Consider the following 57,020-nt stretch of genomic DNA (forward strand, 5'->3'; position numbering starts at 1 on the left):
GAGGTGCTCCAGGTCGTGGTCATCGTGGCGGTGGCGCTGTCGCTCGGCTGGCGGCCGCAGGGGTCGTTCGCGGCGGCGGTGCTGCTGGTCCTGCTGGGCACGGCCGCCTTCAGCGGGCTGGGGCTGCTCATGGCGGGCACGCTGCGGGCCGAGGCGACGCTGGCGGCGGCCAACCTCGTCTACCTGGTGCTGCTGGGGGCGGGCGGGGTGATGTTCCCGCTGTCGAAGTTCCCCGACTCGGTGCGTCCGGTGCTGGAGCTGCTGCCCATCTCGGCGCTCACCGGCGGGCTGCGCGCGGTGCTGACCGGCGGCGCCGCGTTGCCGCTGGGCGCGCTGGCCGTGCTGGCCGCGTGGGCGGCCGTGTCACTCGGCCTGGCCTCGCGCACCTTCCGCTGGGAGTGAACCACCCGCCGTCGCCGCCCCCACCGTCGCCGTCATGACCGTGTAGCGGTGCCGCCCGGTGACGGCGACCGCCGTGAGCGGCAGCGCGACAGCCGCCGCCACGCCGAACAGCAGTCCGTACGCGCCGCTCTCGGCGGCCGGACCGGCGGCCCAGGACGACACCGCGCTGCCCACGAACAGGGCCGCGGCGAAGAAGGCCACGGCCGTGCCACGCGCCCGCGGGGCGACGGAGGTGGCCCAGGTCTGCAGCGATGAGTGCATGAACGACCAGCCGCCGCCGAACAGCAGCGCGGCCGTCATGACGGTGGGCAGGCTCACGTGCACGGCGACGACGGCGTACCCCGCGCACATCTGGGCGCCGCCGGCCGCGATGAGGACGGGGGCCGGCCACCGGTGGACCAGCCGCTTGACCAGGCGGGTGAGCAGCCACAGGCCGATCCCGTAGACGGCGGCGGCGAGCCCGGCCACGGCGGCGCTGACGCCGCGGTGCTGCAGGGCGGGCGCCAGGAACGGCATGACGCCGAGCAGGACGGCGCCCTCGACGAAGGCCAGGGCGAACACCAGCAGCGCCCAGCGGTTCGTCAGCACCGCGCCGAGGTGCGTGCCCAGGCCGCCCATGGCGTCGCGGTGCGGCTCGGGGACCGTGCGCAGCCCCGCCGCGCAGGCCAGGGCGCACCCGGCGGAGATCGCGAAGACCGCGCGCCAGTCCACCAGGTCGGCCAGCACCCCGCCGAGCCCGGTGGCGACGGCGGTGCCGAGCGCGGTGGCGCCCATGAGGTCCGACAGGGCACGCTGCCGGATCGACGGGGCAACCGTGTCGCCGACGTAGGTGAGCGAGGTGGGGATCACCGCGCCGAAACAGGCTCCCGCCACGACGCGTGCGGCCACCAGCGTGCCGAGCGCCGGCATGAGCGCCGAGAGCACGCCCGCCGCGGCGGCGCCGAACAGGGCCCCGCGCATCACCGGCAGCCGCCCGAACCTGTCGGACAGCACGCCCCACAGCGGCTGGGTCAGCCCGTAGGCGAGGTAGTAGCCGCTGGCGGCCGCCACCGCCGCGGCGAGCGGCTCCCGCAGGTCCAGGGCGATCAGCACGAGCATGGGGCCGACGGCGAAGCGGTCGAAGCTGGACACGAACGAGGCGACGGACAGCGCGAGCGGGGGCCGGGAGAGGGTGGCGGCGGGGGCGGTCATGCCCTCCATCGTGAGGCGCTCGCCGTTCCGCACGCGCACCACCCCCTCGATGACACCCCATAGGAGGATATGTCGAGGTAGTTGACTATTCTCGGACGGTCGCCTCGACATCGCCGACCCAGCCAGAGGAGTGCCGTGACCGCCTTCGCCCTCGACGACCCGTTCAACCGCGGGTCCGGCCTGCCGAGGCCGGGCGGCCTGTTGCGGACGGCGGCCGACTCGGTGCCCCCGTCCGGGCTGGTGCTCCTTGCGATCTTCTCGGTGCAGCTGGGGGCGGGGTTCGCCAAGGAGCTGTTCGCGGCGTTGCCGCCGAGCGCGGTGGTGTTCCTGCGGATCGCCTCCGGCGCGCTCATCATGGCGGCGGTGGCCTGGCCCCGGCTGAAGGGCATGTCCTGGCGCGACTGGGCGGTGGGGCTCGCCTTCGGCGCCACCCTGGCGCTGATGAACCTGACCTTCTACGAGGCGCTGGCACGGCTGCCCATGGGCATCGCCGTGGCGATCGAGTTCCTCGGGCCGCTGGGCGTGGCGGTGGCCGCCTCCCGGCGCCGGCTCGACCTGCTGTGGGTCTCGCTCGCCGGGCTCGGCATCGCGCTGCTCGCGCCGTGGGGGCAGGCCGAGACGGTCAGCTGGGTGGGCATCGGGTTCGCGCTGGCGGCGGGCGCCTGCTGGGCCGCCTACATCCTGCTGTCGGCCGCCGCCGGTCAGCGGTTCCCCGGCACGTCGGGGCTGGCGTTCGCGATGATCGCGTCGGCGGTGTTCATCGCGCCGGTGGGCGTCACCACGGGCGGCGCGGACCTGCTGCAGCCCGAGCTGCTGCTGATCGGCATCGGGGTGGGGCTGCTGTCGTCGGTGATCCCGTACTCGCTGGAGCTGCAGGCGCTGCGGCGGATGCCCAAGCGGGTCTTCGGCATCCTGATGAGCCTGGAGCCGGCGGCGGCGGCGCTTGTCGGCGTGCTGGTGCTGGGCGAGCTGCTGCACCTGCAGCAGTGGGCGGCGATCCTGTGCATCGTCGCCGCGAGCCTCGGCGCCACCCGTACGGCGCGCTCCGGCTGACCCGCCTCGACGCGGCGGTCCGGGAGAGCCCGGCCGGGCGTCAGGGGGAGGCCGGGTGGGCCCAGATGCCGCGGACGTGCTGGATGTGCTCGCCCATGATGTGGCCCACGGCCTCGGACTCGCCGCGTTCGAGCGCCTCCAGCAGGTCGAGGTGCTCGCGGGCCGAGTCGGTCAGGGCGCGGCCCGGCAGCCGCGCCAGCCCGTACAGGCGGGCCCTGGTGCGCAGGTCCTTGACGACGGAGACCAGGTGGGCGTTGCCGGACAGGGCGAGCAGCTCCAGGTGGAAACGCAGGTCGGCGTCCACGTACGCGAGCAGGTCGGCGCGTTCGGCGGCGGAGACGATCTCCTCGGCGATGGGCCGCAGCCGCTGGAAGTCGGCGGCGCGCCCGGCGTCGGCCAGCCGGCTGACGGTGGGCACCTCGATCAGCCGCCTGATCTCGGTCAGCTCGTCGAGGTCGCGGTCGGACAGCTCGGTGACGCGGAAGCCCTTGTTGCGCACCGCCTCGACCAGGCCCTCCTTGGCCAGGTCGAGCATGGCCTCACGAACGGGCGTGGCCGAGACGCCGAACTGCTGGGCCAGCACGGGCGCCGAGTAGACGACGCCGGGCCGCATCTCGCCCGTGATCAGCGCGGCGCGCAGCGCCTTTGCCACCTGCTCGCGGAGGCTCTGCCGCTCTCCCACGGCCGGCAGGTCGAGCCCGCGCCCGGTCGTCATCCGCTCATCCCTTCGCTGCGTGCCAAGCCTCGTAGGCCGTGGCCGCCACCACCAGGTCCTCCCACGCCATCCCCGTGCTCTTGAAGACGCGTGGGCCGGGGCCCGGCTCCAGGCGGCCGGCGATCAGCTCGGCGAGGTTTCCGGCGAGATGACCAGTGGTGATCGTACCGTGGCGGATCGGGACGATCACATCGCCCGCTTCGGCCAGCGCCGTGGACCGGGCCTCCACGACCACGGTCGCGCGGGCGATCAGGGAGCCGTCGAGCTCGCGGGCGTCCGGTTCGTGGGAGCCGACGGCGACGACGGTGGCGCCGTCGCGCGGCAGGTGGCCGGGGAAGAGCGGGGCCCTGGCGGTGGTGCAGCAGACGACGAGGTCGGCCCGCGACACGGCGGCCATGACGGCGTCGGCCGCGGGCGCGGCGACCGCCTCGGCCTTCAGGCCGCCGTCACGGCAGTGGGCGGCCAGCGCCTCGGCGCGCGCCGGGTCACGGCCGACGACCGTGACCCGGTCGATCGGGCGTACCTCGCGCAGGGCCGCGACGTGCCCCCACGCCTGCGGCCCCGAACCGAACACCACGAGGTCGCGGGCGTCCGGCGCGGCCAGGTGGCGGACGGCGAGCGCCGAGACGGCCGGGGTGCGCACGTCGGTGAGCGCGACGCCGTCGAGGGCGGCCAGCGGGGCGAGCGTGTCGCCGTCGAGCAGCAGGTACGTCCCCTGGATGCGGGGCAGCCCCCGGGCGGGGTTGCCGGGCGCCACGGAGACGGCCTTCAGCCCGGCGTACCGCCCGGCCGCGGCGGGCATGAGCAGGAGCTGACCCGCGGGCAGTTCGACGATCGGGCGCCGCGGCGTGTCCTCGGGGTCGAGCCCGTCCCGCAGGGCGTCCTCGAGGAGGTCCACGGCCCGCGCCACGGGCACCAGCCGCCGCAGGGTGGCGGCGTCGAGGTAGGGCAGATCGGTCATGTCTGGATCATCTCCCTGCGCGGTCATCTCAGGGTGAACCCGGTGCCGAGCGGGTCGTCCGGGTCGAGCTCGAAGACGTGCCGGCCGGTGCGGTAGGCCATGCCCTCGATCTCGGGGACGACGCCCTGCGGGGTCTGCGCCACCACCCGGGCGCGAAAGACGCTGCCGACGACGCTCTCGTGCACGAGCGGATCGCGGACGCCCTCGTCGTGCAGCAGGGCCAGTCGCGCGGCCGTACCGGAGCCGCACGGGGAGCGGTCCACCTCGCCGTCGGCGAACACGGTGACGTTGCGCTGGCGGACGTGGCCGTCGCCGCCGGGCAGCTCGTCGTAGAAGATCACCCCGTACACGCCGGACAGCCGGTCGTCGCCGGGGTGCCGGGTGGCCGGGTGCCCGGCCAGGGCAGCCTTGACCCGGCGGGCGGCGGCGACGAGGCCGGTCAGGTCCTCGGGCCGTACGGCGAGGCCCGCCGCGCGGGCGGGCAGGCAGGCGTAGACGGCCCCGCCGTAGGCGAGGTCCACCCGCAGCCCCGCCGCCTCGACGGAGCGGGCGAGGACGAACGACGGGACGCTGACGAACGTGACGGACCGGATGCGGCCGCCTTCCGTGCGGACCCGGGCGGTGACCCGGCCGGACGGCACGTCGACGCGCACGTCGGTGTCACCGTCGGGCGGGGCCTCGACCAGGCCCTCCCGCACGGCGTGCACCCCGAGCGCGATCGTGCCGTGGCCGCAGGCGGTGGAGAAGCCGTCCTTGTGCCAGAACAGCGCGCCGGCGTGCGCGCCCGGGTCGTCGGGCGGGACCAGGAAGCAGCCGTACATGTCGGCGTGGCCGCGCGGCTCGTGGCAGAGCAGCCGGCGCACCCGGTCGGCCGCGCTGCCCGGCACGGCCGCCCTGGCGCGCCGGTCGAGGACGCCGTCGCCGGGCAGGCCGGGGGCCCCGCCGGTGACGATCCTGAACGGCTCGCCGCCCGTGTGGTAGTCGACCGTGGTGATCGCGGGCCCGCCCGTCACAGCTCGAACCCCTCGGGGAAGGGGTCGCGCGGGTCGAGGAAGTACTGGGCGGTGCCGGTCACCCAGGCCCGGCCGGTGATCGAGGGCACCACGGCGGGCCGGCCGCCGACCGTGGCGTCCTCCAGCAGCCTGCCGACGAAGCGGGTGCCGATGAACGACTCGTTGACGAAGTCACGGCCGAGCGGCAGCTCGCCCCGCGCGTGCAGCTGGGCCATCCGCGCGCTGGTGCCCGTGCCGCACGGTGAACGGTCGAACCAGCCGGGGTGGATGGCCATCGCGTGGCGCGAGTGCCGGGCGTCGGAGCCGGGCGCGGCGAAGTAGACGTGGTGGCAGCCGCGGATGCGGTCGTCCTCGGGGTGCACCGGCTCGGCCGCCGCGTTGATCGCCTCCATGGTGGCCAGCCCGGCGGCGAGGATGTCGTTCTTGGCCTTGCGGTCGAACGGCAGCCCGTAGGCGTCGAGGTCGGCGATGGCGTAGAAGTTGCCGCCGTAGGCCAGGTCGTAGCGGATCTCCCCGAACCCGGGCACGGTCACGGTCGCGTCGAGCCGGTCGCAGTAGGACGGCACGTTGCGCAGGGTGACCGACAGGGCCATGCCGTCCTGGACGGCCACGTCGACCACGACGAGGCCGGCGGGCACCTCCAGCCGGACGGTGGTGACGGGCTCGACGACCTCGACCATGCCGGTCTCGACCAGCACGGTCGCCACGCCGATGGTGCCGTGCCCGCACATCGGCAGCAGCCCGGAGACCTCGATGAACAGCACGCCCCAGTCGGCGTCGGGGCGGGTGGGCGGCTGGAGGATGGCGCCGCTCATGGCGGCGTGGCCGCGCGGCTCGTTCATCAGCAGCCTGCGGACGTGGTCGAGGTTGTCGCGGAAGTGGATGCGCCGCTCGGCCATGCTGGCGCCGGGGATCACGCCCACCCCGCCGGTGATGACGCGGGTGGGCATGCCCTCGGTGTGGGAGTCGACCGCGTGGAAGACGCGCCTGGTCCTCATCGCAGGCCCTCCGCCAGCGCCTTCTCGGTCACGGCGCGCACCGCGGCGGCGTGCTCGTCGGTGAGCGGGCCGCGCGGCGGCCGGCACGGGCCGCCGCGACGGCCGGCCAGGTCCATGGACAGCTTGATCGCCTGGACGAACTCGGTCCTGCTGTCCCAGCGCAGCAGCGGGTGCAGCGTGCGGTAGAGGGGCAGCGCGGTGGCGAGGTCGCCCGCGACGGCCGCCCGGTAGAGCTCCACGCTGGAGGCGGGCAGCGCGTTGGGGTAGCCGGCGATCCAGCCGACGGCGCCGGCCAGCGCGAGCTCCAGCAGCACGTCGTCGGAGCCGATCAGCAGGTCGAGCTGGGGCGCCAGCTCGGCGATCTCGTAGGCCCGGCGCGGGTCGCCGGTGAACTCCTTCACGGCCACGATGAGGCCCTCGTCGAACAGGCGGGCCAGCAGCGCGGGCGTGAGGTCCACCTTGGTGTCGTACGGGTTGTTGTAGGCGACGACGGGGATGCCGGCCCTGGCCACCTCGCGGTAGTGCTCGACGACGGCCCGCTCGTCGGCCCGGTAGGCGTTGGGCGGCAGCAGCAGCACCGAGCCGCAGCCGGCCTCGCGGGCCTGCTCGGCCCACCGCCGCGACTCGGCGGCGCCGTACGCGCCGACGCCGGCCATCACGTTGCGCCCGCCGACGGCCTCGACGGCGGTGCGGACCACGGCGGCCCGTTCCTCGCCGGTGAGCGTCTGGTACTCGCCGAGCGAGCCGTTGGGCACCACGCCGTCGCAGCCGTTGTCGACCAGCCAGCGGCAGTGTCCGGCGTAGCCTTCGAGGTCGACGGACAGATCGTCGTGGAGGGGCAGCGCGGTGGCCACCATGACGCCCTGCCAGGGCTTGACGCGCTCGATCATGCTGAGTCCTTCCCATCTGCGGTGCTTGCCGCGCTGGAGTCGTCGCCGGCCTCGGTGCCGGTCTCTCCCGGGATGCGGGTCGGTTCTGAGGGGCCTTGCGGGCCCGGCGGCCCCGCCGGTGCCGGCGGGTCGCTCGGTGTCGGCGGGTCGGTCGGTGCCGACGGGTCGCTCGGTGCCGACGGGTCGCTCGGTGCCGGCGGGTCCGTCGGTGCCGGCGGGTCCTTCGGTGCCGGCGGGTCGGTCGGTGCCGGCGGGTCCGTCGGTGCCGGCGGACCGGTGGGATCCGGCGGCGGGGCCGGGTCGAGGACGCCGGCCGGGTCCTGGGCGGCGGTCTCGACCCGGGCGCTCGTCAGGGCGGCGAGCGCGCCGAGGGTGACCGGCTGGGCGAGGGGGCGGCGCGGCTCGCCGACCGGCGCGCCGGTGAGGCGGGCGACGGCATGGCCGCAGACGCGGCCCTGGCACCAGCCCATGCCCGCCCGCGACAGCAGCTTCACCGCGCGGACGTCGGTGGCGCCCAGCTCCCGGGCCTCGCGGATCCGGGCCAGCGGCACCTCCTCGCACCGGCAGACGAGCGTGTCGTCGCGCAGCCACCGCTGCCATCCGGGCCCGATCGGGTACGCCTCCAGCAGCGCGCGGGCGAACGCCTGCAGCCTGTCCCTGCGCCGGGCCAGCACCCCGGGGACGGGATCGCCGGGGGCGCTGATCGTCAGGCCGGCGATGCGGCCCTCCAGCTCGGCGAGGTGCCTGCCGCCCACGCCGGCCGGCTCGCCCGCCGCCCACACCCCCGGCACGGAGGTGCGCTGCCGGTCGTCCACGTCGAGCACCGGGCTGCCGTCGAGGTCGGCCCGCGTCCGGCAGCCGACCTGGACGCCGAGGTCGATCTGCGGCACGAACCCGTAGCCGGTCGCCAGGGTGTCGCAGGCGAGGCGGCGGGTGGACAGCACGTTCCAGTCGCGGTCGAGGCGCGCCACGGTGACGGCCTCCAGCTCGCGCTCGCCGTGCGCGGCGACCACGGCCTGCCGGGTCCGGTACGGCACGCGGTGCCTGGCCAGGGCGAGGGCGTAGCCGGCCGCCTCCCCCGCCTTCCCGGCGGCCAGCAGCGGATGCCGGGCCAGCCCGAGCCCCCCGCCGGCCTCGTACACGCCGAGGACCCGGGCGCCGGCACCGGCCAGACCGGCCGCGACGGGCAGCAGGAACGGCCCGGTGCCCGCCACGACGATCCGGCGGCCGGCGACGACCCCGTTGCCCTTCAGCAGCGCCTGCGCGCCGCCCGCCGTGAGGACGCCGGGCAGGTCCCAGCCGGGGAACGGCAGCGGCCGGTCGTACGCGCCGGTGGCCAGCAGCAGGCGCCGGCTCCGCACGGCGACGGGGCTTCCGTCGGGTGCGGTGCAGCGCAGGGTGAACGCGCTGTCGTGCCCGCCGTCACGCGTCAGGGCCGCGGAGGCGTCGGCGGCGTCGGCGGCGTCGGCGGCGTCGGCGGCGTCGGCGGCGTCGGCGGCGCGGCGTTCCACGGCCCACACCTGGTGGCCGAGGAGCAGGTCGGCGCGTCCGGCGAGGGCCCGGGCCTGCCGCCGGAACCGGTCGAAGCCCGGCGTGCCGGGGTGCGCGCCGGCGGGGTGGCGGAAGTACTGGCCGCCGAGGCGCGCGCCCGAGTCGACGAGCACCACGCTCAGCCCGGCCAGCGCCGCGGTGAGCGCGCCCGCCACCCCGGCGGGCCCCCCTCCGACGACGGCGAGGTCGTGGACGCGGGTCATGACGTGGTCACCTCGTCTCCGGGGCGGGCCTGCAGGAGGCAGGCGCGTTCGGGCGGGCGGCCGTTGACGGTGACGAGGCAGTCGAAGCACACCCCGATGCCGCAGAACAGCCCGCGCGGCCGCCCGCCGAAGCGGGTGGCGCGCCACGAGCGGATGCCCGCGGCGTGCAGGGCCGCGCCGACCGTCTGCCCGGCCGTCACGGGCACCGGCCGGCCGTCGACGGTGATCTCGAAGGCGTCTGTCACGCTGACTCCTTGGCCGGGAACCGGTCGGGTCGGAAGGGGTGCAGGTCGAGGTCGGTGCGGGCGCCGGTGAGCGCCTGGGCGATCAGGTGGCCCGTGGCCGGGGCGAGGCCGATGCCGGCGCCCTCGTGGCCGCAGGCGTGCCAGAGCCCGGGGGCGCGCGGGTCCTGGCCGATGACGGGCAGGTGGTCGGGGCAGTACGGCCGGAACCCGCAGTAGGAGCGGATGGCGCGCACCTCACGCAGCGCCGGGAACAGGGCGACGGCCTGGGCGGCGAGCCGCGACAGCACGGGCAGCGACGTGGTCCGGTCGAAGCCGACGCGTTCCCTGCTGGCCCCGATGAGCACGGTCCCGGCGGGGGTGCCCTCCACGACGGCCGACGTCTCCAGGCCGGCGTTGTCGCTGGCCACGTTGGTGACGTAGGCGGCGGTGTAGACCTTGTGCCGGATGAGCGGCCGGGCGAGCGGCTCGGTGACGAGGATGAAGCCGCGCCGGGGCAGCACGGGCAGGTGCAGCCCGGCGAGCGCGGCGACCTCGCCGGCCCAGGTGCCTGCCGCGTTGACGACGGCGTCGCCAAGGATGTCGCCGCGGGTGGTGCGCACGCCGGTGACCCGGTCGCCGTCACGGGTGAAGCCGGTCACGGTGACGCCGGTGCGCAGGCTGAGCGCGCCGCGGCCGTAGCTGTCGGCGCCGTGCCTGAGCAGCCGGGCGGCGGCCAGCATGGGCTGCACCTGGGCGTCCTGCGGGTAGTGCACTCCGCCCGCCAGCCCGTCGGCCAGGTGCGGCTCGTGGTCGCGCAGGTCGGCGGCGGCGACGACCGTGTGCTCGACGCCCTGCTCGGCGGCCAGTCCGGCGAGCCGATCGAGCACCTCGGCGGTCTCGGCGACGACGAGGCCGCCCTTGGGCTCGTGCTCGAACCCGCCCACGCGCTCGGCCAGCGAGCGCCACAGCCCGCTGGACAGCACGGCCAGCTCCAGCTCGGGCCCCGGTTCCTTGTCGGAGACCAGCACGTTGCCCTCGCCGGCGCCGGTGGTGCCGCCCGCGACGGGACCGCGGTCGACCACGGTGACGTCGAGACCGGCGCGCGCCGCGTAGTAGGCGCACGCCGCGCCGACGACCCCGGCGCCGATGACGATGACGTCGGACATCCCCACCTCCGCCAGTAATATGTCACATATCGTACGGCTTGAGAAGGGCGTTCCCGATGGCCGGACCGGCACCCCCGGCCCGTACCATCGATGACGTGAAGCTACCCACCGACCACCGGCACCCTCTCGTCCGGCCGCTGCTGTCGTTCTGGACGCCCACGGCCGAGTCGCTGCGCGGCTGGGCGCTGGCGTCGGTGGTGGTCAACGCGGGCATCACCGTCTCCGGGGCGGCCGTGCGGGTCACCGGTTCCGGGCTGGGCTGCCCGACCTGGCCGCGGTGCACGCCCGACAGCTTCGTCCCGGTGCCGCATCCCGAGGTCGCGATGGCCAACATGCTGGTCGAGTTCGGCAACCGGCTGGTGACGTTCCTGGTGCTGGCGGTGGGGTTCGCCTGCGTGGTGGCGGCGATGCGGCTCGCCCCGCGCCGCCGCTCGCTGCTGGTGCTCGCCGGGCTGCAGCCGGTCGGCATCCTCGCCCAGGCGCTGTGGGGCGGGGTGGTGGTCAACACCATGCTCAACCCGTTCACCGTCGGCATGCACTACCTCCTCTCGATCGGCCTCACGGCCGCGTGCTGGGCGCTCTACCAGCGGGCGGGCGAGGGCGACGGCCCCGTGCGGCGGGTGGTCCACCGCGACATCCGCAGGCTCGGCCACGTCCTGGTCGCCGCGGTGTTCGCGCTGCTCGTGGTCGGGGTCGTGGTGACCGGCACCGGGCCGCACTCGGGCGACGAGCTGGCCTCGCGCTTCGACCTCGACATCGAGACCGTCGCCCGGCTGCACGCCGACCTCGCCTATCTGGTGGTCGGGCTGACCCTGGCGCTGGCGTTCGCCCTGCACGTCACCGACGCGCCCCGGCACGCGCGGCGCGCGGCGCTGGCGCTGCTCGGCATCGAGCTGGCCCAGGGCGTGATCGGCTACGTCCAGTACTTCCTGGGCGTCCCGGCCCTCCTCGTCGGGCTGCACGTGCTCGGCTCGACGCTGGTCTGGATCGGGGCGCTGCGCGCGGTCACCGCGCTGCGCACCCGCGACCGCCTCGACGGCCCGGCCGCGAGCCCCTCCCCCACCGAAGCGGCCGTCACAGCCTGAGCCTTCGTGTCAGGGTATGTGGTGAGAAGTCCGCCACTCCCCCACCGCTGAGAGGTGCCTTTTGCGGCGATTAGTCCGCCCCTCCCGGAAGACCCTGCGGCGCGGCTACCAGACCCTGGTGCTGCTCAGCGTGCTCGCCCTGGCGCCCATGACATGGGCCTGGCTCGGCAGCGCGCCGCACCGGCTGGTGGCCGGCACGGACGGCTGGACCGCTCGGGTGCCCGTCGCCGAGGCGGCTCTGGTGCTCGGCGCGGGCCTGGCCGGCGGGCGCCCCACCCCCATGCTGGCCGCCCGGCTCGACCTGGCGGCCGAGCTGTACCGGGCGGGCCGGGTCAGGGCGCTCCTGCTGTCGGGCGACAACAGCCGCCGCGACTACGACGAGCCCACGGCGATGCGCGACTACCTGCTGGCCAGGGGTGTGCCGGGCGAGGTCGTCGTGCTCGACCACGCCGGCTTCGACACCTGGGACTCCTGTGTACGGGCCCGCCAGGTGTTCGGCGCCCGGCGGCTGACCGTGGTGACGCAGGCCTTCCACCTGCCGCGGGCGGTGACGCTGTGCCGTACGGCGGGGCTGGAGGCGTTCGGCGTGGGCGACGACTCGACCCGGCAGTGGGCGGCGGCCACCTACGTGTACGCGACGCGGGAGCTGGTGGCCACCGGCAAGGCGCTCGCCGACGCCGTGCTGCTCCGCGCCGAGCCCGTCTTCCCGGGACCGCCGGAGACGTCCCTCAGGGCGATCCTGGCACGGGCCCGCTGAATCCGCCGCCCGCGGGCGGGGGAAGCTGCGCCCGCGCGATGCTCATGCACTCCAGCAGGGCCCGCTGCTCCTCGTGGAAGGCCTGCTCGTCCACCACCCGGCGGGCGGCCCGCGCGTGCAGCAGGCCCAGCTCGGTGGCGGCCAGCTGGTAGTCGCTCATCGCCCGCAGCCCCCGCTTGCCGCCGTGCAGCTTGGCCCACTGCCGGGCCCGCCTGCGCCGGGGCAGCGCCGACAGCATGTGGATGTCGGCCTGGTCCACCAGCTTGGTCGGCTCGTACGGCGGCAGGTAGCGCTGCAGCAGCGCCACGATGCGCCGCCGGTCGGCGATGACCACGCAGATGAGCACGACGAGCACCACCATCAGCGCCCCGTAGGCCACCACCAGCCCCGGGAAGCCGCCGTAGGACACCAGGCCGTTCCACAGGCCGTGCAGGACCATCGCGCCCGCCCAGCCCGCCATGACGGAGAAGACCCGCTCCGGGCCGTGCCGGTGGGCGGCGTAGGCCACCGCGACGCCGATCATCGAGGTGAACAGCGGGTGCGCGAACGGCGACAGCACGCCGCGCAGCACCACCGTGACGGCCAGCCCCACGCCGCCCTGCTCGGAGTTGAGCGCCGCGATGTAGTAGCTGACGTTCTCGCTCATGCCGAAGCCGAGGCCGACCATGCTGGCGTAGATGATGCCGTCGGTGGGCCCGTCGAGCTCGGCCCGGCGGAACTTCAGCAGCCCGAGCAGGACGAGCCCCTTCATGGTCTCCTCGACCACGGGCGCGCCGAAGGTGGCGGCGAGGTTGCGGGCGCTGGTCGCGGAGAGGTTGCCCGCGTCGATGATGTAGTGCAGGTTGAGCGAGTTGACGACGCCCGCCACGAGCACCGCGATGCCGGCGCCCCAGGCGAAGGCGAAGACGAGGTTGCTGCGCGGCTCCGGCTCCATCCGGTCGAGCGCGAGCACGGCGGCCAGCAGCAGCGGCACGGGCGCCAGGGCGAGGACGAGCGCGATGAAGAACTGCACGGGTGCGCCGTTGAGCACGTCGAACGAGAAGGACACGAGCGCGCACACGCCGGTCACGACCAGCCCGATGATCAACGCGGACGACGGGCGGTCCTTCAACACCCAGCGTGGATCACGGGACGCCATACGGTGACTGTAACGGATCACGGAGGTGGTGTCCTGCCGCCGGGAACGCCCGCTCCGCGGGCCGCTCAGGCCAGCAGCGGGTCGATGGCGACGGCGAGGAACAGCAGCGCCAGATAGGCGTTGGACCAGTGGAAGAACCGCATGGGCCGCAGCGCGACGCCGGTCTTGCCGGCGTTGAGCCGGGCCAGCAGGCGGTGCACCTCCCACAGGCAGACCACGCCCAGGACGGCCGCCACGACCGGGTAGAACAGCGTCGTGCCCGCCACCGGCCACAGCGCCAGCGAGCAGGCCACGGTCGCCCAGGTGTAGGCGATCGACTCCAGGACGACCCGCCGCTCGGTGGCCACGACCGGCAGCATCGGGACCTTGGCCGCGGCGTAGTCCTCCTTGTAGCGCATGGCCAGCGTCCAGGTGTGCGGCGGCGTCCAGAAGAACACCACGCCGAACAGCACCAGCGGCGCCCAGTCGAGCCGCTCGGTGATGCCGGCCCAGCCGATGAGGACCGGCATGCAGCCGGCGATGCCGCCCCACACGATGTTCTGCGCGGTGCGGCGCTTGAGGATCATCGAGTAGACGAGGACGTAGAACAGGATCGCTCCGGTCGACAGCACGGCGGCCAGCCAGTTGGTCGTCAGCCACAGGCCTCCCGTCGACAGGAGGCCGAGCACGATGCCGAAGACCAGCGCCCCTCGCGGCGACACCTGGTGGCGGGCCAGCGGGCGCCGCCGGGTGCGGCGCATCTTCTGGTCGATGTCGCGGTCCACATAGCAGTTGAGCGCGTTGGCGCTGCCGGCCGACAGGGTGCCGAACACCATGACCGCGATCGAGGTCCACAGCGGCGGCAGGCCGCCGGCCGCCAGGAACATCACCGGCAGGGTGGTGATGAGCAGCAACTCGATGATCCGCGGCTTGGTGAGGGCGATGTAGGCCTTGACGACCATGCCGAAGGAACGCCCGGTCGTGCGCGGCGCCTCGGCCGCGGGGGCGGGGGCCGTCGCCTGCCTGTTGGTGAGCACCGTCAAGGCGCTTCCAGCACGTGCGGAGTCAACGCGTAACCTCTGATTAGAGCGGATCCGTGGGTGGGCGCCGTGGCTGCCCTGCGAACAACCAAACTGTAGTCGCAGGGTGGGCCGGTCCGGCCAATGGGGTGCTCGGGCCGTGCGGCCGGGCAGGATGTGCCTGCGCCCGGAGGAGGAGCGGGAATCCACGGCCTGTTCCACTCGGTTAAGGTCCGGTGTGGGCGGGATATGCCAACCGGCGCCACAACAGACGACTAGATTCCGGAGATCGAGCACTTGAGCACCGAACTCGTGCCAGCCCTCGAATGGACCGACCTCGACGACAAGGCCGTCGACGTCGTTCGAGCCCTGGCGATGGACGCAGTGGAGAAGGCGGGGTCGGGTCACCCCGGCACCGCGATGAGCCTGGCCCCCGCCGCATACCTGCTGTTTCAGCGTACGATGCGACACGACCCGACAGACCCGACATGGATCGGTCGTGACCGATTCGTGCTGTCTTGCGGTCATTCCAGCCTGACGCTGTACATCCAGCTCTACCTGTCCGGCTACGGTCTCACCCTCGACGACATCAAGCGGCTGCGGCAGTGGGACAGCCTCACCCCCGGCCACCCCGAGCACGGCCACACGGCCGGGGTGGAGACCACCACCGGCCCGCTCGGCCAGGGCCTGGGCAACGCGGTCGGCATGGCGATGGCGGCCCGCCGCGAGCGCGGCCTGTTCGACCCCGACGCCGCCCCCGGCGCCTCGCCGTTCGACCACCACATCTGGTGCATGGTCAGCGACGGCGACATCGAGGAGGGCATCAGCCACGAGGTCAGCGCCATCGCCGGCCACCAGAAGCTCGGCAACCTCACCGTCATCTACGACGACAACCACATCTCCATCGAGGACGACACGCTGATCGCCAAGTCCGAGGACGTGGTCAGGCGCTACGAGGCCTACGGCTGGCACACCGTCAGCGTCGACTGGACCGAGACCGGCGACTACGTCGAGGACGTCCGGGCGCTGCACGCGGCCCTGGAGGAGGCCCGCGCCGAGACCGACCGGCCCTCGTTCATCCGGCTGCGCACGATCATCGGCTGGCCCGCGCCCAACAAGCAGAACACCGGCAAGATCCACGGCTCGGCGCTCGGCGCCGAGGAGGTCGCGGCGACCAAGCGGGTCCTCGGCATGGACCCCGACGCCAGCTTCGACGTGCCGGCCGAGGTGCTGGAGCACGCCCGCGCGGTGGCGCAGCGCGGCCGCGAGGCACGCGCCGAGTGGGACCGGGCCTACACCGCCTGGCGTCAGGCCAACCCGGAGCGGGCGGCCGAGCTCGACCGCATCTCCCGCCACGAGCTGCCGGCCGGCTGGGCCGAGGCGCTGCCGTCGTTCGAGGCGGGCGGCTCGATGGCCACCCGCAAGGCCTCCGGCGAGGTGCTGAGCGCGCTCGCGCCGGTGCTGCCCGAGCTGTGGGGCGGCTCGGCCGACCTGGCCGAGTCCAACAACACCACGATGAAGGGCGAGCCGTCGTTCATCCCGGAGGAGCACCAGACCAAGGAGTTCCCCGGCAACCGCTACGGCCGCACCCTGCACTTCGGCATCCGTGAGCACGGCATGGGAGCCATCCTCAACGGCATCGCGCTGCACGGCGGCACCCGCCCCTACGGTGGCACCTTCCTCGTCTTCTCCGACTACATGCGCCCGTCCGTGCGCCTGGCCGCGCTGATGAAGCTGCCGGTCACCTACGTGTGGACGCACGACTCGATCGGCCTCGGCGAGGACGGCCCGACCCACCAGCCGATCGAGCACCTGTGGGCGCTGCGCGCGATCCCCGGCCTCGACGTGGTGCGCCCGGCCGACGCCAACGAGACGGCCTACGCCTGGAAGACCGTGCTGGAGCACACCGACCGGCCGGCGGCGCTCGCGCTGACCCGGCAGAACCTGCCGGTGTTCGAGGGCACCAGCGCCGACGGCGTGGCCCGTGGCGGCTACGTGCTGGCCGAGGCGTCCTCCGGCGTCCCGCAGGTGATCCTCATCGCCACCGGCAGCGAGGTGGAGCTGGCCGTCGGGGCGCGCGAACTGCTGGAGGGCCAGGGCATCGCGACGCGGGTCGTGTCGATGCCGTGTGTCGAGTGGTTCACCGGGCAGGACACCGCGTACCGGCAGACGGTGCTGCCGTCCGGCGTGAAGGCGCGCGTCGCGGTCGAGGCGGGCGTCCCGCTCGGCTGGCGGGAGTTCGTCGGCGAGGCGGGCGAGATCGTCGGCCTCGACCACTTCGGCGCCTCGGCGCCGTACAAGACGCTGTACGAGCAGTTCGGCCTGACGGCCGAGCGGGTGGCCGCCGCCGCTAAGGCGAGCCTGGCCAAGCTCGGTCAGGACAAGGGCGAGACGACGGGAAACTGAAGATGAGCGAGATCCTCAACAAGCTGTCGGGCCAGGGCGTCTCCGTCTGGCTCGACGACATCAGCCGCGAGCGGCTGCGCACCGGCAACCTGCAGCAGCTGATCCGCGAGAAGAACGTCGTCGGGGTGACCTCCAACCCGACGATCTTCGCCAGCGCGCTCAGCAAGGGCGACGCCTACGACACCCAGCTCCACGACCTCGCCGTACGCGGCGTGGACGTGGGCGAGGCCGTGCGCGCCATCACCACCTACGACATCCGCTGGGCGGCCGACGTGCTGCGCCCGGTCTACGACGCCACCGGCGGCGTCGACGGGCGGGTGTCGCTGGAGGTGGACCCGCGCCTGGCCCGCGACACCGACAAGACCGTCGCCGAGGCGCGCGCCCTGTGGTGGATGGTCGACCGGCCCAACCTGCTCATCAAGATCCCGGCGACCCTCGAGGGACTGCCGGCGATCACGCAGGCGATCGGCGAGGGCATCAGCGTCAACGTCACGCTGATCTTCTCGCTGGAGCGCTACCGCCAGGTCATGGACGCCTGGCTGGCCGGTCTGGAGGCCGCCCAGGCCAAGGGCCTCGACCTGGCCACGATCGAGTCGGTGGCGTCCTTCTTCGTCAGCCGCGTCGACACCGAGATCGACAAGCGGCTCGACCAGGCCGGCAGGCCGGAGCTGAAGGGCAAGGCGGGCGTGGCGAACGCGCGCCTGGCGTACGCGGCGTTCGAGGAGGTCATGAACTCCGAGCGCTGGCAGCGGCTGCGCGCCGCCGGCGCCCGCCCGCAGCGACCGCTGTGGGCCTCGACGGGCGTGAAGAACCCCGACTACCGCGACACGATGTACGTCGACGACCTGGTCGCGCCGGGCACGGTCAACACGATGCCGGAGAAGACGCTGGACGCGGTCGCCGACCACAGCCAGATCTCGGGCGACACCGTCCGCCCCTTCTACGAGCAGGCGTGGAACACCATGGCCGAGCTCAAGGAGGCCGGCATCGACTACGACGACGTGGTGCGGGTGCTCGAGGACGAGGGCGTGGAGAAGTTCGAGACGTCCTGGAACGAGCTGCTCGAGAGCGTCACCAAGAATCTGGTCCCCTGATGGAGGTGGACCACCGCCAGGGGGAGACGGCCCGCGCCGTCTTCCCCTGCGGCGCACCAGCCCGCAGTGCACAGGAGGCTTGAGATGACAGACGTGGCAGAGCCCGCGGAGGAGGCGGGGGCCGCGCAGGGCGGCTCGGCCGTCGCCACCTCCGCCGTCGCCACCTCCGCCGCCGAGGCGGCGACGACGCTGGAGGCGGCCGCCGCCAATCCGCTGCGCGACCCGCGCGACAAGCGGCTGCCTCGGGTGGCGGGGCCGTGTGTGATGGTGCTGTTCGGTGTGACCGGAGACCTGGCCAAACGCAAGCTGCTGCCGGCGATCTACGACCTGGGCAACCGGGGGCTGCTGCCGCCCGGCTTCTCGCTGGTCGGCTTCGCCCGGCGCGACTGGAAGAACCAGGACTTCGCCCAGTTGACGCACGACGCGGTCAAGGCGCACGCCAGGACGCCGTTCCGCGAGGAGGTCTGGCGGCAGATCTGCGAGGGCATCCACTTCGTGCCGGGCGAGTTCTCCGACGACGGCGCGTTCGACGCGCTGGCGATGGCGTTGAAGGAGATCGACGAGACCCGGGGCACGGGCGGCAACTATGCGTTCTACCTGTCCGTGCCGCCGAAGTTCTTTCCCGTCGTGGTGGAGCAGCTCAAGCGGACCGGGATGGCCGACGCGCCGCCCGGCTCGTGGCGGCGGGTGGTCATCGAGAAGCCGTTCGGGCACGACCTGAAGTCGGCGCACGAGCTGAACGAGATCACCACCTCGGCCTTTCCGGAGAGCTCGATCTTCCGGATCGACCACTACCTGGGCAAGGAGACGGTCCAGAACATCATGGCGCTGAGGTTCGCCAACAACCTCTACGAGCCGATCTGGAACCGGAGCTACGTCGACCACGTGCAGATCACGATGGCCGAGGACATCGGCATCGGCGGCCGGGCCGGCTACTACGACGGCATCGGCGCCGCCCGTGACGTGATCCAGAACCACCTGCTCCAGCTCCTCGCCCTCGTCGCCATGGAGGACCCGACCTCCTTCGAGGCGCAGTCGCTGCGCCGCGAGAAGGAGAAGGTGTTCAAGGCGGTGCGGCTGCCGGCCGACCTCGCGGCCAACACGGCGCGCGGCCAGTACGCCGCCGGCTGGCAGGGCGGCGAGAAGGTCGTCGGCTACCTGCAGGAGGAGGGCATCTCGGCCGACTCCACCACCGAGACGTACGCGGCCATCAAGCTGGAGATCGCCAACCGGCGCTGGGCGGGCGTGCCGTTCTACCTGCGCACCGGCAAGCGGCTCGGCCGGCGGGTGACCGAGGTCGCGGTGGTGTTCCAGCGGGCGCCGCACCTGCCGTTCTCCAAGGACGACACCGAGATCCTCGGCCAGAACGCGCTCGTCATCCGGGTGCAGCCGGACGAGGGCATCACGGTGCGGTTCGGCTCCAAGGTGCCGGGCACGCAGATGGAGGTGCGCGACGTCTCCATGGACTTCGCCTACGGCGAGTCGTTCATGGAGTCGTCCCCGGAGGCGTACGAGCGGCTGCTGCTGGACGTGATGATCGGCGATCCGCCGCTCTTCCCGCACCAGCGGGAGGTGGAGCTGTCGTGGAAGATCCTCGACCCGATCGAGGAGTTCTGGGCCACGCAGGGCCAGCCCGAGCCCTACCCCGCCGGGTCGTGGGGGCCGCCGTCGGCGGACGCCATGATGGCCCGTGACGGGCGCGTGTGGAGGAGGCTCTGATGACGACCTTCATGCTGAGCGACACGACGGCCGGCAAGATCTCCAGCCAGCTGACGATGCTGCGCCACCAGATGGGGGCGCCGGCCATCGGCATGGTGCTGACGCTGGTGGTGGTGTGCGAGGAGCGCGACCAGTACGACTCGCTGCGCGCCGCCACCGAGGCGGCGCGCGAGCACCCGTCGCGCATCCTCGTGGTGATCACCCGGGAGACCGACGAGCCCACCCGGCTCGACGCGGAGCTGCGCATCGGCGAGTCCACGCCGGGCGAGGTAGTGGTGCTGCGCCTGTACGGCGAGCTGACCGAGCACGCCGGGTCGGTGGTCAGCCCGCTGCTGCTGCCCGACACCCCGGTGGTGGCGTGGTGGCCCGGTGAGGCCCCCGACGTGCCGTCCGAGGACCCGATCGGGATGCTCGCGCAGCGGCGCATCACCGACGCCAGGGCCGCCGGTGACGACGCCGTCAAGACGCTGGTGACCCGGGCCAAGGGCTACGCCCGTGGCGACACCGACCTGACGTGGGCGCGGCTGACGCCGTGGCGGAGCCTGCTGGCGGCGGCGTTCGACCAGCCCGTCGGCAAGGTGCGCAAGGGCATCGTGGAGGCCATGGGCGGCAACCCGAGCGCGCCGCTGCTGGCGGCGTGGCTGTCCGAGAAGCTCGGATGCCCCGTCAAGGTGGGGGCGTCCGGCGGTCCCGGCCTGACCTCGGTGCGGCTGACGACGAGCGAGGGCGAGCTGTCGATCTCCAGGACCGACGCCCGGCTCGCCACGCTGGCCCGTCCCGGGCGGCCCGACCGCAACGTGGCGCTGGCCCGGCGGCACACTCCCGAGCTGCTGGCGGAGGAGCTGCGACGGCTCGACTCGGACGAGACCTACGAGGCGGCCGTCAAGCGCGTGGCCCGCACCTACCGCGCCTGACCGATCGGACCCGCGCCTACCGCACCTGACCGGTCGGACCCGCAGCGCCGGCTGGAGTCCGACTCGGTCAGACCGGACCAGACCCGGACCCTGGTCCGACCCGGTCTGACGGGACCGTCCCGGGTCCGGCCCGACTCGACCCGGGTCCGGCCCGGGCCGGACCCGGCCTCGGGTCCGACCGCCCATGGCCCGCCCCCCGTGGGGCCGGCCGTGAGCGGACGCCGCGCATCGCGGGCGTCCGTCCCGTCGCGCAGGCGCGGACGGGCGCCCGTTCGGCGGCTCGCCGCCCGGTCCGGCCGTCCTCGTGGACTCCCGGCCCCCGCGGCCGTGAAAGACTGGGCGTCGTGAGCGTTCCCACCATCGTCGTGCACCGCGACGCCGACATCCTGGCCAAGGCCGTGGCGGCGCGGATCATCACCCGGCTCGTCGACGCGCAGTCCGCGAAGGGCTCGGCGTCGCTGGTGCTGACCGGAGGCACGGTCGGCATCGCCACCCTCGCCGCGATCGCCGAGACTCCTGCCCGCGACGCGGTCGACTGGCGGCACCTCGACATCTGGTGGGGTGACGAGCGGTTCCTGCCCGACGGCGACCCCGAGCGCAACGAGACCGGCGCCCGCCGGGCGCTGCTCGACCACGTCGACGTCGACCCGGAGCGGGTCCACGTCATGCTCGGTCCCGACTCGGGCCTGACCGCCGAGGAGTCGGCCGACGCCTACGCCACCGAGCTGCGCAAGGCCGCCCAGCCCGAGGACCACGGCCCCGCGCCGTCGTTCGACGTGACGCTGCTCGGCATGGGTCCCGACGCGCACGTCGCCTCGCTGTTCCCGGGCATGCCGGCGCTGTACGACACGCGCCCGGTGACGGCCGTGCACGGCTCTCCCAAGCCGCCGCCGACGCGCATCTCGCTGACGATGCCGACGATCCAGGCCTCGCGTGAGGTGTGGGTGGTGGCGGCCGGCGCGGAGAAGGCCGGCGCGGTGCGGCTGGCACTGTCGGAGTCGGGGACCATGCAGGTCCCGGCGGCCGGAGCCCGTGGCCGGTCCCGCACGCTGTTCCTCCTGGACCGTGCGGCGGCCGCCAAGATCCCTCCCGGCCTCGGCCGCATAGCCTCCCCCTGACGCCCCGGCGTTCGCCACCCTCGCTTTCCGGGCTCCCCGCTGCTGGCGGCTGACGTCCCTGGCGTCCGTCCCGTGCACGGGCCGGACCGCTCGCGGACGGGCTGGAGAGCCCTCGTGGACGTACCGGAGAGCGCTCGTGGACGCCCCCGGCGCACTCGTGGACGGGCCTGGAGCACTCGCGGACGGGCCCGTTCAGGCCGTGACCAGGGCGTCGATCTCGGCCAGGAGGGCCTGCTTGCGGGCGGCGGGCAGGTAGGAGGCCGAGACTCCGTTGCGGGCGAGTTGGGCCAGCAGCGGCCGGTCGAAGCCGAAGACCCGCGCCGCCACCCGATACTCGTCGGCCAGCGTGGTGGCGAACATGGGCGGGTCGTCGCTGTTGAGCGTGACGAACAGCCCCTCCTCCAGCAGCCGGGGCAGCGGGTGGTCCTCGATGCGGGCCACCTGGCCGGTGCACACGTTCGACGTGGGGCACACGTCCAGCGGGAGTTGCGTCTCGCGCAGGTGCGCCACGAGCCGCTCGTCCTGCAGGCAGGAGATCCCGTGGCCGATGCGTTCGGCGCCGAGGCCGTCGATGACCTCCCAGATCGTCTCGGGGCCGGTCATCTCGCCGCCGTGCGGGACGCTGTGCAGGCCGGCGTTGCGGGCGGCGGCGAACGCGTCGCGGAAGGCGTCCCGGTAGGCCGGGCGTTCCTGCTCGATCCCGCCGATCCCGAAACCTACCAACGCGGCGGGAGGTTCTTGCAGGGCGTGGGCGACGGTCACGTCGGCCGCCTCCACGCCGTACTCGCCGGGAATGTCGAAGATGTAGGCCATCTCCACGCCATGATCGGCCAGTGACCGGCGGGCGCCGTGGTCGAGGGCCTCGGTGACCTCGCGCATCGGCATGCCCACCATGTGGTGGGCGTACGGCGTGACCTGCAGCTCGACGTAGCGGGCGCCCTGGCCGGACAGGTCGCGGGCCAGCCCCGTCACCAGGGTCGCGACGTCCTCCGGCTCCCTGACCAGTCCGTTGACCGCCCGGTAGACGCGGGCGAAGTGCGGGAAGTCGGTGAAGGTGTAGAAGGCGCGCAGCTCCTCCTCGCCGGTGGGCACGCCACCGTCGGGATGGCGGCGGGCCAGCTCCAGGACCGTGGGCACGGACGCGGAGCCGATCAGGTGGACGTGCAGCTCCACCTTGGGCAGCGCGTCGATGAAGGCGTCGGTGGCGGCCTCGGGGCCGGTGTGGAGGGTCATGGCGACGACCCTAGGACGGCCGTCGCCCGAGCCGACAGCTTTTCGGCCCGATTCTCACGGGAAGATGTCAGCTTTGCGGCTCGATGGACCAGGCGCGAAGCAGCGGCAGCAGCGTGCCCGTCACCGTCTCCTCGACGAAGGCCGTGTCGAACGGCGGCCCGACGAAGATCATGCGATGCCAGACGAGCGCCTCGATCACCGCCATGAGCCGGCTCGCCGCCACGGGCTCGGCCAGCTCACCGCGCTTCGCCGCCCGCGCCAGCAGCGCCTCCACCCCCGACAGGTCCTTGCTGTGCATGTGCGCGCGCAGGGTCCTGGCCAGCTCCTGGTGGGAGACGAGCGTGGACGACAGTCCGATGATCAGGGTGTGCTTGCGCTCCACCTGCGCGCACAGCCCGCGGAAGAGCGCCGAGAGGTCACCGCCGAGCGAGCCGGTGTCGTCGTCCGGCGGCGCGTCCATGTCGAGCCGCCCGCAGATGACGTCGGTCACCAGCTCGGGCTTGCCGGGCCAACGCCGGTAGATGGTGGCCTTGCTGGCCTTGGCCCGCCTGGCGATCTGGTCGACCGACATCCGGTCGTAGCCCATCTCCGACAGCAGCTCCAGCGTCGCGTCGAGGATGGCCCTCTCCCGCTCGGGGTCGAGTGGAGCCACGTGCACGTCCTTCACCGATAGGCGATCTCCTCGAATCGTACGCCGGTCAGCTCGGCCGAGACGTCCCACAGCCGGGCGGCCACCTCCGTGGAGCGGGCCGTCGGCGAGGGGGTGAGCAGCTTGGCCCTGGGCCCGACGAACTCGCCGCCCCTGATGTCCGGCGACGTCGCGGCGTACAGGGAGGGCACGGCGCCGGCCTCCGGCGACTGGAGGAACACACCGAGCAGCCACTGCAGCGGCCCGAGCTTGACGATGCGGGTGGCGGTGGCGCCGGGGTGGGTGGCGACGCTGACCAGGTCCACCCCGGCCCGCTGGACGCGCCGCTGGAGCTCCAGGGCGAAGAGCAGGTTGGCCAGTTTCGAGCGGCCGTACGCGCTCATCCGTCCGTAGCCGTGGTCCAGGGCGAGATCGTCGAAGTCGATGCTGCCACGCGCGTGGGCGTCGCTGGAGACCGTGACGACCCGTGCGCCCGGACGTGCCAGCAACCTGGGGAGCAGCAGGCCGGTGAGCGCGAAGTGGCCCAGGTGGTTGGTGCCGAACTGCAGCTCGAAGCCGTCCTTGGTCACGCTCTTCGGGGTCATGCCGACGCCCGCGTTGTTGACGAGCAGGTCCACCTGGTCGACGCCCGCGGCGAACTCCCTGACGGAGGCGAGGTCGGCCAGGTCGAGCCGGGCGTGGTCCACCCGCGCGTCCGGGACCTCCTGCCGGATGCGGGTGACCGCGCCGGCGCCCTTGTCGGCCGAGCGGGCGGTCACGGTGACGCGGGCGCCGCGCCGCGCCAGCTCCAGGGCGGTGGGCAGGCCGATGCCGCTGTTGGCGCCGGTCACGATCGCGCTGCGACCGGTCAGGTCAGGCATGTCGGCAGGGGTCCAGGCTGTCATCACGACTCCAGGGTGCGCAGGTGTACGAAACGGTATCGTACACCTGTGAGCCCGCTACCCCTCCAGACGGTGGCGCGCGCGCCGTTCCTCACGCCGGGCCACCTCCAGCCGCTGCTCGCTCTCGGCCAGGAGACGACGGGCCTTGGCGAGCTTCCGCTCCAGCCGGGCCACCTTCCCGGCCCGCTCCTCCTGCTCTCGCACGGCCTCGGCCAGCGCCGCCTGCCACTCGTGGTGGGCCGCTTCGGCCTCCTGCCGCTGCCTGGCCCTGCGCTCCTCGGCCTCCTGACGGGCGCGGGTCTTCGCGGCCTCCTCCTCGCTCCTGACCCTGCGGCGGGAGGCGGCGGGCTCGGCCCCGGCCTCCCTGGACGTCCCGCCCCCGGGCGGCGCGGCCTTCGCCCGTGCCGGGGCGGCGGGGGCGGGGGCGAAACCGCTGTAGCTGAGCGGTCTGACCAGTCGTCCGGCCCGTACCTGCGCGGCCGCGTCCGCGTCGACCACGGCCGCGTCGAGCGTCTGGTCCACCTCGGCCGCCGCCGCCGGCGACAGTGCGGCGCCCTCCCTGACGAGCCTGCCCACCCGGCCGGACACGGCGCCGCGGCGCCTGGTCAGCTCGGCCAGTGCGCCGGCGTCCTGCTCCTGCCAGGCCCGTCGCAGCTCCTCCCCCAGCTCCAGCAGCTCACCCAGGTCGCCGGGGTGCTCGCGGGCGGCCTTGTTGACCGCCCACGCCGACACCGTGGGCTTGCGCAGCCGGGCGATCTCGCGCGCGAGCCGTACGTCTCCCGCGTCCTTGGCCGCGCGGGCCTCGGCTTCGCGCGCGGCGGTGAACTCCGGCGGCGGGAGCGCGTAGAGCCGGCCGGCCACCTCGTCAAGATCCACCCTGGTGCCATACCCCACCCGGCCCGCTTCGTAGCGCGCCCGCCGCCGAGCGGCGCAGGCACGACCTCCTTCCCCGCGCCGGCGCGGGGCTCACCAGGCCAGGTCAGGCCGAGCTGAGGACGCCGACCGGCAGCCGGCCCTCCACCACCCCCGGGTCGTCCGTGTAGACGAGCGTCGCGCCCAGCGACACCAGCAGCCGGCGCATGCGGGCGTTGTCGGACAGCATGGTCGCCCTGACCTCGGCGTACCCCAGGTCGCGGGCCGCCCCGACGAGCATCCTGGCCAGCACCGAGCCCAGACCGCGCCCCTGCCAGCGGTCCTCGACCAGGATGGCCATCTCGGCGATGCCGGGGTCGGGGGTGAACATCAGGTGCGCCATGGCCACGACCTGCCCGTCGTGCCCGGCGACCAGCGAGTGGCCGCGGCTGCGGTCGCACAGCCGGTCGAACATGCGCGGCGGCAGCGCGGGCATCGAGGTGAAGTAGCGGAACCTGCGCGTCTCCGGCGAGCACCTGTCGTGCAGGTCGCGGATGGCCTCGCGGTAGATCGAGGTGAGCGGCCGGACGCAGACCTCCACGCCGTCGGGCAGCTTGACCGCGCGCTCGGCGCTGCTCTGCTCCGCCGGGGGCTGCGCGAGCCGGGCGAAGGAGGCGGCGCGGGCGGCCTCGGTCAGCGTGAACGGCAGCTGCGACCGGCGCAGCCGGACGGCGCGCCGGGGCGCCACGGGCACGACGAGCTGGGTGGGGTCGGGAAGATCGCTCACGGCATCACCATAGATCCACCGGGCGTCGTCGGCGCGCAGCAGCTCCCCCAGCAGCTCGGGCAGCCGCCACGGCGTCGCGCGCAGACGGGAGGCCAGCAGCAGCGCGCGGGTCGGCTCGTCGGTCAGCTCGTGCGCGGTGGCCTCGACGACCTGGACGCGGCGGCCGCCGGCCGCCTCCAGGGCCTCGCGCACGCTCTCGGGGTTGGCGGGGATGTCGGCGACGAACTCGTCCACCGTGCCGTCGGCGTCGGACTGGACGCTCAGGCCGAGGATGTTGCCGCCCCGCGCGGCCAGTGCCGCTGCGAGGGAGGCCAGCCGTCCCGGCCGCTCGTCCACCGTGGTGCGGATGCGCAAGAATCCCATGCGAACGAGCATGCCGTGGAGCTGTTACGCCTCCGCTAACGTCTCGTTTCATGTAGCGAGATGTCCGACAATAATCGGGTTTCGGTGGATTTGACCGAACAGTTGGAATGCTCGAGTTCGCTGCCGCGAGCTCGACGGCACAGGAGAGCCCCATGAACATCCTTTTCCGTGGCGGGCGCGTCTTCACCGCCAAGGGCGACTTCGCCGAGGCGGTGCTGGTCCGCGACGGGCTGGTCGCCGCGGTGGGCGCCGAGCGGGAGCTGGCGCGGCTCGCGGGCGGCCACGACACCGTGGACCTGGACGGCGGCCTGCTGGTGCCGGGGTTCACCGACGCGCACATCCATCCGGTGCAGGCGGGGCTGGAGCGCGCCAAGTGCGACCTGTCGGAGATCTACGGCCTGGACGCGTACGTGGCCAGGGTCGCCGGCTACGCGGCGGCGAATCCCGGCAAGGAGTGGATCGACGGGGGCGGGTGGGACATGTCGGCGTTCCCCGGCGGGCTGCCCCATCGCACCCAGCTCGACTTCCTCGACCGGCCGGCCTACCTGATCCAGCGCGACCACCACGCCGCCTGGGTCAACACCCGAGCCCTGGAGCTGGCCGGCATCACCCGCGACACCCCCGACCCGGCCGACGGCCGCATCGAGCGCGACCTCGACGGCACCCCCAGCGGCGTCCTGCACGAGGGCGCGATGGACCTGGTCGGCCTGCTCACCCCGCGACCCACGGCCGAGGACCTGGAGGCGGCGCTGGCCGACGCCGAGAGCCACCTGTTCTCGCTCGGCATCACCGGCTGGCAGGACGCGATCGTCGGCTCGTACGCCGGCTCCGACGACCAGCTGCCCACCTACCTGTCGGCCGCCCTGTCCGGCCGGCTGCGAGCGCGCGTGGTCGGCGCGCTGTGGTGGGACCGCACCCGCGGGCTCGACCAGATCGACGACCTGGTCGAGCGCCGGGCCTCCGCCGAGGGCCTCGACCGGTTCGCCGCCACCTCGGTCAAGATCATGCAGGACGGCATCACCGAGAACTTCACGGCCGCGACGCTCGAGCCGTACTGCCTGTGCGGCGGCACGGGCCTGTCGTACGTGGACCCGGGCAAGCTGAAGGAGTACGTGCGCGAGCTGGACCGGCTCGGCTTCCAGGTGCACTTCCACGCGATCGGCGAGCGGGCGGTGCGCGAGGCGCTCGACAGCCTGGAGGGCACCGACCCGGACAACCGCCATCACATCGCGCACCTGCAGATCATCGAGCCGTCCGACGTGCCCAGGTTCGCCGCGCTCGGTGTCACGGCCAACCTGCAGCCGCTGTGGGCCACCCACCACGCGCAGATGGACGAACTGACGCTGCCGTACCTCGGCGAGCCGAGGTCGTCGTGGCAGTATCCGTTCGCCGACCTGCTGGCGCACGGCACCAGGTTCTGCGCGGGCAGCGACTGGCCCGTGTCGAACGCCGACCCGCTGCAGGGGATGCACGTGGCCGTCAACCGTACGGAGCCGGGCGGATCGGTGCACGCCGGCTACCCCACGGCGCAGCAGCCGTTCCTGCCCGGCCAGCGGATCAGCCTGGCGACCGCGCTGACCGCCTACACGGCCGGCTCGGCCTGGATCAACCGCTCCCCCGCCGGTGTCGTCGAGGAGGGACGGCCGGCCGACCTGGTGGTGCTCGACCGCGACCCGTTCGCGCTGCCCCCGGAGGAGATCTGGACCACCGGGGTGCGCCTGACGTTCGTGGCCGGCGAGGCGGTGTATCAGCGAGCCGGCTCCTAGCTCCGCGCGTCGCCCCGGACGCCGCCGCGCCGCACGTGCGCCACGCCGCGGCCGCCGGACGGACGTGCCTCAGATCCGGTGCCGCGGTCGCGGACGGGCGGGCCGGGCGGGCCGGACGGTGGCGGGGGTGAGGCGGACGGCCCCGGGAGGAAGGTCCCGGGGCAAGGCGAAGGGCCCCGGCATGCCGCCGGGGCCCTCACCGTTGATCGTCCCGCGCGGACGTACGGCCCTACCAGGGGGACTTCGTGTTGCGCAGACGTTCGAGCGCCTCTTCCAGGATCGCCTTGCCGTCCTTGTCGCTCCTGCGCTCCTTCACGTAGGCGAGGTGCGTCTTGTACGGCTCGTTCTTGGGCGGCGCAGGCGGGGCCTGCTCGTCCTGACCGGCCGGAAGGCCGCAGCGCGGGCAGTCCCACAGTTCGGGGACCGCGGCGTCGCTGGCGAAACTGGGGCGCGTCTCGTGCATGTTGGCGCACCAGAACGAGACCCGCACTCTCGGAGCTGCCTCGCCGCGCTCGGCCTCCCCCATCGGGCCGGCGCCGACACGGCTGCCACGGATCGCGTTGCCACTACCCACGGATGAACTCCTCGCTCGATCGCCCCGCGAGACACGGGGGGAGAATCACTGTCACGCGCGTTGACCCGCTCGGGGTCCGGTCGCTCAGGGCCTGACCAGCAGGCCGAGCGCGACGATGCAGACGAACCAGATCACGCCTGTGATGACCGTCAACCTGTCGAGGTTGCGCTCCACCACGGACGAACCGCCGAAGCTCGACGAGAAACCGCCGCCGAACATGTCGGACAGACCGCCACCCTTGCCCTTGTGGAGCAGGACGAGCAGGATCATGAGAAGGCTCGCCAGGATGAGGGCGATGGAGATTCCGAGTTCCACGGTATGCCTGTTCCTTCAATGCTCTGTGACGCGTGACGATTCAAACTTGCCTCTAGAGGGTACGGCCTGCTGTCAAGTCGTACCTCCTGAACCGCTCAGTTAGCCGGGCACATCGGAAAAACGGCAGATCTTGACATACTCTCCGGCATCGATGCTGGCACCGCCCACGAGCGCGCCGTCGACATCGGGTTGAGCCATGATCCCGGCGATGTTGCTTGACTTGACCGAGCCTCCGTAAAGGATACGGACCTTGGCGGCCAGTTCGGCGTCGTACAGCTCAGCGAGTCGCTCCCGCAACGCCCCGCAGACCTCCTGGGCGTCCTCGGGAGTGGCCACCTCGCCGGTGCCGATCGCCCACACCGGCTCGTAGGCGACCACTATCGATTGTGCCTGCTCGGCCGGGACCTTGCGCAGCGCGTTCTCCAGTTGCGCCAGGGTGTGCGCCACGTGGCCGCCCGCCTGCCGCACCTCCAGCCCCTCGCCCACGCACAGGATCGGCGTGATCGAGTGGCGGTAGGCGGCCAGCACCTTGGCGTTGACCAGGTCGTCGTCCTCGCCGTGATACTGGCGCCGCTCCGAGTGGCCGATCACCACGTAGGTGCAGCCGAGCTTGGCCAGCATCGCACCCGAGATCTCACCGGTGTAGGCGCCGGCCTCGTGCCGCGACAGGTCCTGCGCGCCGTACACGATGCGCAGCTTGTCGCCGTCGACGAGCGTCTGCACGCTGCGCAGATCGGTGTACGGCGGCAGCACCGCCACCTCGACCTTGTCGAAGTCCTTGTCGTTGAGGGCGAAGGCCAGCTTCTGGACCAGCGCGATGGCCTCGAGATGGTTGAGGTTCATCTTCCAGTTGCCGGCGATGAGCGGCTTTCTCACGTGTCACCCCTCCAGGGCCGCGAGGCCGGGCAGGGTCTTGCCCTCGAGATACTCGAGGCTCGCCCCTCCACCGGTGGAAATGTGGGAGAAACCGTCCTCGGGCAGGCCCAGCCTGCGCACGGCGGCAGCGGAGTCGCCGCCGCCGACCACGGTGTACCCCTGGCAGGCGACCAGCGCCTCGGCCACCGCCCTGGTGCCGCCGGCGAACGCGTCGAACTCGAACACGCCCATGGGGCCGTTCCAGAACACCGTCCGGGCGTCGGCCAGCTTGCTCGCGAACAGCTCGCGGGTCCGGGGACCGATGTCGAGCCCCTCCCGGTCGGCGGGGATCGCGGTGGCCTCGACCACGTCGTACGGCGCGTCGTCGGCGAAGTGCGTCGCCGCCAGCACGTCGACGGGGAGCACCAGGTCGACACCCCGCTTGGCCGCCTCGTCGAGGAAACCGCGCACCTGGTCGAGCTGGTCCTCCTGCAGCAGCGACCCGCCGACCTCGTGGCCCTGGGCCTTGAGGAAGGTGTAGGCCATGCCGCCGCCGATGAGCAGCCGGTCGACCTTGGTCAGCAGGTTGGCGATGACGCCGAGCTTGTCGGAGACCTTGGCGCCGCCGAGCACCACCACATAGGGGCGCTCGGTGTCCTCGGTGAGCCGTCTGAGCACCTCGACCTCGGCGAGCACCAGCCCGCCCGCCGCGTGCGGCAGCATCCGGGGCACGTCGTAGACGCTGGCGTGCTTGCGGTGCACCGCGCCGAAGCCGTCGCCCACGTACAGGTCGGCGAGACCGGCCAGCTTCGCGCCGAACTCGCCGCGCAGCGCTTCGTCCTTGGAGTCCTCACCCGGCTCGTAGCGGAGGTTCTCCAGCAGGGCGACCTGACCGTCCTGGAGCCCTGCCACGGTCGCGCGGGCGCTGTCGCCGACCACGTCGGTGGCGAACGCCACGTCGAGCCCGAGCAGCTCCTGCAGCCGCGCGGCCACCGGCTTCAGCGAGAACTCCGGCTTGACCTGGCCCTTGGGGCGGCCCAGGTGGGCGCAGACGACGACCTTGGCGCCCCGGTCGGCCAGCGTCCTGATCGTGGGCACCGAGGCGCGGATGCGCCCGTCGTCGGTGATCGTCTCCCCGTCCAGGGGGACGTTGAGGTCGGCGCGCACGAGGACGCGCCGACCCCGCACGTCGAGATCGTCGAGCGAGCGCATCAGAGGTCCGCGCCCACCAGCTCGATGAGGTCGACGAGGCGGTTGGAGTAGCCCCACTCGTTGTCGTACCAGCCGACGACCTTGACCTGGTTGCCGATGACCTTGGTCAGACCGGCGTCGAAGATGCAGGAGGCCGGGTCGGTGACGATGTCGGAGGAGACGATGTCGTCCTCGGTGTAGGTCAGGATGCCCTTGAGCGGGCCCTCGGCGGCGGCCTTGAGTGCGGCGTTGACCTCCTCGACCGTGACCTCACGGCCGACCTCGACCGTGAGGTCGGTGGCCGAGCCGGTGGGGATCGGCACGCGCATGGCGAACCCGTCGAGCTTGCCCTTCAGCTCGGGCAGCACCAGGCCGATGGCCTTGGCGGCGCCGGTGGAGGTGGGCACCACGTTGAGGGCGGCGGCGCGGGCGCGGCGCAGGTCCTTGTGGGGGCCGTCCTGGAGGTTCTGGTCCTGCGTGTAGGCGTGGATGGTGGTCATCAGACCCTTCTCGATGGTGAAGGTGTCGTGGATGACCTTGGCCATCGGGGCCAGGCAGTTGGTGGTGCAGGAGGCGTTGGAGATGATCGTGTGGTTGGCCGGGTCGTAGGAGTCGTGGTTGACGCCCATGACGATCGTCACGTCTTCGTTCTTCGCCGGGGCGGAGATGATGACCTTCTTCGCGCCGTTGTCGGCGTGCACCTTGGCCTTGGTCGCGTCGGTGAACAGACCGGTCGACTCGACCACCACGTCGACGCCGAGGTCGCCCCACGGCAGCTTGGCCGGGTCGCGCTCCTCGAAGACCCGGATGGCCTTGCCGTCGACGGTGATCTCCTCGCTGGAGGCCTTCACCTCGTACGGCAGCCGGCCGAGGATGCTGTCGTACTTGAGCAGGTGGGCGAGCGTCGCGTTGTCGGTCAGGTCGTTGACCGCCACGATCTCGATGTCCTTGCCGCTGGCGGCGACCGCACGCCAGAAGTTACGACCGATGCGGCCGAAGCCGTTGACGCCTACGCGGATGGTCACGGGAACCGATCTCCTCAGTACGTGATGGCGGGCTGTTACCTGTACACAACCCTATCGGACCCAAATTGGTTTAGACCACTGCAACCCCCGCCCTGCGTATCCCCATTCGACAGGCGCAATTTGGAGCGTTCGAGTAAAGTGCCCGACTCGTCGGAGTAAATTCGGGCATTCTCTGGGGGCCGAGATGTCACAACGAAGGTCCGGGCTGCTGTCGGGCCTGGTCGTGGGCTTCATCGCCATGCTGCTCGGCGCGGCCGCGTACGCCGCCTGCGCGACCTTCTTCTACCGGTTGCCCCACGAGGCACGCTGGTTCGCCGGCGATCCGGCAGTGGTTTTCCCCGCCGCGCTCTCTTTCGTCGCCGGCCTGGTCATCGGCCTGGCCGCCTGGGCCGTACGGACCAGGAGCCTGCTCCTGCCGATGGCGGCGCTGCTCTACGCGGTCGGGGCACGGGCACTCGGCTCCGTCGCCGGCGCGGTCGGGCTGCGCTGGGAGCAGGGGTTCCCGATAAGCGGGCTGCAGGAGGAGGCCGCCCGTGCCGGCCTCGCGCTGTGGAGCGTCGCGCAGACGTCCTGGCAGTTCTGGGCGACCGTCGGCGCCGCCGCCGTGCCCGCCTTCCTGCTCACCCTGGTGCGCGTCCTGCGGATGCGCCGGAAGACCACGACGGCCGAGACGCGGGAGGCGCGGACGTTGGAGGCGGAGGAACGGCCCGACCCGGAGTACCGCGACCCGTTCGAGCCGCTGCAGCCGCCCAGGCCGACCAGCACCGCCGCCGCCGTCGGCCTCTTCACCCCGCACGACCCGGGCAAGGACGTGCCGCCCGTCACCCGCTGACCTCCGTGGCCGGCCACGCGTCGGGCCTGTCACGCGACAGGCCCGCCCCGGCGACCGCTCGTGTCTCCCCGGACGCCGGGCCGCGCCGGGTCAGGGGGTGAGCATGTCCACCGTGAGATTGGCCTCGGTGTTGGGGATGCCCAGGTCGGAGGCTCGCTTGTCGGCCATGGCCAGCAGCCGCCGGATCCGTCCGGCGATGGCGTCCTTGGTCAGCGGCGGGTCGGCGATCTGGCCGAGCTCTTCCAGCGAAGCCTGCTTGTGCTCGACGCGCAGCCGCCCGGCGACCACCAGGTGCTCCGGTGCCTCGTCGCCCAGGATCTCCAGCGCCCGCTGCACCCGCGCTCCGGCGGCCACGGCCGCCCGGGCCGAGCGTCGCAGGTTGGCGTCGTCGAAGTTGGCCAGCCTGTTGGCGGTGGCGCGCACCTCGCGCCGCATGCGGCGCTCCTCCCAGGCCAGCACGCTGTCGTGGGCGCCCAGCCGGGTGAGCAGGGCGCTGATGGCGTCGCCGTCGCGGACGACGACGCGGTCGACGCCCCGCACCTCCCGCGCCTTGGCGTGGATCTTGAGCCGCCGGGCGGAGCCGACGAGCGCCAGCGCCGCCTCGGGGCCGGGGCAGGTGACCTCCAGCGACATGGAGCGTCCCGGCTCGGTGAGCGACCCGTGCGCGAGGAACGCCCCGCGCCAGGCCGCCTCCGCGTCACACGACGCGCCCGCCACGACCTGGCGCGGCAGCCCGCGCACCGGCCGCCCGTGGTTGTCGATCAGGCCCGTCTGCCGGGCGAGCGCCTCACCGTCGCGGTAGACGCGTACGACGTAGCGTGAGCCCTTGCGCAGCCCGGCGGGCGCGAGGACGAGAACCTCCGCCTTGTGGCCGAACACCTCGCCGATGTCCTTGATGAGCCGTCGCGCGGTGGCGTTGGTGTCGAGCTCCGCCTCTATCACGATGCGCCCGCCCACCAGGTGCAGGCCGCTCGCGAACCGCAGCAGCGTCGAGACCTCGGCCTTGCGGCAGCAGGGCTTCAGCACCGGCAGTCGGCTCAGCTCGTCCTTGACCACACCTGTCATCGCCATAAGCGTTAGTCCTCCCCCATCCAGACCGGCTCACAGCAGTCTCTCGCACCTTCGCGCCGCGCCGACCAGGATCAACGCTTCTGGAGGAAAATCTCGTCCAGGACCGAGGCAAGACGTCGTGGGTCATGCCGGGGAGAGCCGTCGGCGGCGGCCACGTCGGCCAGCACGGCGCGCCCGCCGAGCGCCGCCGCGGCCTTGTCGAGCGCGCCCGGGTCGTCGACCACGCCGGTGTCGGCCAGGATGACGTCGATCGTCAGCTCGGGGGCGTGCTGCCTGAGGACCTCCAGGTGCTGCTGCGGCGAGAAGTCGTCGGTCTCCCCCGCCTGCGGGGCGAGGTTGAGCGTGACGAGCCGCCTGGCCTTGGTGCGGTGCAGCGCCCTGGCCAGCTCGGGCACCTTGAGATGCGGCAGCACGCTGGTGAACCACGACCCGGGCCCGAACACCACCCAGTCGGCCTCCAGCACCGCCTCGACCGCCTCGGGCCGCGCCGGCGGGTCCTCGGGGACGAGCGAGATCGCCTGCACCCGGCCGGGGGTGAGCGCGCACGCCACTTGCCCGCGCACGGTCGAGATGACGCCGTCGAGCTCCACCTCGGCGACGATGTCGAGCGGCACGGACGCCATCGGCAGCACCCGCCCCTGCGCGCCGAGCAGCCGGCCCACCCAGTCGAGCCCGGCCACCGGGTCGCCGAGGAGCTCCCACAGCGCCACGATGAGCAGGTTGCCCACGGCGTGGCCGTGCAGGTCGCCCTCGCTGCGGAAGCGGTGCTGGACCACCTCGCTCCAGGTGATGCCCCACTCGTCGTCGCCGCAGAGCGCGGCCAGCGCCATCCGCAGGTCGCCGGGGGGCAGCACGCCGAGCTCACGCCGTAACCGGCCGCTGGAGCCTCCGTCGTCGGCCACGGTGACGACGGCCGTCAGCGCGCGGGTCACCGCGCGCAGCGCGGACAGCGAGGCGTACAGGCCGTGGCCGCCGCCGAGCGCGACCACCCGCGGCCCGTCCGGCCGCGCCCCGCACCGCGCCGACGACTCGGACGCCAGCACACCGCCCAGCAGCGAGGACCCCGACGAACCCACCCCTTCGGCAGACGACCGCACGTACGGCCCCGGACCCGCGGACGCCACCGCTGCTCCCTCTCCACCGGGGGGCGTCCCGAACGCACCCACCCCCTCGGACAGGGACGGCGTCACAGACGCACCGACCTGCACCCCCGGACCCACCACACCCGATCCGGACGGCGTCACAGACGGACCGACCTGCACCCCCGGACGCACCACACCCGATCCGGACGGCGTCACAGACGCACCGACCTGCGCACCGAGAGCCGACGTCACCCCGGGACCCACCACACCCGATCCGGACGGCGTCACGGACGGACGCGTCACGCCGGGTGCGGGCGGCGCGGACGGACGCGCGGGGTCGAAGCCCCGGCGTTCATCGGTCACTCGCGCCCCACATCCCGGTGGCTCACCTGGACCTCCATCCCCCGGTCGCGCAGCCGGGCGGCGACCTGCTCGGCCATGGCCACGCTGCGGTGCTTGCCGCCCGTGCAGCCCACCGCCAGCGTCGCGTAGCTCTTGCCCTCGCGCGCGTAGCCGGCAGCGACCACCCGCAGGACCTCTTCGTAGGCGTCGAGGAACTCCTTCGCACCCGGCTGGCCGAGCACGTAGTCGCGGACGGGGGTGTCAAGGCCGTTCATCGGCCGCAGGTCGGGCACCCAGTGCGGGTTGGGCAGGAACCGGCAGTCGACGACGAGGTCGGCGTCGACCGGAAGGCCGTACTTGAACCCGAAGGAGACCACGTTGACCCGCAGACCGGGCCGGTCCTCGCCGCCGAAGTAGGCGACGATCTTGTTACGCAGCTCGTGAACGTTGTGCGAGGAGGTGTCGATGACGAGGTCGGCGTTGGCCCGCACCTCGCGCAGGATGCCGCGCTCACGGGCGATGCCGTCGACGAGCCTGCCCTCGCCCTGCAGCGGGTGAGGGCGGCGGACGTTCTCGAAGCGGCGCACCAGCTCCTCGTCGCTGGCCTCCAGGAACACCACCCGCACGCCGACGCCCCGCGCCTCCAGTTCTTCGATGGCGGCGTTGAGGTCGGTGGTGAAGGCGAGGCTGCGCACGTCGACGACGGCGGCCACCTTGTCGGCCGCGAGCTTGACCTTGCCCGCCTCCTCGGCCATGGCGAACAGCAGCCCCGGCGGCAGGTTGTCGATGACGAACCAGCCGAGGTCCTCCAGTGCCTTGGCCGCGGTGCTGCGCCCCGCCCCGGACATGCCGGTGACGATGACGAACGACCGCCCCGCGCTCATGTCGCCGCTCCGGCCACGCGGCTCGGCCCGGCCGTCCCGGTGTGTCCCGGTCCGGGCACCGGCGCTCCCTGGCGCGTCTTCACGGTGACTCCCCCTTCAGCGTCGATGCGATCACCTCGGCGGTCGACGGACCGATGCCGGGGACCTCGCAGATCTCGGCGACGGTGGCTTCGCGCAGCTTCTTCACGGAGCCGAAGTGCTTGAGGAGCGCCTGCCGCCGAGCGGGGCCGAGACCCGGCACGCCGTCGAGTGCGCTCTCCTTCACGGTCTTGGCCCTCTTGGACCGATGGTAGGCGATGGCGAACCGATGCGCCTCATCTCTGACGCGTTGCAGCAGGTAGAGGCCCTCGCTTGAGCGCGGCATGATGACCGGCTGGTCGTCGCCGGGCAGCCACACCTCCTCCAGCCGCTTGGCCAGCCCGCACACGGCGACGTCGTCGATGCCCAACTCGTCGAGAGCTCGCTGGGCCGCGGCCGCCTGGGGGCCGGCGCCGTCGACCACGACGAGGTTGGGCGGGTAGGCGAACTTGCGCGGCCGGCCGGTCTCGGGATCGATCGGGCCGTGCGCCTCCTGCGGGTCGTCGGCGACCGGCTCGCCCGCGGCCAGCTCACCGGTGGCCGAGCGTTCCTCCAGGTAGCGCCGGAACCGCCGCATGATCACCTCATGGATGGCGGCGACGTCGCCCTCCATGGTGCGGACGGCGAAGCGCCGGTATTCGCTCTTGCGTGCCAGGCCGTCCTCGAACACCACCATCGAGGCCACGACGTTCTCGCCCTGGAGGTGGGAGACGTCGTAGCACTCGATGCGCAGCGGGGCCTGGTCGAGGTCGAGCGCGTCGGCGATCTCCTGCAGGGCCTTGCTGCGGGTGGTCAGGTCGCCAGCCCGGCGGATCTTGTGCTGGGCGAGCGACTCCTTGGCGTTGCGCTCGACGGTCTCCATGAGCGCCTTCTTGTCACCGCGCTGGGGCACCCGCACGTCGACGCGGGCGCGGCGCTGCTCGGTCAGCAGCTCGGTGATCGCCTCGGCGTCGGGCGGCAGCGCGGGCACGAGCACCTCGCGGGGCATCGCCTCGGGGCCGGCCTCGCCGTACATCTGCAGGAGGAACTGCTCGACCAGCTCGCCGGGAGTGCTCTCCTCGACCTTGTCGACCACCCAGCCGCGCTGGCCGCGGATGCGGCCGCCGCGCACGTAGAAGACCTGGACGGCGGCCTCCAGCGGGTCCTCCGCCAGGGCGATCACGTCGGCGTCGGTGCCCTCGCCGAGCACGACCGCCTGCTTCTCCAGCGCGCGCTGAAGCGCCTGGATGTCGTCGCGGAGCCGGGCGGCGCGTTCGTACTCCTGCTGCCCGGCCGCCTCGCGCATGTCCTTCTCCAGCCGCCTGATGAAGCGGCTGGTGTTGCCCGCCATGAAGTCGCAGAAGTCCTCGGCGAGCTCGCGGTGCTCCTCGGGGGTGACCCGGCCGACGCAGGGGGCCGAGCACTTGTCGATGTAGCCGAGCAGGCACGGCCGGCCGATCTGGCCGGCCCGTTTGAACACCCCGGCGCTGCAGGTGCGCACCGGGAAGACGCGTAGCAGCAGGTCGACGGTCTCGCGGATGGCCCAGGCGTGGGAGTAGGGGCCGAAGTAGCGGGTGCCCTTGCGCTTGGCGCCGCGCATCACCTGCACGCGCGGGAAGTCGTCGCCCATGGTGACCGCGAGGTAGGGGTAGGACTTGTCGTCGCGGTACTTGACGTTGAAGCGGGGGTCGAACTCCTTGATCCAGGAGTATTCGAGCTGCAGCGCCTCGACCTCGGTGCCGACGACGGTCCAGTCGACGTCGGCCGCCGTGGTCAGCATCGTCTGGGTGCGCGGGTGCAGCGCGGAGAAGTCGGCGAAGTAGGAGTTGAGCCGTTGCCTGAGGCTCTTGGCCTTGCCCACGTAGATCACCCGGCCGTGGGCGTCACGGAACCGGTAGACGCCCGGGGACTCGGGGATGGAACCCGGTCTCGGCCGGAAGCTGAGGGGAGCGCCCGCTGATCTCGCCACGTTCAAAAGCCTAACGGCCCCCACCGACAAGACGGCCGCCGTCCTCCCCGGGAGAACGGCGGCCACGCCCTCACACCAGGGTGATCTGGTCGCCCTCGACGGTGATCTGCACCGCGGGAAGCGGCTTCTCCGCGGGGCCTGCCTTGACGCCGCCGTCCTCGATCGCGAACTTGCTGCCGTGGCACGGGCAGTCGATCAGGCCGCCCTCGACGCTGCCGACGGCGCAGCCCTTGTGCGTGCACACGGCGCTGAACGCCTTGAACTCGCCGGCCGTGGGCTGCGTGACCACGACCTTCTGCTCCTTGAAGATCGTGCCACCGCCGACGGGGATGTCGGCGGTCCTGGCAAGCGCTCCGCCGCCGGGAGCGCTGCTCTCGGCGGCGCTCGGGGCGCCGGACGGGGCCGTGGGCTGCGTGGACTGCTGGGCGGCCGTGGTGCCCGTGTCACCGCTGTCGCCGCCGCCGCAGGCGGCCAGCGCGAGCGTGAGGCCACCGGCCCCGGCGCCCGCGATCACCGTCCTGCGGCTCTTGAGAAGGTCATCCGCCATACGGTCCAGCCAACCGCAGAAAGATGAAAATTTGATGAGACGGAAGATCAGAGAAGCATGATCTTGTCGCCGTCCACCTTGATCTTCTTCTCGGCGAGCGGCCGCTCGGCGGGTCCGGCTGCCACCGAGCCGTCCTCGATCGCGAACTTGCTGCCGTGGCAGGGGCAGTTGATGGTGCCGTTCGAGACGGACGTGACGGCGCAGCCCGCGTGGGTGCAGATCGCGCTGTACGCCTTGAAGTCGCCCGACCCGGTCTGGACGACGACCACCTTCTGGCGCGCGAAGACCTTACCTCCCCCGGAGGGGATGTCGTCGGTGCCGGCCAGCGCCTTGCCCTCGGCCTTGGCCTTCTTCGTCGGCGAGGCGTCGCCCTCGGGGCCCTGCGCCGTCTCGTCGGCCAGGGGTTCCTCGGCCGGCGGCGCCACGCTGGCCTGCGTGGCCGGATCGCCGTAGCCCGCGCACGCGGACAGGACCGCGGCGAGCCCGGTGCCTCCGGCTCCGAGCACGACCGCCCGGCGCGTCGTTTCGGTCATGGTGCGTCCTCCCAGGTTCGGGTCTCACTTCAGGTACGGCCGGAGCCCCGCCGCCGGTTCAGCCTCTCGTGTCCCGATCCCCGCGACCACGCACAATTGCTCACATCACCGCTGGGACGCTCAGACCACGACGATGCCGTCGCCCTCCACCTTCACCTGGTAGGGCGTCAGCGGCCCGGAGGCCGGGCCCTTGAGGCACTTGCCGGTGTCGGCGGCGAACTCGCTGCCGTGGCACGGGCACGTCATCACGTCGTTCTCGGGCGTGCTCACGGCGCACCCGCGGTGCGGGCAGATCGCGCTGAACGCCTTGAAGACCCCCTCGCGCGGCTGCGTGACGACGATCTTCCACTGGTCGACGACCTTGCCGCCGCCCACGGGCACCTCCGCCGTCCTGGCGATGACCTTGCCCTTGATGCCGGGTGCCCGGCCCGGAGCCGGGCCGCCGGAGCCGCATCCGGCCAGCGCCAGCCCGCAGGCCGCGACCCCGGCCGCGCCCAGTGCCTCGCGTCGCCCGAACGCACGCCCGGGCTCGCCGCCGGACGCCCGCCCGCTCGCCGCCGCGTCCAGCTGCCCGAGTCCGGGCATGGCGGAGCCCCGCTCTGAATCGTTCATGTGCTGCCGACCCCTCCGCGTCGCCGCCGACCCCCTGCAGATCTGTCCTTACCTTAGGGCCGCCACCCGCCGGTCCGGTCTCCGGGTGGCCGGGCCCCTGAGCCGCACGGCGAACCCACGCCGGCCGCCCCGCCCGTATCTCGCGCGGCCGGTGGTGTACGTGCGGCGTCCCGCTGCCTGACGCGTCCCCGCGCCCCTTCCGTGTCGGCTAGAGCTGCAGGATCTTGCGCAGGAAGCGGCCGGTGTGGCTGTCGTCGGCCAGCGCGACCTCCTCGGGAGTGCCCGCGGCGACGAGGGTCCCGCCGCGTGAACCACCCTCGGGCCCCATGTCGATGATCCAGTCGGCGGTCTTGATGACGTCGAGGTTGTGCTCGATGACGATCACGGTGTTGCCGCCGTCGACCAGCCGCCCGAGCACGCCGAGCAGCCGCCGGATGTCCTCGAAGTGCAGACCCGTGGTCGGCTCGTCGAGGACGTAGATGGTGCGGCCGGTCTGGCGCCGCTGCAGTTCGGAGGCGAGCTTGACGCGCTGCGCCTCGCCGCCGGACAGCGTCGTGGCCGGCTGCCCGAGGCGGACGTAGCCGAGGCCCACGTCGTGCAGCGTCTGCAGGTGGCGCTTGATCGCCGGGATCGCGTCGAAGAAGCCGAGCGCCTCCTCGATGGGCATGTCGAGGACCTCGGAGATCGTCTTGCCCTTGTAGTGCACCTCGAGCGTCTCGCGGTTGTAGCGGGCGCCGTGGCACACCTCGCAGGGCACGTAGACGTCCGGCAGGAAGTTCATCTCGATCTTGATCGTGCCGTCGCCCGAGCACGCCTCGCACCGGCCGCCCTTGACGTTGAAGCTGAAGCGTCCCGGCTGGTAGCCGCTGACCTTCGCCTCGGTGGTGGCCGCGAACAGCTTGCGGATGTGGTCGAACACGCCGGTGTAGGTGGCCGGGTTGGAGCGCGGGGTGCGTCCGATCGGCGACTGATCGACGTGCACGACCTTGTCGACCTGGTCCATGCCGTTGATCCGCGAGTGGCGTCCGGGAACCGTGCGGGCGCCGTGCAGCTCCTTGGCGAGGGCGGCGTAGAGGATGTCGTTGACGAGCGTCGACTTGCCCGACCCGGACACGCCGGTGACGGCGGTGAACAGCCCCAGCGGGAAGTCGATGTCGACGCCCTTGAGGTTGTGCTCGCGGGCGCCCTTGACGGTGATCTGCCGCTTGCGGTCGCGCTTGCGCCGCTGGGCGGGGATCTGGATGCTGCGGCGGCCCGACAGGTACTGGCCGGTCAGCGACTCCTCGCTGGTGAGCAGGTCGTTGACGGTGCCGGAGACGACGACCTGGCCGCCGTGCTCGCCCGCGCCGGGCCCGATGTCGACCACCCAGTCGGCGGCGGCGATGGTGTCCTCGTCGTGCTCGACGACGATCAGGGTGTTGCCCATGTCGCGCAGCCTGATGAGGGTGTCGAGCAGGCGCATGTTGTCGCGCTGGTGCAGGCCGATGGACGGCTCGTCGAGGACGTACAGCACGCCCACCAGGCCGGAGCCGATCTGGGTGGCCAGCCTGATGCGCTGGGCCTCGCCGCCGGCGAGCGTCGCGGCGGCCCGGTCCATGGTGAGGTAGTCGAGCCCGACGTCGAGGAGGAAGCCCATGCGGGCGTTGATCTCCTTGACGACCCGCTCGGCGATCTGCATGTCGCGGTCGGACAGCGTGAGCGCGGCCAGGAACGCGGCGCACTCGCCGATCGACATGGACGACACCTCGGCGATGGACCTGCCGGCGACGGTCACGGCCAGCGAGACCGGCTTGAGCCGCGCGCCCTTGCACGCCGGGCACGGGATCTCGCGCATGTAGCCCTCGAACCGCTCGCGGGTCGAGTCGCTCTCGGCCTCGGCGTGCCTGCGCTGCACCCACGGGATGACACCCTCGTAGGTGGTGTAGTAGGCGCGCTGCCTGCCGTAGCGGTTGCTGTAGCGGACGTGGACCTGCTCGTCGTGGCCGTAGAGCAGCGACTTGTGCGCCTTCTTCGGCAGCTTCTCCCAGGCGGTGTCGAGGGTGAAGCCCATGCTGTGGCCGAGCGCCTCGACCAGCCTGACGAAGTATTCGCTGGTGTGGCCGCCCGACCACGGGTGCAGCGCGCCGTCGCGGAGGGTGCGCTCGGGGTCGGGCACGACCAGGTCGGGGTCGACCTCCATCTTGGTGCCGAGACCGGTGCACTCGGGGCAGGCGCCGAACGGGGAGTTGAAGGAGAACGAGCGCGGCTCCAGCTCCTCGAACGACAGGTCGTCGTAGGGGCAGTAGAGGTGCTCGGAATAGAAGCGCTCGCGGCCCGGGTCGCCTTCGGGCAGGTCGACGAACTCCAGGGTGATCGTGCCGCCGGACAGCTGCAGCGCCGTCTCGACCGAGTCGGTGAGCCGGCGCCGCGCCGAGTCCTTGACCGACAGCCGGTCGACGATGACCTCGATGTCGTGCTTCTCGTACTTCTTCAACGTGGGCGGCTCCTCCAGCCGCACCACCGTGCCGTCGACCCTGGCTCGGGCGAAGCCCTTGGTCTGCAGCTCGCGGAACAGCTCGGCGTACTCGCCCTTGCGGCCGCGCACGACGGGGGCGAGCACCTGGAAGCGGGTGCCCTCGTCGAGGTCCATGACCCTGTCGACGATCTGCTGGGGCGACTGCCTGGCGATCGGGCGGGCGCAGACGGGGCAGTGCGGCTTGCCGATGCGCGCCCACAGCAGCCTCAGGTAGTCGTAGACCTCCGTGATCGTGCCGACGGTGGAGCGAGGGTTCTTGCTGGTCGCCTTCTGGTCGATGGACACCGCGGGCGACAGGCCCTCGATGAAGTCGACGTCGGGCTTGTCCATCTGGCCGAGGAACTGGCGGGCGTAGGCCGACAGCGACTCGACGTAGCGCCGCTGGCCCTCGGCGAAGATGGTGTCGAAGGCCAGGCTCGACTTGCCCGAGCCGGACAGCCCGGTGAAGACGATCAGAGCGTCTCGCGGGAGGTCCAGCGAGACGTCCTTGAGGTTGTGTTCGCGTGCACCACGCACGATCAGGCGGTCTGCCACAGCGGTCCCGATGTCGAAGAAGGCGGATAGGTCCACGGGGATGGTAGACGGGGGCCCCGACAATTTCGGCGGGCCGCACTCCGCCCCCGAAAATCCGTCACTCCCAGATTACGGCCTCCCCCCGCACGGGCAGGATGCCTTTGGCCGGTAACCCCATGACCAGCGCTTTCATTCCCCCCATCCAGGGACCCGCCCGCCAGATGGTGAAATATCCAACATGACCGTTGTACTTGTGCTCCAGGAGGAGCTGGCCGCGGCCACCCGTGACCTGCTGGCCACGGCGGCCTCGCTGTCCGACGACGACGTCGCCGCCCCGTCCCGGCTGCCCGGCTGGACGAGGGGCCACGTCCTGGCACATCTCGCCCGGAACGCCGACAGCCTCGTCAACCTCCTCACCTGGGCCAGGACGGGCGTCCCCACCCCGCAGTACGCGAGCCCCGAAGAGCGCGACGCCGGGATCGAGGCCGGCGCCCGCCGCCCCGCGACCGAGCAGCTCGCCGACCTGGAGGCCAGCGCCGCCCGCCTCGACGCCGCCGCCCGGGCCCTGCCCGACGCGGCGTGGAGCGTGCAGGTCGGCGGCCTGCGCCCGCCGACGCATGCCGCCTGGTACGTGCTGGTGAGGCGGCTGCGCGAGGTCGGCATGCACCATGTCGACCTCGCCGCCGGGTACGGCCCGGGCCGCTGGCCGGAGCGGTTCGTCCGCCGGGAGCTGCACGACTGCCTGCGAACCTGGCCGTACGAGCAGAGCACGGTGAGCGGCATCCGGCTGGCGGACGGCACGGAGTGGCGGGACCTCGGCGACGGGCCGGTCGTGGCGGGCGCCGCAGCCGACGTCCTGGCCTGGCTCACGGGAAGATCGGCCGGAGAGGGGATTAGGGTGGTGAAGGAGGGGCGGATGTCCGCCTCTGGGCAGGAGATGCGCGTCCCCGCGGCTCCGCCGTGGCTGACGAAGACCTCTCCCGCCGATCTGCCCGCGACGCCCCCGGAGGACTACCCATGACGTACACAGGCGACGTCCAGGTCGGCGGCCCCGCCGACGTCCGCGAGCTGCCGAAGCTGACGATCTACAAGCTGGCCGTGGGCCCGTACGACAACAACGCCTACCTGCTGCGGTGCGCCGAGACCGGGGACGGCGTGCTCATCGACGCCGCCGCGGAGGCCGACCGGCTGCTGGCGCTGGTGTCCGACGAGCCGATCAGCGCGATCGTCACCACGCACCGCCACGGCGACCACTGGCAGGGGCTGGAGCGGGTGGCCAAGGTGACGGGGGCACAGGTGCTCGCGCATCCGCTCGACGCGCCCGCGCTGCCGGTGCCGGTCGATCGGGAGGTGGAGCACGGCGACAGGATCGCGGTCGGCGTGGTGTCGCTCGAGGTGATCCACCTGCGCGGCCACACCCCTGGCTCGATCGCCCTGCTGTACGACGGCGGGGGCACCGCGCAGCACCTGTTCACCGGCGACTCGCTGTTCCCGGGCGGGGTGGGCAACACCGAGCGCGACCCCGAGCGGTTCGAGCGGCTCTACACCGACGTGGTGGAGCGGCTCTTCGACCGGCTGCCCGACGAGACGTGGGTCTACCCGGGTCACGGCAAGGACACCACGCTGGGCGCCGAGCGCCCCTCGCTGCCGGAGTGGAAGGCCCGCGGCTGGTGAACCCGGCGGGCCGCCGCCCGCCGCATGGGGCGAGGCGCCGTGGTGGGGCACGTGTTCCCGTACGCGGGCACTCCCGTCGCGGCAGCGCCTCCCGTGACGGGCATTCCCGTCGCGGCAGCGCCTCCCGTGAGGGGCACGAGAGGCGCAGGGTCGCCTGACGGGGCACAGGAGGCGCGGTGCCGTACGTCCGGCGTCGTGGGAAGTACGGTTCAGCGGGCGGCGAGGACCTGCGCGATGCGCTGCGCCGCGAGCGCCGGGTCATCGGCCAGGCCGACGACCTCGCCCCACGACCAGCGATAGAACCACCCGTCCGACAGCGGCACGCAGTCGACCGTCTCGGCCAGCATCGCGTTGTCGGGGTCGGTGACCCGCAGCGCCGGCGGATAGGGGCGCAACGTGGTGGCCAGCCCGCGCTCCTCGAGTTCCGCGGCGAGTTTGCCGAGGTAGTAGGTGCGGGTGTGCTCGCGCGGGGTGCCTGCCATGACTCCATCCAACCCGAAGACGGCTGGGCGCCGGTCAGTCGCCGATGATCCGCGCGGCTTCTTTGCGCTGCTCGCGCTTGTAGAACAGGACGCGCAGCGGGATCGCCGCCACGAGCGCGATCTGCATGGTGGCGCCGATCTTGATGGGCAGGTCGCCGCCTTCGGGCCAGGCCACCCAGAAGGTGAGGAACGCCACGTTGACCATGATCCAGCCGAGGACGACGGCCGCGAGCTGCCCCTTCGGCTTGGGGTACTCGATCCGGCTGACCATCAGCCACGCCACGCCCAGCACGGCCAGCAGCGCCGGGATGCTCGGCTCGAACAGCAGCACGATCGAGATGACGGTCATCGCGCCCATGGGGATGGGCAGCCCCATGAAGTCGCCGCTCTTGGTCTTGACGCAGGCGAATCTCGCCAGGCGTACGACGCCGCCGAGGAGGATCGCCGCGGCGGCGGCGAGCACGACAGGGAACGGCACCCCGTCGGTGAAGCCGCCCCAGATCACGATCATGAAGGCCGGCGCGAAGCCGAAGCTGATCACGTCGGCGAGGTTGTCGAGCTCGGCCCCCATCGCCGAGGCGCGGAAGCGCCGCGCGACCAGGCCGTCGAACAGGTCACAGGTGGCGCCGATGAGCAGCAGCACCACAGCGGTGGCGAAGTAGCTCGGTGCCGGCCTGAAGTCGCCGCCGTCCTGCAACGAACGGATCGCCGAGGAGGCCAGGACGCAGACCGCGAGGAAGCCGCAGAGGGCGTTGCCCAGCGAGAGCGAGTCGGCCGCCGAGAGGCGGAAGGCCTTGCCGACCGGACCCCGGGGTTCTTCCTCTTCCGCCTGCCAGCTGCCGGCGTCAGCCGTGGTCAATTCTGGTCACCCCCGCAACCGTCTTCTCGCCCACGGTGACCCGCGGCGAGATGCCTTCGGGAAGGTAGATGTCGACGCGGGAGCCGAACCTGATGAGGCCGATCCGGTCGCCCTGCTCCACCTTGGCCCCGTCGCTCAGGTAGGGCACGATCCTGCGCGCCACCGCACCCGCGATCTGCACCATCTCGATGTCGCCGAGCGCGGTCTCGAAATGCCACACCACGCGTTCGTTCTGGTCACTGTCCTTGTTGAATGCCGGCAGGAAGCCACCCGCCACATGCTGCACGGAGGTGACATTTCCCGCAAGGGGGGCCCGGTTGACGTGGACGTTCAGCGGGCTCATGAAGATCGCGACGCGGGTGCGACCGTCAGGCCAGGGGTCGATGCTCTGCACCACCCCGTCCGCCGGAGACAGGACCCGCCCCTCGCCGATGGTGCGGTCGGGGTCGCGGAAGAACCAGAGCATGCCGCCGGTCAGAGCACTCAGCGGCACCGCCGCGAGCGCCCATCGCCGGTCCCGGCGCGTCAGGAGCGCGGTGGCCGCCGTTGCGGCCACTGTCGGGAGGAGCCACGGGGACACCCCGCGTGCGAGCCGCACGCGGCTCGTCTTAGCAGAATCGTCTGACACGGACAACCTTAGGTGATGACTGGACTGGGCGCTTTGCCGTGTTTCGTTGCGGAATGAGCAACTATGACACGGCGCAACTACACAAGCAAAGCGCCTCGAAAGCCATTTAGCCAGCCCTCGTCGGGGTGCTCTCCTCGCTCTTGCGCGCGTCGACGCGGGCCTTCACCAGGCTGGCCACGGTCGTGATGACCATGGTGCCACCGATGATCGAGAGCGACAGCCAGATGGGTACTTCGGGCGCCCAGGAGACCCCGCTGCCGTGCAAGGCCTCCGATATCAGCTTAACCCCGATGAACCCGAGGATGAACGCCAAACCGTAACTGATGTAGACCAGACGCTGCAGCAGGCCGCCGAGCAGGAAGTAGAGCTGACGCAGTCCCATCAGGGCGAACGCGTTGGCGGTGAACACGATGAACGGGTCGGTGGTGAGGCCGAAGATCGCGGGGATCGAGTCGAGAGCGAACAGCAGGTCGGTGGAGCCGATGGCGATCATCACGATCAGCATCGGAGTGACCATCCGCTTGCCGTCGATCTTCACGGTGATCTTCGAGCCGACGTAGGTCTCGGTGGTGGGGAAGGCCTTGCGCACCCACCTGAGCAGGACGTTCTCGTTGAACTCGTCCTCCTCGCCCTTGACGTGCTGGCGGACGATGTTGACCGCCGTGTAGATGAGGAAGGCGCCGAAGACGTAGAACAGCCAGCTGAACCGCTCGAGCGCGGCGGCGCCGAGCGCGATGAAGATACCCCGCATGACCAGCGCGAGCAGGATGCCGACCAGCAGCACCTTGTGCTGGTAGGCCTTCGGCACCGCGAACCGGCTCATGATGATGAAGAAGATGAACAGGTTGTCGATACTGAGGCTGTATTCGGTGATGTAGCCGGCGAAGAACTCACCCGCCTTGGCCGCTCCCTCGGTGGCCCACAACACCCCACCGAAGATCACCGCCAGGGCGACGTAGAAGGTGACCCAATAGCTGGCCTGCCGCATCGAGAATTCGCGGGCCTCGCCCCGGTCGACGATCCACAGATCGACCGCGAGGACCACCAACAGACCGCCGATCACGGCGAAATAGGCCCAGACAGGTACGCTCACGCCACCCTACCTCCGGCATGCTGAAAAACGAGTGCCGGAGGTCTCTCCCGCCCGCGAGCACGCGGACCGGCAGCCCCGGGGGCCCCGTGGAGCGGGGCTACACCGTGATGACGAGGCTGCCGCGAAGGGATACTCCCCTCCCTTAACGGACGCAGTATACAGAACGTGTAAGGCCCCCCTCACCTTCCGTATGATCTTAGCTTTCCGTAGACGTCCAGCACGTGCGCCACCGCGTCGTCCGCGTCCGGCAGCTCGGCGCCCCGCCGCGCGGCCGCCTCCGCCATCCTCGCCACCGCCTCCGGATCCTCCACCAGCTCCCGTACGGCGGAGCGCAGCGCGCCGGCGTCCCCGTACGGCACCAGCCTCCCGGCCCCGGCCAGGAGATCGGGAATCCCGCCGACGGCGGTCGCGATCACGGGCCGGCCGGCCATGAGCGCCTCGCTGAGGCTGAGCGGCTGGCCTTCCCATCTGCTGGTCCACACCACGACGGTGGCGGCGGCGAGCAGGTCCGGCACGTCGTCCCGCTCGCCGAGCAGCACCACGGGCAGCTCCTCGGCGCCGATCCTGCGCTGCAGCGCCTCCCGCAACGGCCCCTCCCCGGCCACCAGGAACAACGGCCGCCCCCGCACCGGCAGACCCGGTGTGGCCTCGCGGCTGCCCCTCGGCTCCACACCCGTCCCGATGTCCGGCGCACCCCTCGTCTCCGGGGCCGCCCCGGGGGCCTCCTCTCTTCGGGACGCGGGCGGCGGGACGGTCGCCGGCCCTGCCCCGGCCGTCTCCTCGCCGTCGCCGGCCCAGGGGCCCCGCGCCGCGTCGAGGAGGTTCTCCAGACCCTTCTGCTGGGCGAGTCGCGCGAGCGTCAGCACGAGCGGCCGCTCCCCCGCCCCCAGTTCGGCGCGTACCTCGCCGGGCGTGCGCCTGGGGGACCTGAGCCGGGGCGCTGGGACCACGGCGGGGCGCACGTCGCCCGCGCCGAGCCGCTCCATCCGCTCGCCCAGGTCGGGAGAGACGACCAGCACCCGGTCGGCCCGCCGTGCCACGATCCGCTCCAGCACGCCGTACACGAAGCCGACGGCGCCTCCGGCGGTGAGCGCGTTGTGCAGGGTCACCACGAGCGGCGCCCGGCCGCGCGTCCTGGTCCCGCGTCCCACCGCGGCCAGGGCCGCCAGCGCGCCGGCCCGCAGCCCGTGGGCGTGCACGACGTCGGCGTCGCCGGTCAGCCTCCTGACGGCGAGCACGACCTGGACGTCGTTGAGCGGATGCGGCCGGTCGGAGACGGGCACGTGCGCGAACCGGGCGCCGGCGCCGGTGAAGGCGAACCGTTCCTCGACGCTGCGCGGCCCCACGACGAGCACCTGGTGTCCCAGCCGGACGAGCCCCTCGGTGAGCATCCGCACGTGCCGGCCCGTGCCACCGGACGTGGTGCTCAGGACGAATGCCACCCGCACTGCCGTTCTCCCCTCACAGGACTGCGCCACAACCTGTCACGCCCCATCACACCAGCAACCCCTGGACCCGGCCCACACCGCGCCACGGGAACCCACCACCCCTGCTGCACCTGCCACCGGCCACGACCGGCCCGGCGAGCCGATGGACCACCCCACCGGCGAACCCCACATGTCACTCCACTGCCCCGCCGGCCTTCCTACCCCGCGTGAAGCGGCCGGCCACGGCCCGGGCGTCGCCCCGGTCGACGAGGACGACGGCCAGCCCCCCGGCCGCCAGCGCCGCGACGGCGGCCAGCACGGCCGCCCCGGCGTTGGCCAGGACGTCCCGCGCGTCCAGCGCCGCCACCACGGCGGCCCCGGCGAGGTAACCGGCGACCCCGCCGGCGACGGCCGCCGCCACGGCCCGCCCCAGGCCCGCCGCGGCGGACCGGCCCCTGGCCCGCACGACGAAGGCCAGCAGCAGTGCCCCGCCGGCGGTCATCCCGGCGGTCATGCCGAGCGCCATCCCAGCGATCTTCCAGTCGTCGGGCAGCACCAGTACGAACACCGTCTGCCCGGCCATCACCACCGCCCACCCGGCGACGGTGCCGACAGACGCGGCCCGGCCCTGACCGGCCGCGTACAGCACCCGGCTCAGGTGCGCGATCAGCCCGTAGCCGACCAGCCCCGGCGCGAACAGCGCGATCGTGCGCGCCAGCTGATCGGGGGGCACCTGCGTGTCGGGATCGAGGAACACCACGGCTCCCGGCTCGGCGACGGCGGCGAGGACGCCCGCGGCCAGCCCCGACACGAGCACGACGGCCCGCGTGGCGCCGGCCGCCAGCCGGGCGAAGGCGGCCGTGTCTCCGGCCTCCGCCTGCGCCGACAGCCCGGGGAACGCGCTGGTGGCGATAGGGACGGCGAGCACGGCGTAAGGGACGAGGTAGATGGCCCACGCGTAGTTGTAGGCGGCGATGGCGCCGTTGCCGATGGCCTTGTTGGACAGCACGAGCACCACGATCATGGCCGCTTGCTGGGCGAGCAGCGCGGCCACCCCGGCCAGGGCGAGCCGGCGGACCTGCGGGGCGACGCCCGGCGGGAAACGCAGGGTGGGCCGCCAGCGCAGGCCGAGCCCGGCGGCGGGTCCGGCGACCGTGAGGACCAGTGACAGAACGCCGAGGCTGGTGCCTGCCGACAGGGCCAGCTCGGCCGCTCCGGGCACCTGGGCCGGGTCGGTCTCGCCGCCGCTGAGCGGGACGAACACCAGGTAGGCCACGATGACCAGGATGCTGGACACCAGCGGCGCGAGGGCGGGCCCGGCGAAGCGCCGGTGCGCCTGCAGCAGGCCGTACAGCACGACCGCGACGCCGTACAGCGGGATCTGGGGGGCGAAGACGATCAGCATGCGGGTGGCGACGGCGTGCATCGCGTCGGTCTGGCAGCCGGCCACGCCGTCGAGGAAGAACAGCCCCATGACGGGTCCGGCGAGCAGGGCGACCAGCGCGCCGAGCGGCACGAGGACGACGAGCACCCAGGACAGCAGGGCCGAGCCGATCGCCTCGACGCGTTCCCGCGCCTGTGGCGAGCCGCCGGGCGCGGCGGCGTCGGAGGAGGCGTCCGCAGAGGAGGAGGCGGCGGCGCTCGCGGCGGCGGCTCCGGCGAGGACGGGGACGACCATCCCGGACAGCGCGCCTCCGGCGACGACCTCGAAGACGATGTTGGGGATCTGGTTGGCCGTGAAGTAGGCGGTGGCGAGGCAGTCGGTGCCGACGGTCTGGGAGAAGGCGTACTGCTTGGCGAAGCCGGCGACGCGCGCCAGGATCGTGATGGCGCCGATGAGCATCGCGCCGCCGGCGACGCCCCTGGCGAGCCTGGCCGTCACCACGCCCACCTGCCACCGGCCCACCTGCCACCGGCGCGCCCACCGCCGGCCCGACGCCCACCGCTCCGGCGGCGACGCGTCGGCGCAGAGCCGGCCCGCCGTGCCCGTTCCCCGATCACAGGCACATCCTGGCAGGCCGCGCCGACATTCGCGCGCCCCGGAACTGTCGCTGGGATCACACAGGGTCGACCGGGCGGCGGCCGAGCATGTCGAGGTGGTTGAGCACGCGGTTGCCCGCGATGACCTTGGTGAAGCTGATCTTCTCGGAGGCCGCGGTCAGCGCCGCGACGGTGCCGAGCAGAGCGAGCCGGCCGGGCCGGCGGAGCCGGGTCACGGCGGCGAGCCCGAGGAGGGCGCCGAGGGCGTTGGCTCCGGCGTCGCCGAGCATGGCGCGCTCGCCGAGGTCGTCGGGCAGCAGCGCGGCGGCGGCGCCCAGGGGCGCGGCGGCCAGGGCGGCGGCGACCGGCCGCTCGCGCAGCAGCGAGGCGGCCAGCAGCGGACCGCCGGCTAGCAGCCCTGCCTTGATGGCCCGGCCGGGCCGCAGGTCGAAGAGGTTGGCGAGGTTGGCGGCCCCGGCGATGGCCGCGCCGTTGACGAGCGTGTCGGCGGGGCCGTCGGAGACGAGCGCGGCGGCGCCGAGCCCGGTCGCGCCGATGCCGAGGATCTTCACGGCGCCGCTGGTGACCTCGCCGCGGGCCAGCGCGGTCAGGTGGCCCTTGAAGCCCTTGGCGGAGGTGGTGCCGTAGAGGTCGTCGTAGGCGCCGAGCGCGCCGCTGCCGCCGCCGGCCAGCAGCGCCGCCACCCGTACGCGGCCGGGGAGGCCTGGGGTGAGCGCGACGGCGGCAGTGGAGCCGGCGACGAACGCGGGGCCCTCCAGGAGGGTGAGCGGCTCGCCGCGGTGGTTCTTGCGGGTCCAGCGGTCGCCGGGGTCGAGCGGCCTGGCCCGGGTGAGGGCGGCGTAGGCGGCTCGGGCGGCCACGGCGCCGACGGCGGCGCCGGCGAGCGCGGACAACAGGCCACGGGCCATGGTCAGCTCCCTGCCTCGGAGGGTGACGGGGTCGCGGTGGGCGGCGCGGGGGTGAACGCCGAGACGCCGGGGCCGATGCCGTACTGGCCGGCCCGCCCGCTCACCTGCTCACGCAGAGCGTAGACGATCACGACGCGGCCCGCGGGGATATCGGGGGTGTCCACGGTGGAGACGCGCTTGGCGGCGTCGCCGTCGTCGCGCACCGCGGCGACGAGGCCGCCGGCGGCGGCCGCCGTGGCGGCGCTCCCGGTGACCACGGTGCCCTTGCCCTGGGCGTCGAGCGCGGCGGCGAGGGACACCAGGGCCTCGGCCTGGGTCTCGGCGTTGCCGCCGGTGAAAGGCTTCTCGGGGGCGAACAGCACCGCGAGCGTGGCCCGCTTGGCCGGCTCGCCGTCGATGGTCAGCAGGTCACCGGCCTCGAAGCCGTCGAGCACGCCGGGGGTGGCGGCGTTGGCGGTGCCGGCCTGGGCGGCGTCGGTGGTCATGAGGGTGGCGGCGAGCAGGGCGCCCGCCTTGTCGTAGGCGGTGGCGGTGGGCGCGAAGACCATGCCCTCGGGCTTGAGCTGGGTGGCCAGCCCGTCGATCACGCCGGAGCTCTTGGGGTCGAGGAAGCTCTCGGCCAGCACGACCCGCCCGGCGATGGCCGCGCCCGCCTGGAGGAGCACCTGGTGCTGGGCCTCCCGGTAGGCGGTGCTGGCGCCCGGGGTCTCGACGATGAGGACGCGCTCGCCGTTCAGCTCGTCCTTGACCAGCTTCTGCGTCAGGGCGGTGACGAACTCGTTGTTGCCGCCCTCCTTGCTGCGCAGCGCGTCGAGGTCGGCGGTGAGCCCGTCGTTGGCCTTGGCCATCAGCTCGTTGGTCCTCTTGACGGTCTCGATCGCGGGCTCCTGGAGCAGCGTGGTGCCCAGGACGATGCCCACGGCCAGCGCCAGGAAGATCGCGACGATGGAGACGAGGTGATAGCGGAAATCGATCACGAGAAGAGTCCGACCAGCCAGAAGATGAACGCGTTCCAGACGACTTGCAGGCCGTTCAGCCAGCCGCGGCCGATCGGCGACAGGAAGATCGCGACGCCCATGGTGGTGAGGGCGGTGATCGCGAGCAGGAGGAGCTGCGAGGTGGAGATGCGGCTGCGGTAGAGCCGGCTCACGCCCTTGGCGTCGACGAGCTTGCTGCCGACGCGCAGCCGGGTGAGGAAGGTGCTGGCCATGCCGGAGCGCCCCTTGTCGAGGAACTCCTCCAGCGTGCCGTGGGTGCCGACGGCGACGATCAGCTCGGCGCCCTTGTCGTCGGCCAGCAGCATCGCGATGTCCTCGCTGGTGCCGGTGGCGGGGAAGACGACGGCTTCGCGGCCGAGCTGGTGGACGCGTTCGAGGCCTGGCGCCCGGCCGTCGCGGTAGGCGTGCACGACGAGCTCGGCACCGCAGGTGAGGGCCTTGGTGGAGACCGAGTCGAAGTCGCCCACGATCACGTCGGGCAGGTAGCCGGCCTCCAGCAGCGCGTCGGCGCCGCCGTCGACGCCGATGAGCACCGGACGGTATTCGCGGATGTAGGGACGGAGGGTGGCGATGTCCTCCTTGTAGTGGTAGCCGCGCACGACGATGAGGACGTGGCGGCCCTCCATGGGGGTGCGGATCTCGGGGACGCCGACGCCGTCGATGAGCAGCTTGCCCTCACCGCGCACGTACTCCATGGTGTTGACGGCGAACGCCTCGATCTGGACCGCCAGGCCTGCCCTGGCCTCCGCCATGGCCGCCTCGACGGCCTCGATGGTCTGCTCCTCGCCCTTGCCGGCCGGCTCGTCGTCGAGGTAGACGACGCCGTCGTGCAGGCGGACGATGTCACCGTCCTTGACCCGCTCGAACAGCTCCGGGGTGGCGTTGTCGACGAACGGCACGCCGGCCTCCAGAATAATCTGGGGCCCCAGGTTGGGATAGCGGCCGCTGATACCGGCTGCGACGTTCACCACGGCAGCCGCACCGCACGCGACAAGCGCCTCCGCGCTGACCCGGTCGACGTCGACGTGGTCGATAATCGCTATCTCACCGGGCTGGAGGCGTTTGGTCAGCCTCTTCGTCCGCCGATCGATTCTCGCCACTGCCGTGACACCGGGAAGGTCGTCGACCTTCCTCCCGCGGAGGCCCGGCATCCTGCTTCCCGGAACCTTCATCATGAACATCCTGCCAGAGGGAAACAGCTGAGCGGCCACGCATCGCGGGGCGTGTCCGCTATGTCACTCAGCTCATCCGTCCGGCCGGTCACGCCTGCCACTTCCGTCCTCGCCGAGCCCGGCCGGGGACCTGGGTCAACGGTCGGCGGCGGCCAGCTCCAGCAACTCCTCGGCGTGGGCCCTGCCCAGCTCGGAGTCCTCCATGCCGGCCAGCATCCGCGACAGCTCGCGCACCCGGCCCTCGTGGTCGAGCGTGACGACGCCGCTGCGCACGACACTGCCGTCGCTGGTCTTCTCCACCACCAGGTGCTGGTCGGCGAAGGCGGCCACCTGCGGCAGGTGGGTGACGACGACGACCTGGGCGGTGCGGGCCAGCCTCGCGAGCCGGCGCCCGATCTCCACCGCGGCCTTGCCGCCGACCCCGGCGTCGACCTCGTCGAACACGAACGTGGGCACCGGGTCGGCCCCGGCGAAGACCACCTCGATCGCGAGCATGACGCGGCTGAGCTCGCCGCCGGAGGCGCCCTTGTTGAGCGGCAGCGGCGGCGCGGCCGGATGGGCGGCCATGCGCAACTCCACCTCGTCGACGCCCTCGGGGCCGAAGTCGGCGGACCGGGTGAGCTGGACGACCACGCGGGCGTGCGGCATGGCCAGCGCGGTCAGCTCCTCGGTGACGGCCCGGCCGAACCGCTCGGCCGCCGCCTGGCGCACCCCGGTCAGCTCGGCGGCCAGCTCGGTGAGCCGGTCGGTCAGCTCCTCGTGCTCGCGGGTCAGCTCGCCGATGCGGTCGTCGTCACCCTCCAGCTCGGCCAGCCGGGCGGCCGAGCTCTGGGCCCAGGCCAGCACGGCCGAGCTGTCCTCGCCGTACTTGCGGATCAGGCCGGACAGCAGCGCCCGCCGCTCCTGCACGGCGGCCAGCCGGGCCGGGTCGGCCTCGACCGACTCGGCGTAGGCGGCCAGGTCGGTGGCGACGTCGGCGATCAGGTAGCCCGCCTCGGCGAGCCGGTCGGCCATCCCGGCCAGCTCGGCGTCGAAGTCGCGCACCGCGTCGACGGCCGCGCGCGCCTCGCCGAGCAGCGAGATCACGTCGCGCGCACCGTCGGCCGTCTGCATCGGGTCGCCGAGCAGCGCGGCGTGGGCGCCGGTGGCGGCGCCACGCAGCGCGTCGGCGTGCGACAGCCGCTCCTCCTCACCGCGCAGCTCGACGTCCTCGCCCGGCTTGGGGTCGACCTTCTCGATCTCCTCCAGCCCGAACCTCAGCAGGTCGGCCTCCTGGGCCCGCTCGCGCGCCCGGGTGGTCAGCTCGTCCAGCTGCGCGGCGACCTGCTTGTGCCGCTTGTACGCCTGGGTGTAGGCGCGCAGCGGCTTGACCAGGTCGTCTCCGGCATAACGGTCAAGTGCGGCGCGCTGCCTGGCGGGCTGCAGCAGCCGCTGCTGGTCCATCTGCCCGTGCACGGCGACCAGGTCGTCGGCGAGGTAGGTCAGGGTGCCGACGGGCACGGTGCGCCCGCCCAGCCACGCTCTGGAGCGGCCCTCGGCCGAGACGGTGCGCGAGATGATCAGCTCGCCCTCGTCGACCTCGCCGCCGATGTCCTCGACCTGCTGGGCGACGCGCCCGCCCGGCTCGATGACGAGCGTGCCCTCGACCGTGGCCCGGTCGGCGCCGGGACGGATGCGGGACGGATCGGCCCGGCCGCCGAACAGCAGCCCGAGCCCGGTGACGACCATCGTCTTGCCGGCCCCGGTCTCACCGGTGACCACGTTGAAGCCCGGCGAAAGCTCGAGGACGGCCTCATCGATGACGCCGAGCCCCTGGATGCGGACCTCCTCGACCCTGGGTCGCAACTGCCCACTCCCGTCGCTCCGAACACCTGTGCGCATGTGATCCTACGCGCCTCACAGCCCATTGACTCAGGGACGCACCCGTCCACGCCAGCCCTGAACGGGTAGTTCGAACTTGGCGACCAACCTGTCGGTGAACGGCGCGCCGGTACTCTCCACGCCGTGCAGGCGTGCCAGCCGGACCGGCTCGGCACCACGGCGTACCTCGACGCGCGAGCCGGACGGCAGGTCGAACCGGCGCCGCCCGTCGCACCACAGCACCCCACCGGGCGTGTCGGGCAGGATCTCGACGGCCATGGTCGAGCGCGGCGAGACGACCAGCGGCCGGGCGAACAGCGCGTGGGCGCTGATCGGCACCAGGAGCAGGGCCTCCACCTCGGGCCAGACCACCGGCCCTCCGGCGGAGAACGCGTAGGCCGTCGAGCCGGTCGGCGTGGCGCAGATGACGCCGTCGCAACCCCACCGCGACAGGGGGCGGCCGTCGATCTCGGCCACGACCTCCAGCATGCGGTCACGTTTTTCCACCGACACCTCGTTCAGCGCCCAGGTGTCGGCGATGACCTGGCCGTTCTGCCGGGCCAGCACGTCGATCGTCATGCGCTCCTCGACGTCGTAGCGGCCTTCGACCACGCCGTCGACGGCCGATGCGAGGTCGGCGACCTCGGCCTCGGCGAGGAAACCGACGTGGCCGAGGTTGACGCCGAGCAGCGGCGTGCCGGTCGGCCGGGCCAGCTCCGCCGAGCGCAGCAGCGAGCCGTCGCCGCCCAGCACGATGAGGACCTCGGCGTCCTTGGCGGCACTCGGGTCGGCGGGCACCACCTCGACGCCCGCGCAGCCGATCTCGGCGGCCTCCACGTCGAGCACCCGGACCGTCAGGCCGGCGTCGACCAGG

At 72.7% G+C, this 57,020-nt stretch carries 53 protein-coding genes (2 of these 53 only partly in view); 13 read left to right on the plus strand and 40 right to left on the minus strand.

Translation table 11 applies throughout. From position 1 onward, the window contains the following. Positions 1-402: the 3' end of an ABC transporter permease gene (locus tag CXR44_RS16460; protein WP_101786899.1), read on the plus strand. The gene continues 402 nt to the left of window position 1, outside the view; the window shows 402 of its 804 coding nt (coding positions 403-804); the start codon falls outside the window, past its left edge; it ends in the stop codon at positions 400-402. Here the strand turns inward: CXR44_RS16460 and CXR44_RS16465 are convergent. Next, positions 364-1,593 (minus strand): MFS transporter, encoded by a 1,230-nt coding sequence (locus tag CXR44_RS16465; protein WP_245899204.1) that lies wholly within the window; start codon positions 1,591-1,593, stop codon positions 364-366. The two genes, CXR44_RS16460 and CXR44_RS16465, sit on opposite strands and share 39 nt — an antisense overlap. 135 nt (positions 1,594-1,728) lie before the next feature. Here CXR44_RS16465 and CXR44_RS16470 point away from each other — a divergent pair, with 135 nt between their 5' ends. Next, positions 1,729-2,646 (plus strand): EamA family transporter, encoded by a 918-nt coding sequence (locus CXR44_RS16470; RefSeq protein WP_101786900.1) that lies wholly within the window; start codon positions 1,729-1,731, stop codon positions 2,644-2,646. 40 nt (positions 2,647-2,686) lie between these two features. On the opposite strand, the gene CXR44_RS16475 is transcribed toward CXR44_RS16470, so the two are convergent. From CXR44_RS16475 to CXR44_RS16510, 8 genes are read right to left on the minus strand one after another with little or no spacing between them, the layout of a single operon-like run. Further along, positions 2,687-3,361, minus strand: coding sequence for a GntR family transcriptional regulator (locus tag CXR44_RS16475; protein ID WP_101786901.1), 675 nt, complete (start codon positions 3,359-3,361; stop codon positions 2,687-2,689). A 4-nt stretch (positions 3,362-3,365) separates the two neighbouring features. After that, positions 3,366-4,322, minus strand: coding sequence for an ornithine cyclodeaminase family protein (locus CXR44_RS16480; RefSeq protein WP_101786902.1), 957 nt, complete (start codon positions 4,320-4,322; stop codon positions 3,366-3,368). A 23-nt stretch (positions 4,323-4,345) separates the two neighbouring features. Further along, positions 4,346-5,335, minus strand: a complete 990-nt coding sequence (locus tag CXR44_RS16485; RefSeq protein ID WP_245899205.1) for a proline racemase family protein — start codon at positions 5,333-5,335, stop codon at positions 4,346-4,348. Beyond that, positions 5,332-6,333 carry a proline racemase family protein gene (locus tag CXR44_RS16490; protein WP_101786904.1) on the minus strand — a complete coding sequence of 334 codons (1,002 nt, stop codon included), beginning with the start codon at positions 6,331-6,333 and terminating at the stop codon, positions 5,332-5,334. Before CXR44_RS16490 ends, CXR44_RS16485 begins: the two co-directional genes overlap by 4 nt. Continuing rightward, on the minus strand, positions 6,330-7,223 hold the full coding sequence (locus CXR44_RS16495) for a dihydrodipicolinate synthase family protein (protein WP_180903462.1): 894 nt from the start codon (positions 7,221-7,223) through the stop codon (positions 6,330-6,332). The genes CXR44_RS16490 and CXR44_RS16495 overlap by 4 nt, the downstream gene beginning before the upstream one ends. Then, a complete protein-coding gene (locus CXR44_RS16500) occupies positions 7,220-8,977 on the minus strand; it encodes an FAD/NAD(P)-dependent oxidoreductase (protein ID WP_101786905.1) in 1,758 nt (585 codons plus the stop codon). The genes CXR44_RS16495 and CXR44_RS16500 overlap by 4 nt, the downstream gene beginning before the upstream one ends. Next, positions 8,974-9,222 carry a (2Fe-2S)-binding protein gene (locus CXR44_RS16505; protein WP_101786906.1) on the minus strand — a complete coding sequence of 83 codons (249 nt, stop codon included), beginning with the start codon at positions 9,220-9,222 and terminating at the stop codon, positions 8,974-8,976. The genes CXR44_RS16500 and CXR44_RS16505 overlap by 4 nt, the downstream gene beginning before the upstream one ends. Continuing rightward, positions 9,219-10,367, minus strand: a complete 1,149-nt coding sequence (locus CXR44_RS16510) for an NAD(P)/FAD-dependent oxidoreductase (RefSeq protein ID WP_101786907.1) — start codon at positions 10,365-10,367, stop codon at positions 9,219-9,221. Before CXR44_RS16510 ends, CXR44_RS16505 begins: the two co-directional genes overlap by 4 nt. Positions 10,368-10,462: 95 nt before the next feature. Between CXR44_RS16510 and CXR44_RS16515 the strand changes: the two genes are divergently transcribed. Together CXR44_RS16515 and CXR44_RS16520 are read left to right on the plus strand one after the other, a co-directional pair. Then, positions 10,463-11,452, plus strand: coding sequence for a COX15/CtaA family protein (locus CXR44_RS16515; protein WP_101787004.1), 990 nt, complete (start codon positions 10,463-10,465; stop codon positions 11,450-11,452). Positions 11,453-11,513: 61 nt separating this feature from the next. After that, complete coding sequence (locus tag CXR44_RS16520) at positions 11,514-12,209, plus strand: SanA/YdcF family protein (RefSeq protein ID WP_245899206.1); 696 nt, start codon at positions 11,514-11,516, stop codon at positions 12,207-12,209. On the opposite strand, the gene CXR44_RS16525 is transcribed toward CXR44_RS16520, so the two are convergent. Next, positions 12,181-13,347 (minus strand): PrsW family intramembrane metalloprotease, encoded by a 1,167-nt coding sequence (locus tag CXR44_RS16525; RefSeq protein WP_101786908.1) that lies wholly within the window; start codon positions 13,345-13,347, stop codon positions 12,181-12,183. The genes CXR44_RS16520 and CXR44_RS16525 overlap by 29 nt on opposite strands. Positions 13,348-13,412: 65 nt before the next feature. After that, a complete protein-coding gene (locus CXR44_RS16530) occupies positions 13,413-14,369 on the minus strand; it encodes a heme o synthase (protein ID WP_101786909.1) in 957 nt (318 codons plus the stop codon). Positions 14,370-14,720: 351 nt separating this feature from the next. Here CXR44_RS16530 and tkt point away from each other — a divergent pair, with 351 nt between their 5' ends. The 5 genes from tkt to pgl all read left to right on the plus strand — a co-directional run bounded on the left by tkt (position 14,721) and on the right by pgl (position 21,596). Next, complete coding sequence (gene tkt, locus CXR44_RS16535; protein WP_245899217.1) at positions 14,721-16,751, plus strand: transketolase; 2,031 nt, start codon at positions 14,721-14,723, stop codon at positions 16,749-16,751. A 2-nt stretch (positions 16,752-16,753) separates the two neighbouring features. Continuing rightward, positions 16,754-17,845, plus strand: a complete 1,092-nt coding sequence (tal, locus tag CXR44_RS16540; RefSeq protein WP_101786911.1) for a transaldolase — start codon at positions 16,754-16,756, stop codon at positions 17,843-17,845. Between the two features lie 84 nt (positions 17,846-17,929). After that, positions 17,930-19,564 (plus strand): glucose-6-phosphate dehydrogenase, encoded by a 1,635-nt coding sequence (gene zwf, locus CXR44_RS16545; RefSeq protein ID WP_245899207.1) that lies wholly within the window; start codon positions 17,930-17,932, stop codon positions 19,562-19,564. Further along, positions 19,564-20,478, plus strand: a complete 915-nt coding sequence (locus CXR44_RS16550; protein WP_101786912.1) for a glucose-6-phosphate dehydrogenase assembly protein OpcA — start codon at positions 19,564-19,566, stop codon at positions 20,476-20,478. Before zwf ends, CXR44_RS16550 begins: the two co-directional genes overlap by 1 nt. 344 nt (positions 20,479-20,822) lie before the next feature. After that, complete coding sequence (gene pgl, locus CXR44_RS16555) at positions 20,823-21,596, plus strand: 6-phosphogluconolactonase (RefSeq protein WP_101786913.1); 774 nt, start codon at positions 20,823-20,825, stop codon at positions 21,594-21,596. Between the two features lie 192 nt (positions 21,597-21,788). Here pgl and add read toward each other — a convergent pair whose 3' ends face one another. The 5 genes from add to CXR44_RS16580 form a co-directional block, all read right to left on the minus strand. After that, entirely contained in the window at positions 21,789-22,829 is a 1,041-nt protein-coding gene (gene add / locus CXR44_RS16560; protein WP_101786914.1) for an adenosine deaminase, read from the minus strand. Positions 22,830-22,896: 67 nt separating this feature from the next. Then, positions 22,897-23,481, minus strand: a complete 585-nt coding sequence (locus CXR44_RS16565) for a TetR/AcrR family transcriptional regulator (RefSeq protein WP_144069982.1) — start codon at positions 23,479-23,481, stop codon at positions 22,897-22,899. Between the two features lie 11 nt (positions 23,482-23,492). Beyond that, positions 23,493-24,362 (minus strand): oxidoreductase, encoded by an 870-nt coding sequence (locus tag CXR44_RS16570; protein WP_101786916.1) that lies wholly within the window; start codon positions 24,360-24,362, stop codon positions 23,493-23,495. 54 nt (positions 24,363-24,416) lie between these two features. Next, positions 24,417-25,235, minus strand: a complete 819-nt coding sequence (locus CXR44_RS16575) for a hypothetical protein (RefSeq protein ID WP_101786917.1) — start codon at positions 25,233-25,235, stop codon at positions 24,417-24,419. Between the two features lie 103 nt (positions 25,236-25,338). After that, positions 25,339-26,361: a GNAT family N-acetyltransferase gene (locus tag CXR44_RS16580; protein ID WP_101787007.1), complete on the minus strand. Its 1,023-nt coding sequence runs from the start codon at positions 26,359-26,361 to the stop codon at positions 25,339-25,341. A 152-nt stretch (positions 26,362-26,513) separates the two neighbouring features. On the opposite strand from CXR44_RS16580, the gene CXR44_RS16585 reads away from it, so the two are divergent. Continuing rightward, the gene (locus CXR44_RS16585; RefSeq protein ID WP_101786918.1) at positions 26,514-28,127 is read left to right on the plus strand and encodes an amidohydrolase; all 1,614 of its coding nucleotides are present in this window, start codon (positions 26,514-26,516) and stop codon (positions 28,125-28,127) included. A gap of 229 nt (positions 28,128-28,356) precedes the next feature. Here CXR44_RS16585 and CXR44_RS16590 read toward each other — a convergent pair whose 3' ends face one another. The 5 genes from CXR44_RS16590 to gap form a co-directional block, all read right to left on the minus strand. Next, the gene (locus CXR44_RS16590) at positions 28,357-28,701 is read right to left on the minus strand and encodes an RNA polymerase-binding protein RbpA (RefSeq protein WP_101786919.1); all 345 of its coding nucleotides are present in this window, start codon (positions 28,699-28,701) and stop codon (positions 28,357-28,359) included. Between the two features lie 84 nt (positions 28,702-28,785). Next, a complete protein-coding gene (gene secG / locus CXR44_RS16595) occupies positions 28,786-29,016 on the minus strand; it encodes a preprotein translocase subunit SecG (RefSeq protein WP_101786920.1) in 231 nt (76 codons plus the stop codon). Positions 29,017-29,115: 99 nt separating this feature from the next. Further along, positions 29,116-29,892, minus strand: coding sequence for a triose-phosphate isomerase (gene tpiA / locus CXR44_RS16600; RefSeq protein ID WP_281260280.1), 777 nt, complete (start codon positions 29,890-29,892; stop codon positions 29,116-29,118). A gap of 3 nt (positions 29,893-29,895) precedes the next feature. Then, positions 29,896-31,083 carry a phosphoglycerate kinase gene (locus CXR44_RS16605; protein ID WP_101786921.1) on the minus strand — a complete coding sequence of 396 codons (1,188 nt, stop codon included), beginning with the start codon at positions 31,081-31,083 and terminating at the stop codon, positions 29,896-29,898. Next, on the minus strand, positions 31,083-32,087 hold the full coding sequence (gap, locus tag CXR44_RS16610; protein WP_101786922.1) for a type I glyceraldehyde-3-phosphate dehydrogenase: 1,005 nt from the start codon (positions 32,085-32,087) through the stop codon (positions 31,083-31,085). Before gap ends, CXR44_RS16605 begins: the two co-directional genes overlap by 1 nt. Before the next feature lie 184 nt (positions 32,088-32,271). Here gap and CXR44_RS16615 point away from each other — a divergent pair, with 184 nt between their 5' ends. Next, positions 32,272-32,919 (plus strand): hypothetical protein, encoded by a 648-nt coding sequence (locus CXR44_RS16615; protein WP_144069983.1) that lies wholly within the window; start codon positions 32,272-32,274, stop codon positions 32,917-32,919. Between the two features lie 90 nt (positions 32,920-33,009). Here CXR44_RS16615 and whiA read toward each other — a convergent pair whose 3' ends face one another. From whiA to uvrA, 8 genes are all read right to left on the minus strand, one after another. Then, complete coding sequence (gene whiA / locus CXR44_RS16620) at positions 33,010-33,990, minus strand: DNA-binding protein WhiA (protein ID WP_101786924.1); 981 nt, start codon at positions 33,988-33,990, stop codon at positions 33,010-33,012. 71 nt (positions 33,991-34,061) lie between these two features. Then, positions 34,062-34,979, minus strand: coding sequence for a gluconeogenesis factor YvcK family protein (locus tag CXR44_RS16625; RefSeq protein WP_101787009.1), 918 nt, complete (start codon positions 34,977-34,979; stop codon positions 34,062-34,064). Between the two features lie 452 nt (positions 34,980-35,431). Further along, complete coding sequence (gene rapZ, locus CXR44_RS16630; RefSeq protein WP_101786925.1) at positions 35,432-36,298, minus strand: RNase adapter RapZ; 867 nt, start codon at positions 36,296-36,298, stop codon at positions 35,432-35,434. A gap of 79 nt (positions 36,299-36,377) precedes the next feature. After that, a complete protein-coding gene (gene uvrC, locus CXR44_RS16635) occupies positions 36,378-38,324 on the minus strand; it encodes an excinuclease ABC subunit UvrC (RefSeq protein WP_101787010.1) in 1,947 nt (648 codons plus the stop codon). 70 nt (positions 38,325-38,394) lie between these two features. Then, positions 38,395-38,871 carry a Rieske (2Fe-2S) protein gene (locus CXR44_RS16640; RefSeq protein ID WP_101786926.1) on the minus strand — a complete coding sequence of 159 codons (477 nt, stop codon included), beginning with the start codon at positions 38,869-38,871 and terminating at the stop codon, positions 38,395-38,397. A gap of 47 nt (positions 38,872-38,918) precedes the next feature. Further along, on the minus strand, positions 38,919-39,404 hold the full coding sequence (locus tag CXR44_RS16645; protein ID WP_101786927.1) for a QcrA and Rieske domain-containing protein: 486 nt from the start codon (positions 39,402-39,404) through the stop codon (positions 38,919-38,921). Positions 39,405-39,524: 120 nt separating this feature from the next. Further along, positions 39,525-40,016, minus strand: a complete 492-nt coding sequence (locus CXR44_RS16650; RefSeq protein WP_245899208.1) for a Rieske (2Fe-2S) protein — start codon at positions 40,014-40,016, stop codon at positions 39,525-39,527. 208 nt (positions 40,017-40,224) lie between these two features. After that, positions 40,225-43,065, minus strand: a complete 2,841-nt coding sequence (uvrA, locus tag CXR44_RS16655) for an excinuclease ABC subunit UvrA (protein ID WP_101787011.1) — start codon at positions 43,063-43,065, stop codon at positions 40,225-40,227. Between the two features lie 217 nt (positions 43,066-43,282). On the opposite strand from uvrA, the gene CXR44_RS16660 reads away from it, so the two are divergent. Further along, positions 43,283-44,065 (plus strand): maleylpyruvate isomerase family mycothiol-dependent enzyme, encoded by a 783-nt coding sequence (locus CXR44_RS16660; protein WP_101786929.1) that lies wholly within the window; start codon positions 43,283-43,285, stop codon positions 44,063-44,065. Then, a complete protein-coding gene (locus tag CXR44_RS16665; protein ID WP_101786930.1) occupies positions 44,062-44,718 on the plus strand; it encodes an MBL fold metallo-hydrolase in 657 nt (218 codons plus the stop codon). The genes CXR44_RS16660 and CXR44_RS16665 overlap by 4 nt, the downstream gene beginning before the upstream one ends. A gap of 209 nt (positions 44,719-44,927) precedes the next feature. Here CXR44_RS16665 and CXR44_RS16670 read toward each other — a convergent pair whose 3' ends face one another. The 11 genes from CXR44_RS16670 to CXR44_RS16720 all read right to left on the minus strand — a co-directional run. Next, on the minus strand, positions 44,928-45,200 hold the full coding sequence (locus tag CXR44_RS16670) for a hypothetical protein (protein WP_101786931.1): 273 nt from the start codon (positions 45,198-45,200) through the stop codon (positions 44,928-44,930). A gap of 34 nt (positions 45,201-45,234) precedes the next feature. Next, positions 45,235-46,059: a CDP-diacylglycerol--serine O-phosphatidyltransferase gene (pssA, locus tag CXR44_RS16675; RefSeq protein WP_101786932.1), complete on the minus strand. Its 825-nt coding sequence runs from the start codon at positions 46,057-46,059 to the stop codon at positions 45,235-45,237. After that, positions 46,046-46,687, minus strand: a complete 642-nt coding sequence (locus CXR44_RS16680; RefSeq protein WP_180903467.1) for a phosphatidylserine decarboxylase — start codon at positions 46,685-46,687, stop codon at positions 46,046-46,048. Before CXR44_RS16680 ends, pssA begins: the two co-directional genes overlap by 14 nt. Before the next feature lie 106 nt (positions 46,688-46,793). After that, positions 46,794-47,780 (minus strand): TerC family protein, encoded by a 987-nt coding sequence (locus tag CXR44_RS16685; protein ID WP_101786934.1) that lies wholly within the window; start codon positions 47,778-47,780, stop codon positions 46,794-46,796. A 179-nt stretch (positions 47,781-47,959) separates the two neighbouring features. After that, the gene (locus CXR44_RS16690; protein WP_245899209.1) at positions 47,960-49,222 is read right to left on the minus strand and encodes a glycosyltransferase family 4 protein; all 1,263 of its coding nucleotides are present in this window, start codon (positions 49,220-49,222) and stop codon (positions 47,960-47,962) included. A gap of 178 nt (positions 49,223-49,400) precedes the next feature. Then, positions 49,401-51,089 (minus strand): murein biosynthesis integral membrane protein MurJ, encoded by a 1,689-nt coding sequence (gene murJ / locus CXR44_RS16695; protein WP_245899210.1) that lies wholly within the window; start codon positions 51,087-51,089, stop codon positions 49,401-49,403. A gap of 175 nt (positions 51,090-51,264) precedes the next feature. Continuing rightward, the gene (locus CXR44_RS16700; RefSeq protein ID WP_101786937.1) at positions 51,265-52,116 is read right to left on the minus strand and encodes a hypothetical protein; all 852 of its coding nucleotides are present in this window, start codon (positions 52,114-52,116) and stop codon (positions 51,265-51,267) included. A 2-nt stretch (positions 52,117-52,118) separates the two neighbouring features. Further along, complete coding sequence (locus CXR44_RS16705) at positions 52,119-53,093, minus strand: copper transporter (RefSeq protein ID WP_101786938.1); 975 nt, start codon at positions 53,091-53,093, stop codon at positions 52,119-52,121. Beyond that, positions 53,090-54,286 carry a putative cytokinetic ring protein SteA gene (steA, locus tag CXR44_RS16710; protein WP_101787012.1) on the minus strand — a complete coding sequence of 399 codons (1,197 nt, stop codon included), beginning with the start codon at positions 54,284-54,286 and terminating at the stop codon, positions 53,090-53,092. The genes CXR44_RS16705 and steA overlap by 4 nt, the downstream gene beginning before the upstream one ends. A gap of 135 nt (positions 54,287-54,421) precedes the next feature. Next, a complete protein-coding gene (recN, locus tag CXR44_RS16715) occupies positions 54,422-56,167 on the minus strand; it encodes a DNA repair protein RecN (RefSeq protein WP_101786939.1) in 1,746 nt (581 codons plus the stop codon). Positions 56,168-56,197: 30 nt separating this feature from the next. Further along, a protein-coding gene (locus CXR44_RS16720) for an NAD kinase (RefSeq protein ID WP_101786940.1) crosses the window boundary here: on the minus strand, positions 56,198-57,020 show its 3' portion. 95 nt of this gene lie beyond the right edge of the window; only the last 823 of its 918 coding nucleotides appear in the window; the start codon falls outside the window, past its right edge; its stop codon occupies positions 56,198-56,200.

Origin of the sequence: Nonomuraea indica, assembly GCF_002850745.1 — a bacterium.
GTDB classification, from domain to species: Bacteria; Actinomycetota; Actinomycetes; order Streptosporangiales; family Streptosporangiaceae; genus Nonomuraea; species Nonomuraea indica.

Excerpts from the sequence above, each read along its gene's own strand:
- CXR44_RS16465 (WP_245899204.1), bottom strand. The coding sequence starts at position 1,593 with ATGACCGCCCCCGCCGCCACCCTCTCCCGGCCCCCGCTCGCGCTGTCC.
- CXR44_RS16475 (WP_101786901.1), bottom strand. The coding sequence starts at position 3,361 with ATGACGACCGGGCGCGGGCTCGACCTGCCGGCCGTGGGAGAGCGGCAG.
- CXR44_RS16480 (WP_101786902.1), bottom strand. The coding sequence starts at position 4,322 with ATGACCGATCTGCCCTACCTCGACGCCGCCACCCTGCGGCGGCTGGTG.
- CXR44_RS16490 (WP_101786904.1), bottom strand. The coding sequence starts at position 6,333 with ATGAGGACCAGGCGCGTCTTCCACGCGGTCGACTCCCACACCGAGGGC.
- CXR44_RS16495 (WP_180903462.1), bottom strand. The coding sequence starts at position 7,223 with ATGATCGAGCGCGTCAAGCCCTGGCAGGGCGTCATGGTGGCCACCGCG.
- CXR44_RS16500 (WP_101786905.1), bottom strand. The coding sequence starts at position 8,977 with ATGACCCGCGTCCACGACCTCGCCGTCGTCGGAGGGGGGCCCGCCGGG.
- CXR44_RS16510 (WP_101786907.1), bottom strand. The coding sequence starts at position 10,367 with ATGTCCGACGTCATCGTCATCGGCGCCGGGGTCGTCGGCGCGGCGTGC.
- CXR44_RS16525 (WP_101786908.1), bottom strand. The coding sequence starts at position 13,347 with ATGGCGTCCCGTGATCCACGCTGGGTGTTGAAGGACCGCCCGTCGTCC.
- tkt (WP_245899217.1), top strand. The coding sequence starts at position 14,721 with ATGGACGCAGTGGAGAAGGCGGGGTCGGGTCACCCCGGCACCGCGATG.
- tal (WP_101786911.1), top strand. The coding sequence starts at position 16,754 with ATGAGCGAGATCCTCAACAAGCTGTCGGGCCAGGGCGTCTCCGTCTGG.
- zwf (WP_245899207.1), top strand. The coding sequence starts at position 17,930 with ATGACAGACGTGGCAGAGCCCGCGGAGGAGGCGGGGGCCGCGCAGGGC.
- CXR44_RS16550 (WP_101786912.1), top strand. The coding sequence starts at position 19,564 with ATGACGACCTTCATGCTGAGCGACACGACGGCCGGCAAGATCTCCAGC.
- add (WP_101786914.1), bottom strand. The coding sequence starts at position 22,829 with ATGACCCTCCACACCGGCCCCGAGGCCGCCACCGACGCCTTCATCGAC.
- CXR44_RS16570 (WP_101786916.1), bottom strand. The coding sequence starts at position 24,362 with ATGACAGCCTGGACCCCTGCCGACATGCCTGACCTGACCGGTCGCAGC.
- CXR44_RS16580 (WP_101787007.1), bottom strand. The coding sequence starts at position 26,361 with ATGGGATTCTTGCGCATCCGCACCACGGTGGACGAGCGGCCGGGACGG.
- CXR44_RS16585 (WP_101786918.1), top strand. The coding sequence starts at position 26,514 with ATGAACATCCTTTTCCGTGGCGGGCGCGTCTTCACCGCCAAGGGCGAC.
- CXR44_RS16605 (WP_101786921.1), bottom strand. The coding sequence starts at position 31,083 with ATGCGCTCGCTCGACGATCTCGACGTGCGGGGTCGGCGCGTCCTCGTG.
- CXR44_RS16615 (WP_144069983.1), top strand. The coding sequence starts at position 32,272 with ATGTCACAACGAAGGTCCGGGCTGCTGTCGGGCCTGGTCGTGGGCTTC.
- whiA (WP_101786924.1), bottom strand. The coding sequence starts at position 33,990 with ATGGCGATGACAGGTGTGGTCAAGGACGAGCTGAGCCGACTGCCGGTG.
- rapZ (WP_101786925.1), bottom strand. The coding sequence starts at position 36,298 with ATGAGCGCGGGGCGGTCGTTCGTCATCGTCACCGGCATGTCCGGGGCG.
- CXR44_RS16640 (WP_101786926.1), bottom strand. The coding sequence starts at position 38,871 with ATGGCGGATGACCTTCTCAAGAGCCGCAGGACGGTGATCGCGGGCGCC.
- CXR44_RS16645 (WP_101786927.1), bottom strand. The coding sequence starts at position 39,404 with ATGACCGAAACGACGCGCCGGGCGGTCGTGCTCGGAGCCGGAGGCACC.
- CXR44_RS16650 (WP_245899208.1), bottom strand. The coding sequence starts at position 40,016 with ATGAACGATTCAGAGCGGGGCTCCGCCATGCCCGGACTCGGGCAGCTG.
- CXR44_RS16660 (WP_101786929.1), top strand. The coding sequence starts at position 43,283 with ATGACCGTTGTACTTGTGCTCCAGGAGGAGCTGGCCGCGGCCACCCGT.
- CXR44_RS16665 (WP_101786930.1), top strand. The coding sequence starts at position 44,062 with ATGACGTACACAGGCGACGTCCAGGTCGGCGGCCCCGCCGACGTCCGC.
- CXR44_RS16670 (WP_101786931.1), bottom strand. The coding sequence starts at position 45,200 with ATGGCAGGCACCCCGCGCGAGCACACCCGCACCTACTACCTCGGCAAA.
- CXR44_RS16700 (WP_101786937.1), bottom strand. The coding sequence starts at position 52,116 with ATGGCCCGTGGCCTGTTGTCCGCGCTCGCCGGCGCCGCCGTCGGCGCC.
- steA (WP_101787012.1), bottom strand. The coding sequence starts at position 54,286 with ATGAAGGTTCCGGGAAGCAGGATGCCGGGCCTCCGCGGGAGGAAGGTC.
- recN (WP_101786939.1), bottom strand. The coding sequence starts at position 56,167 with ATGCGCACAGGTGTTCGGAGCGACGGGAGTGGGCAGTTGCGACCCAGG.